Origin of the sequence: Clostridium fermenticellae, from assembly GCF_003600355.1 — a bacterium.
In the GTDB taxonomy this organism is placed as follows: domain Bacteria; phylum Bacillota; class Clostridia; order Clostridiales; family Clostridiaceae; genus Clostridium_AV; species Clostridium_AV fermenticellae.
Genome location: NZ_CP032416.1, coordinates 57,672 through 115,342 on the forward strand (window position 1 = coordinate 57,672; position 57,671 = coordinate 115,342).

At 32.0% G+C, this 57,671-nt stretch carries 50 protein-coding genes, 3 tRNA genes, 5 rRNA genes and 1 other annotated feature (2 of these 59 cut by a window edge); of the genes, 45 read left to right on the forward strand and 13 right to left on the reverse strand.

From position 1 onward, the window contains the following. The 6 genes from D4Z93_RS00290 to D4Z93_RS00315 all read left to right on the forward strand — a co-directional run. A 23S ribosomal RNA gene (locus D4Z93_RS00290) occupies nucleotides 1-2,269 on the forward strand (it extends 632 nt beyond the left edge of the window). Between the two features lie 61 nt (nucleotides 2,270-2,330). Next, nucleotides 2,331-2,447, forward strand: a 5S ribosomal RNA gene (gene rrf, locus D4Z93_RS00295). Between the two features lie 8 nt (nucleotides 2,448-2,455). Next, a tRNA-Lys gene (locus D4Z93_RS00300) sits at nucleotides 2,456-2,531 on the forward strand. Between the two features lie 205 nt (nucleotides 2,532-2,736). Continuing rightward, nucleotides 2,737-3,777 carry a M20/M25/M40 family metallo-hydrolase gene (locus D4Z93_RS00305; protein WP_119969800.1) on the forward strand — a complete coding sequence of 347 codons (1,041 nt, stop codon included), beginning with the start codon at nucleotides 2,737-2,739 and terminating at the stop codon, nucleotides 3,775-3,777. Then, nucleotides 3,768-4,769: a M42 family metallopeptidase gene (locus D4Z93_RS00310; protein ID WP_119969801.1), complete on the forward strand. Its 1,002-nt coding sequence runs from the start codon at nucleotides 3,768-3,770 to the stop codon at nucleotides 4,767-4,769. Before D4Z93_RS00305 ends, D4Z93_RS00310 begins: the two co-directional genes overlap by 10 nt. A gap of 15 nt (nucleotides 4,770-4,784) precedes the next feature. After that, nucleotides 4,785-5,729 carry a zinc-binding metallopeptidase family protein gene (locus D4Z93_RS00315; RefSeq protein ID WP_119969802.1) on the forward strand — a complete coding sequence of 315 codons (945 nt, stop codon included), beginning with the start codon at nucleotides 4,785-4,787 and terminating at the stop codon, nucleotides 5,727-5,729. 74 nt (nucleotides 5,730-5,803) lie between these two features. Here D4Z93_RS00315 and D4Z93_RS00320 read toward each other — a convergent pair whose 3' ends face one another. After that, complete coding sequence (locus D4Z93_RS00320) at nucleotides 5,804-6,403, reverse strand: uracil-DNA glycosylase (RefSeq protein ID WP_119969803.1); 600 nt, start codon at nucleotides 6,401-6,403, stop codon at nucleotides 5,804-5,806. A 177-nt stretch (nucleotides 6,404-6,580) separates the two neighbouring features. On the opposite strand from D4Z93_RS00320, the gene D4Z93_RS00325 reads away from it, so the two are divergent. The 6 genes from D4Z93_RS00325 (at nucleotide 6,581) to D4Z93_RS00350 (ending at nucleotide 14,475) form a co-directional block, all read left to right on the forward strand. Further along, nucleotides 6,581-7,714 carry a pyridoxal-phosphate-dependent aminotransferase family protein gene (locus D4Z93_RS00325; protein ID WP_119969804.1) on the forward strand — a complete coding sequence of 378 codons (1,134 nt, stop codon included), beginning with the start codon at nucleotides 6,581-6,583 and terminating at the stop codon, nucleotides 7,712-7,714. Nucleotides 7,715-8,220: 506 nt separating this feature from the next. After that, a 16S ribosomal RNA gene (locus tag D4Z93_RS00330) occupies nucleotides 8,221-9,733 on the forward strand. Between the two features lie 449 nt (nucleotides 9,734-10,182). Continuing rightward, nucleotides 10,183-13,083 (forward strand): 23S ribosomal RNA (locus tag D4Z93_RS00335). A 323-nt stretch (nucleotides 13,084-13,406) separates the two neighbouring features. Then, nucleotides 13,407-13,523, forward strand: a 5S ribosomal RNA gene (rrf, locus tag D4Z93_RS00340). Together the 16S, 23S and 5S rRNA genes with 1 tRNA gene alongside form the textbook arrangement of a ribosomal RNA operon. Nucleotides 13,524-13,538: 15 nt before the next feature. Then, nucleotides 13,539-13,614: transfer RNA gene (locus D4Z93_RS00345), tRNA-Phe, on the forward strand. A 114-nt stretch (nucleotides 13,615-13,728) separates the two neighbouring features. Continuing rightward, entirely contained in the window at nucleotides 13,729-14,475 is a 747-nt protein-coding gene (locus tag D4Z93_RS00350; protein ID WP_119969805.1) for a peptidylprolyl isomerase, read from the forward strand. Nucleotides 14,476-14,555: 80 nt separating this feature from the next. On the opposite strand, the gene D4Z93_RS00355 is transcribed toward D4Z93_RS00350, so the two are convergent. Continuing rightward, entirely contained in the window at nucleotides 14,556-15,296 is a 741-nt protein-coding gene (locus D4Z93_RS00355; RefSeq protein ID WP_423243036.1) for an NAD-dependent protein deacylase, read from the reverse strand. 207 nt (nucleotides 15,297-15,503) lie between these two features. On the opposite strand from D4Z93_RS00355, the gene D4Z93_RS00360 reads away from it, so the two are divergent. Continuing rightward, a tRNA-Cys gene (locus tag D4Z93_RS00360) sits at nucleotides 15,504-15,577 on the forward strand. Nucleotides 15,578-15,673: 96 nt separating this feature from the next. On the opposite strand, the gene D4Z93_RS00365 is transcribed toward D4Z93_RS00360, so the two are convergent. The 6 genes from D4Z93_RS00365 to D4Z93_RS00390 all read right to left on the reverse strand — a co-directional run bounded on the left by D4Z93_RS00365 (nucleotide 15,674) and on the right by D4Z93_RS00390 (nucleotide 22,724). Then, nucleotides 15,674-17,098, reverse strand: coding sequence for an amino acid permease (locus D4Z93_RS00365; protein WP_119969807.1), 1,425 nt, complete (start codon nucleotides 17,096-17,098; stop codon nucleotides 15,674-15,676). 265 nt (nucleotides 17,099-17,363) lie between these two features. Further along, a complete protein-coding gene (locus D4Z93_RS00370) occupies nucleotides 17,364-18,197 on the reverse strand; it encodes a DNA-binding domain-containing protein (RefSeq protein WP_119969808.1) in 834 nt (277 codons plus the stop codon). A gap of 5 nt (nucleotides 18,198-18,202) precedes the next feature. Next, nucleotides 18,203-19,462, reverse strand: coding sequence for an ATP-binding protein (locus tag D4Z93_RS00375; protein WP_119969809.1), 1,260 nt, complete (start codon nucleotides 19,460-19,462; stop codon nucleotides 18,203-18,205). Between the two features lie 127 nt (nucleotides 19,463-19,589). Next, nucleotides 19,590-20,510 (reverse strand): S66 peptidase family protein, encoded by a 921-nt coding sequence (locus D4Z93_RS00380; protein ID WP_119969810.1) that lies wholly within the window; start codon nucleotides 20,508-20,510, stop codon nucleotides 19,590-19,592. Between the two features lie 17 nt (nucleotides 20,511-20,527). Next, nucleotides 20,528-21,469: a magnesium transporter CorA family protein gene (locus D4Z93_RS00385; protein ID WP_119969811.1), complete on the reverse strand. Its 942-nt coding sequence runs from the start codon at nucleotides 21,467-21,469 to the stop codon at nucleotides 20,528-20,530. 73 nt (nucleotides 21,470-21,542) lie between these two features. After that, nucleotides 21,543-22,724, reverse strand: a complete 1,182-nt coding sequence (locus D4Z93_RS00390) for a zinc-binding metallopeptidase family protein (RefSeq protein WP_119969812.1) — start codon at nucleotides 22,722-22,724, stop codon at nucleotides 21,543-21,545. Between the two features lie 212 nt (nucleotides 22,725-22,936). On the opposite strand from D4Z93_RS00390, the gene D4Z93_RS00395 reads away from it, so the two are divergent. From D4Z93_RS00395 to D4Z93_RS00460, 14 genes are all read left to right on the forward strand, one after another. After that, a complete protein-coding gene (locus D4Z93_RS00395) occupies nucleotides 22,937-23,149 on the forward strand; it encodes a sigma factor G inhibitor Gin (protein WP_119969813.1) in 213 nt (70 codons plus the stop codon). After that, entirely contained in the window at nucleotides 23,128-24,555 is a 1,428-nt protein-coding gene (locus tag D4Z93_RS00400) for an aminotransferase class I/II-fold pyridoxal phosphate-dependent enzyme (protein ID WP_119969814.1), read from the forward strand. Before D4Z93_RS00395 ends, D4Z93_RS00400 begins: the two co-directional genes overlap by 22 nt. 18 nt (nucleotides 24,556-24,573) lie before the next feature. Beyond that, nucleotides 24,574-25,260: a dTMP kinase gene (locus tag D4Z93_RS00405; RefSeq protein ID WP_119969815.1), complete on the forward strand. Its 687-nt coding sequence runs from the start codon at nucleotides 24,574-24,576 to the stop codon at nucleotides 25,258-25,260. Nucleotides 25,261-25,374: 114 nt separating this feature from the next. Then, entirely contained in the window at nucleotides 25,375-25,704 is a 330-nt protein-coding gene (locus tag D4Z93_RS00410) for a cyclic-di-AMP receptor (RefSeq protein WP_119969816.1), read from the forward strand. Nucleotides 25,705-25,720: 16 nt separating this feature from the next. Then, on the forward strand, nucleotides 25,721-26,668 hold the full coding sequence (locus tag D4Z93_RS00415) for a DNA polymerase III subunit delta' (RefSeq protein ID WP_119969817.1): 948 nt from the start codon (nucleotides 25,721-25,723) through the stop codon (nucleotides 26,666-26,668). Nucleotide 26,669: 1 nt separating this feature from the next. Next, nucleotides 26,670-27,578 carry a PSP1 domain-containing protein gene (locus tag D4Z93_RS00420; protein ID WP_119969818.1) on the forward strand — a complete coding sequence of 303 codons (909 nt, stop codon included), beginning with the start codon at nucleotides 26,670-26,672 and terminating at the stop codon, nucleotides 27,576-27,578. Nucleotides 27,579-27,589: 11 nt separating this feature from the next. Continuing rightward, a complete protein-coding gene (locus D4Z93_RS00425) occupies nucleotides 27,590-27,793 on the forward strand; it encodes a heavy-metal-associated domain-containing protein (RefSeq protein WP_119969819.1) in 204 nt (67 codons plus the stop codon). Nucleotides 27,794-27,873: 80 nt separating this feature from the next. Next, entirely contained in the window at nucleotides 27,874-28,044 is a 171-nt protein-coding gene (locus D4Z93_RS00430; protein WP_119969820.1) for a DUF362 domain-containing protein, read from the forward strand. A gap of 141 nt (nucleotides 28,045-28,185) precedes the next feature. Next, nucleotides 28,186-28,980, forward strand: coding sequence for a flagellar motor protein (locus D4Z93_RS00435; RefSeq protein ID WP_119969821.1), 795 nt, complete (start codon nucleotides 28,186-28,188; stop codon nucleotides 28,978-28,980). Next, nucleotides 28,977-29,777, forward strand: coding sequence for an OmpA/MotB family protein (locus tag D4Z93_RS00440; RefSeq protein WP_119969822.1), 801 nt, complete (start codon nucleotides 28,977-28,979; stop codon nucleotides 29,775-29,777). Before D4Z93_RS00435 ends, D4Z93_RS00440 begins: the two co-directional genes overlap by 4 nt. 171 nt (nucleotides 29,778-29,948) lie before the next feature. After that, nucleotides 29,949-30,692 (forward strand): tRNA1(Val) (adenine(37)-N6)-methyltransferase, encoded by a 744-nt coding sequence (locus tag D4Z93_RS00445; protein ID WP_119969823.1) that lies wholly within the window; start codon nucleotides 29,949-29,951, stop codon nucleotides 30,690-30,692. A gap of 21 nt (nucleotides 30,693-30,713) precedes the next feature. Next, on the forward strand, nucleotides 30,714-31,556 hold the full coding sequence (gene rsmI / locus D4Z93_RS00450) for a 16S rRNA (cytidine(1402)-2'-O)-methyltransferase (protein WP_119969824.1): 843 nt from the start codon (nucleotides 30,714-30,716) through the stop codon (nucleotides 31,554-31,556). Nucleotides 31,557-32,025: 469 nt separating this feature from the next. After that, nucleotides 32,026-33,030 (forward strand): C40 family peptidase, encoded by a 1,005-nt coding sequence (locus D4Z93_RS00455; RefSeq protein ID WP_119969825.1) that lies wholly within the window; start codon nucleotides 32,026-32,028, stop codon nucleotides 33,028-33,030. A 326-nt stretch (nucleotides 33,031-33,356) separates the two neighbouring features. Further along, nucleotides 33,357-34,427 carry a C40 family peptidase gene (locus D4Z93_RS00460; RefSeq protein ID WP_119969826.1) on the forward strand — a complete coding sequence of 357 codons (1,071 nt, stop codon included), beginning with the start codon at nucleotides 33,357-33,359 and terminating at the stop codon, nucleotides 34,425-34,427. A gap of 142 nt (nucleotides 34,428-34,569) precedes the next feature. Here the strand turns inward: D4Z93_RS00460 and D4Z93_RS00465 are convergent, their stop codons facing one another. Next, a complete protein-coding gene (locus D4Z93_RS00465) occupies nucleotides 34,570-34,815 on the reverse strand; it encodes an AbrB/MazE/SpoVT family DNA-binding domain-containing protein (RefSeq protein WP_119969827.1) in 246 nt (81 codons plus the stop codon). A gap of 432 nt (nucleotides 34,816-35,247) precedes the next feature. Here D4Z93_RS00465 and D4Z93_RS00470 point away from each other — a divergent pair, with 432 nt between their 5' ends. Beyond that, entirely contained in the window at nucleotides 35,248-36,465 is a 1,218-nt protein-coding gene (locus D4Z93_RS00470) for an HD domain-containing protein (RefSeq protein WP_119969828.1), read from the forward strand. Between the two features lie 272 nt (nucleotides 36,466-36,737). On the opposite strand, the gene D4Z93_RS00475 is transcribed toward D4Z93_RS00470, so the two are convergent. Next, nucleotides 36,738-37,394, reverse strand: a complete 657-nt coding sequence (locus D4Z93_RS00475) for a DUF1292 domain-containing protein (RefSeq protein ID WP_119969829.1) — start codon at nucleotides 37,392-37,394, stop codon at nucleotides 36,738-36,740. 9 nt (nucleotides 37,395-37,403) lie between these two features. After that, a complete protein-coding gene (locus tag D4Z93_RS00480) occupies nucleotides 37,404-38,063 on the reverse strand; it encodes a PspA/IM30 family protein (protein WP_119969830.1) in 660 nt (219 codons plus the stop codon). A gap of 304 nt (nucleotides 38,064-38,367) precedes the next feature. Here D4Z93_RS00480 and D4Z93_RS13275 point away from each other — a divergent pair, with 304 nt between their 5' ends. From D4Z93_RS13275 to D4Z93_RS00500, 4 genes are all read left to right on the forward strand, one after another. Continuing rightward, a complete protein-coding gene (locus D4Z93_RS13275) occupies nucleotides 38,368-38,520 on the forward strand; it encodes a hypothetical protein (RefSeq protein WP_199798397.1) in 153 nt (50 codons plus the stop codon). A 441-nt stretch (nucleotides 38,521-38,961) separates the two neighbouring features. After that, nucleotides 38,962-39,555, forward strand: a complete 594-nt coding sequence (locus D4Z93_RS00490; protein WP_119969832.1) for a DUF1836 domain-containing protein — start codon at nucleotides 38,962-38,964, stop codon at nucleotides 39,553-39,555. Between the two features lie 217 nt (nucleotides 39,556-39,772). Continuing rightward, entirely contained in the window at nucleotides 39,773-40,771 is a 999-nt protein-coding gene (gene argF / locus D4Z93_RS00495) for an ornithine carbamoyltransferase (RefSeq protein ID WP_119969833.1), read from the forward strand. Nucleotides 40,772-40,900: 129 nt separating this feature from the next. Beyond that, nucleotides 40,901-41,899 (forward strand): AI-2E family transporter, encoded by a 999-nt coding sequence (locus D4Z93_RS00500; protein ID WP_162920225.1) that lies wholly within the window; start codon nucleotides 40,901-40,903, stop codon nucleotides 41,897-41,899. Between the two features lies 1 nt (nucleotide 41,900). On the opposite strand, the gene ispF is transcribed toward D4Z93_RS00500, so the two are convergent. After that, nucleotides 41,901-42,389: a 2-C-methyl-D-erythritol 2,4-cyclodiphosphate synthase gene (gene ispF / locus D4Z93_RS00505; protein ID WP_119969835.1), complete on the reverse strand. Its 489-nt coding sequence runs from the start codon at nucleotides 42,387-42,389 to the stop codon at nucleotides 41,901-41,903. 1,086 nt (nucleotides 42,390-43,475) lie between these two features. Here ispF and D4Z93_RS00510 point away from each other — a divergent pair. Together D4Z93_RS00510 and D4Z93_RS00515 are read left to right on the forward strand one after the other, a co-directional pair. After that, the gene (locus D4Z93_RS00510) at nucleotides 43,476-44,360 is read left to right on the forward strand and encodes a polysaccharide deacetylase family protein (protein WP_119969836.1); all 885 of its coding nucleotides are present in this window, start codon (nucleotides 43,476-43,478) and stop codon (nucleotides 44,358-44,360) included. Nucleotides 44,361-44,440: 80 nt separating this feature from the next. Then, the gene (locus D4Z93_RS00515) at nucleotides 44,441-45,934 is read left to right on the forward strand and encodes a glucosaminidase domain-containing protein (protein WP_119969837.1); all 1,494 of its coding nucleotides are present in this window, start codon (nucleotides 44,441-44,443) and stop codon (nucleotides 45,932-45,934) included. 51 nt (nucleotides 45,935-45,985) lie between these two features. Here D4Z93_RS00515 and D4Z93_RS00520 read toward each other — a convergent pair whose 3' ends face one another. Then, nucleotides 45,986-46,228: a metal-binding protein gene (locus D4Z93_RS00520; RefSeq protein WP_119969838.1), complete on the reverse strand. Its 243-nt coding sequence runs from the start codon at nucleotides 46,226-46,228 to the stop codon at nucleotides 45,986-45,988. A 158-nt stretch (nucleotides 46,229-46,386) separates the two neighbouring features. Between D4Z93_RS00520 and D4Z93_RS00525 the strand changes: the two genes are divergently transcribed. The 11 genes from D4Z93_RS00525 to D4Z93_RS00575 form a co-directional block, all read left to right on the forward strand. Next, nucleotides 46,387-46,962, forward strand: coding sequence for a nucleoside recognition domain-containing protein (locus D4Z93_RS00525; RefSeq protein ID WP_119969839.1), 576 nt, complete (start codon nucleotides 46,387-46,389; stop codon nucleotides 46,960-46,962). 14 nt (nucleotides 46,963-46,976) lie between these two features. Next, entirely contained in the window at nucleotides 46,977-47,495 is a 519-nt protein-coding gene (locus tag D4Z93_RS00530; RefSeq protein ID WP_119974162.1) for a spore maturation protein, read from the forward strand. A gap of 38 nt (nucleotides 47,496-47,533) precedes the next feature. Beyond that, nucleotides 47,534-48,094 carry a uracil-DNA glycosylase gene (locus D4Z93_RS00535; protein WP_119969840.1) on the forward strand — a complete coding sequence of 187 codons (561 nt, stop codon included), beginning with the start codon at nucleotides 47,534-47,536 and terminating at the stop codon, nucleotides 48,092-48,094. A gap of 92 nt (nucleotides 48,095-48,186) precedes the next feature. Then, nucleotides 48,187-48,440 (forward strand) — a binding site (T-box leader). Nucleotides 48,441-48,515: 75 nt separating this feature from the next. Beyond that, complete coding sequence (gene metG / locus D4Z93_RS00540; protein ID WP_119969841.1) at nucleotides 48,516-50,453, forward strand: methionine--tRNA ligase; 1,938 nt, start codon at nucleotides 48,516-48,518, stop codon at nucleotides 50,451-50,453. Nucleotides 50,454-51,091: 638 nt separating this feature from the next. After that, a complete protein-coding gene (gene rbr, locus D4Z93_RS00545) occupies nucleotides 51,092-51,679 on the forward strand; it encodes a rubrerythrin (protein ID WP_119969842.1) in 588 nt (195 codons plus the stop codon). Between the two features lie 402 nt (nucleotides 51,680-52,081). Further along, nucleotides 52,082-52,885 (forward strand): TatD family hydrolase, encoded by an 804-nt coding sequence (locus D4Z93_RS00550; RefSeq protein WP_119969843.1) that lies wholly within the window; start codon nucleotides 52,082-52,084, stop codon nucleotides 52,883-52,885. Nucleotides 52,886-53,137: 252 nt separating this feature from the next. After that, entirely contained in the window at nucleotides 53,138-54,181 is a 1,044-nt protein-coding gene (locus tag D4Z93_RS00555; protein ID WP_119969844.1) for a 3D domain-containing protein, read from the forward strand. Nucleotides 54,182-54,280: 99 nt separating this feature from the next. Further along, nucleotides 54,281-54,826 carry a ribonuclease M5 gene (gene rnmV, locus D4Z93_RS00560; protein WP_119969845.1) on the forward strand — a complete coding sequence of 182 codons (546 nt, stop codon included), beginning with the start codon at nucleotides 54,281-54,283 and terminating at the stop codon, nucleotides 54,824-54,826. After that, the gene (gene rsmA / locus D4Z93_RS00565; RefSeq protein ID WP_119969846.1) at nucleotides 54,826-55,665 is read left to right on the forward strand and encodes a 16S rRNA (adenine(1518)-N(6)/adenine(1519)-N(6))-dimethyltransferase RsmA; all 840 of its coding nucleotides are present in this window, start codon (nucleotides 54,826-54,828) and stop codon (nucleotides 55,663-55,665) included. Before rnmV ends, rsmA begins: the two co-directional genes overlap by 1 nt. Before the next feature lie 88 nt (nucleotides 55,666-55,753). After that, nucleotides 55,754-57,103: a hypothetical protein gene (locus D4Z93_RS00570; protein WP_119969847.1), complete on the forward strand. Its 1,350-nt coding sequence runs from the start codon at nucleotides 55,754-55,756 to the stop codon at nucleotides 57,101-57,103. A gap of 116 nt (nucleotides 57,104-57,219) precedes the next feature. Further along, a protein-coding gene (locus tag D4Z93_RS00575; protein ID WP_119969848.1) for a hypothetical protein crosses the window boundary here: on the forward strand, nucleotides 57,220-57,671 show its 5' portion. Its footprint extends 136 nt past the window's final position; only the first 452 of its 588 coding nucleotides appear in the window; the start codon lies at nucleotides 57,220-57,222; the stop codon falls past the right edge of the window.

Here is a 57,671-nt window from a genome sequence, read left to right on the forward strand (position 1 = left end):
CAAGGTTAAGTACTTATGGTACGGAGCCGGAGGGAAACCGAGTCTGAATAGGGCGACCAGTTGCATGCTGTAGACCCGAAACCGGGTGACCTATCCATGGACAGGATGAAGCGGAAGTAAAATTCCGTGGAGGTCCGAACCGCGTTGGTGTTGAAAAACCATGGGATGAGCTGTGGATAGCGGAGAAATTCCAATCGAACCCGGAGATAGCTGGTTCTCCTCGAAATAGCTTTAGGGCTAGCGTCGGGACTGAGTAATGGAGGTAGAGCACTGAATAGGCTAGGGGCTTTAAAAAGTTACTGAACCTTATCAAACTCCGAATGCCATTTACTTGTATCCCGGCAGTCAGACTGCGAATGATAAGATCCGTGGTCAAAAGGGAAACAGCCCAGATCATCAGCTAAGGTCCCAAAGTGTAAGTTAAGTGGTAAAGGATGTGGGATTTCTAAGACAACTAGGATGTTGGCTTAGAAGCAGCCACTCATTTAAAGAGTGCGTAATAGCTCACTAGTCGAGAGATCCTGCGCCGAAAATGTCCGGGGCTAAAACTTACCACCGAAGCTATGGACTCGTAAGAGTGGTAGAGGAGCTTCCTGTATGGATTGAAGCCGTACCGTAAGGAGCGGTGGACCGTACAGGAGTGAGTATGCTGGCATAAGTAGCGAGAAATAAGTGAGAATCTTATTGGTCGAAAACCTGAGGTTTCCTGGGGAAGGCTCGTCCTCCCAGGGTTAGTCGGGACCTAAGCCGAGGCCGAAAGGCGTAGGTGATGGACAATTGGTTGATATTCCAATACCGCCAGTTTGCGTTTGACAGATGGGATGACGCAGGAGGATAGGATGTGCACACTATTGGATGTGTGTCTAAGCACTCAGACGTGCCCGGAAGGTAAATCCACCGGGATTAGTTAAGGTGTTACAGGGATCTCTTTTTAAGAGAGAAGTATCCGGTTCCACGCTGCCAAGAAAAGTCTCTATGGAGTAAACCGGTGCCCGTACCGCAAACCGACACAGGTAGGTGAGGAGAAAATCCTAAGACCATCGGAAGAATTGCTGTTAAGGAACTAGGCAAATTGACCCCGTAACTTAGGGATAAGGGGTGCCATCTTTATTGATGGCCGCAGAGAATAGGCTCAAGCAACTGTTTAGCAAAAACACAGGTCTCTGCTAAAGCGTAAGCTGATGTATAGGGGCTGACGCCTGCCCGGTGCTGGAAGGTTAAGGGGAATACTAAGCCGTATGGCGAAGGTATGAACTTAAGCCCCAGTAAACGGCGGCCGTAACTATAACGGTCCTAAGGTAGCGAAATTCCTTGTCGGGTAAGTTCCGACCCGCACGAATGGCGTAATGATTTGAGCACTGTCTCAACAGCAAATCCGGCGAAATTGTAGTGCAAGTGAAGATGCTTGCTACCCGCAGTTGGACGGAAAGACCCCGTAGAGCTTTACTGCAGCTTAGCATTGAGTTCCGGTATTGTCTGTACAGGATAGGTGGGAGACTTAGATACCCGGGCGTCAGCCCTGGTGGAGTCACCCTTGGGATACCACCCTGACAGTACTGGAATTCTAACCGGAGGCCATTTATCTGGTCACGGGACATTGTTAGGCGGGCAGTTTGACTGGGGCGGTCGCCTCCTAAAATGTAACGGAGGCGCCCAAAGGTTCCCTCAGAACGGTTAGAAATCGTTCGCAGAGTGCAAAGGCAGAAGGGAGCCTGACTGCGACACATACAGGTGGAGCAGGGACGAAAGTCGGGCTTAGTGATCCGGTGGTACCTCGTGGGAGGGCCATCGCTCAACGGATAAAAGCTACCTCGGGGATAACAGGCTGATCTCCCCCAAGAGTCCACATCGACGGGGAGGTTTGGCACCTCGATGTCGGCTCGTCGCATCCTGGGGCTGAAGTAGGTCCCAAGGGTTGGGCCGTTCGCCCATTAAAGCGGCACGCGAGCTGGGTTCAGAACGTCGTGAGACAGTTCGGTCCCTATCCGCTGCGGGCGCAGGAAATTTGAGAGGAGCTGTCCTTAGTACGAGAGGACCGGGATGGACTGACCTCTGGTGTACCAGTTGTTCCGCCAGGAGCACGGCTGGGTAGCTATGTCGGGACGGGATAAACGCTGAAAGCATCTAAGCGTGAAGCCCACCTCAAGATTAGATTTCCCATAGCGTAAGCTAGTAAGACCCCTTGAAGAACACAAGGTTGATAGGTCAGAGGTGTAAGCATAGCGATATGTTCAGCTGACTGATACTAATAGGTCGAGGGCTTGACCAGTTACTTTTCTTAATCAATTTCTTCTATCTTTACTGTGCAGTTTTGAGAGAACAATCAGCAATCTGGTGGTTATTACATAAAGGTAACACTCCTTCCCATACCGAACAGGTAGGTTAAGCTTTATTGTGCCGATGGTACTTCAGGGGCAGCCCTGCGGGAGAGTAGGTCACCGCCAGGTAAATGTATGGTTTACTAGCTCAGTTGGTAGAGCACATGACTTTTAATCATGGTGTCCGGGGTTCGATTCCCCGGTAAGCCACCAAAGTATCTTTAGTAAGATACTTTTATTTTTTTACCATAGAAATATAGATTAATATATATGAGTTTCATTTTGGCGTTTATAGTAATATAATTAGCTAAATGGGACTTTTTTTATTTATTGTATATAAATAATTATTGTATAATGGTAATATATAAATGGAAGAGGAGGAGACCCATTATTAAGTATTAATAATGGTATTTATAATATGAATGAATTAGATTTATTAAAGGATTTGTGTGGAACATATTCACCGAGTGGACAGGAGCAAAATATTTATCCAGTCATACAATCTGTTTTTAAAAATTTAGGTCAAATTTCAATAAGTGATTTAAATAATATATATATACATAAAAAGGGACAGAGTCATGGTAAAATAATGATTATGGCACATAGTGATGAAGTATTTTTAGTAGTTACTGATATAGTTAGTAATGGATTTATTAAATTTAAAAGTGTGGGTATAGATTGTAAAACCCTGGTATCACAAGAAGTTATAATTCATGGTAAACAAGATGTACATGGAATCATTGGATTGGAATTTTTAGAAGATTCCAATGAACAGGATAAAACACAGCATTTTTCAGAGGAAAATTTACTTATTGATACAGGATTTAGTAGAAACTATATTGAAAAATATATAAAAATAGGTGATTATATAGAGATAAAAAGAAAATTTGTTAAACTTTTAAATAATAACGTTTCATGTAAAGCAATTGACGATAGAGCTGGTATTGCTTCAATGTACTTCTGTGCTAAAGAGTTGCAAAGTATAAATCATTATATGGATGTGTATTTTGTTTGTTCGTGTCAGGAGGAAGTTGGACATAGAGGGGCTAAGATGGCAACTTATGATATAAATCCGGATATAGGAATAGCAATAGATACAACTTTTGATGGTGGAGCTATGGGAGATGTGGAAAGAGAAAATAAATTAGGTTCAGGACCTGTTATTTGTATAGGGCCTAATGTTCATAGTAAATTAAGGCAAAAAATTATAGATATAGCATTAGAATATAATATACCTTATCAAATAGAAGTTGAACCTGGAAATACGGGTACAGATGCATGGGATATCCAAGTATCTAGAGATGGAGTACCAAGTATTTTAATTTCAATTCCCATAAAGTATATGCACACGTCTGTTGAGGTTGTAAATATGGACGATATTAAGAATACAGGCAGGCTTGTAGCTAAATTTATAGAAAAATTAGATTCTCACGAATTGGAGGGAGTATTTTGCTTTTAGTTGATCTTTGCAATTCTATAGCACCTTCTGGCTACGAAGATTGTGCAAGAAATGTAATAAAAGAGAATATAAAAGATTTAGCAGATGAAATAAATATAGATAAAATGGGTAATGTGATAGCGCATAAAAATGGAAAAGGACCCAAAGTAGCATTATATGCACATATGGACGAAGTTGGTCTTATAATTACCGGATATAATGATGATGGTACATTAAGATTTTCACCGTTAGGGAATATTGATTCAAATTCAATTGTATCTAAAGTTGTTTCCGTAGGTGAAAAAAGGTTTTCAGGAATTATTGGTGCTAAACCTATACATCTTCAGGGTAGATATGAAAGAAGACAGGAAACAAAAATTTCAGACTTATGTATAGATGTAGGATCGTTATCTAAAGAAGAAACTAGAAGTATCATTAAACTTGGAGATTATGCGGTTTTTGATACTGATTTTGAGGAATTTGGTGATAATCTTATAAAGGGAAAAGGATTCGATAATAGAATTGGATGTTCAATACTTATAAATATATTAAAGGAAGAATACGATTGTGATTTATACTGCATATTTAATGTTCAAGAAAAAGTTGGACAAAGAGGAGCATTTGTATCTACTTTTAATGTAAGACCAGATATTTGTATAGTGGTAGATACATATAAAAGTAATGATATACCTGGAACTCCAAAATATCTAGAGATAAGCGATGTTGGATGTGGCCCTGTTATATCTATAAAAAATGGCAGTATACTTCTTAATAATAATGTTACGAATTCTATTATATCAACTGCTATTCAGAGTGGAATTCATTATCAGTGGAAAAGTGACTCTAAATTTAAAAATGAAGCTCATGCAATTGATATGATAGGAGAAGGTACAAATATAGCTGCAGTATCAATTCCTTGCAGATATATGCATTCTACTGTATCAGTATGTAGTTTGAATGATTACAATAATACTATAGACTTATTAATAAATTATCTTAAGTCTTGTAAGTAAAGGGAGGTAGTTTTGGTGGATAAATTACTTGGTAAGTTAATAGACAGTTTTTCGGTTAGTGGAAATGAAGATTACGTTAAAAATATTATAAAAGAGGAGCTTAAAACTACTAATTGTGAATTAACTGAAGATAAAATGGGTAACCTTATAGCCAGTGTGGGTAGCGGTGATAGTAAAATAATGTTGTGTGCGCACATGGATAGCATAGGATTTATAGTATCATATATAGAAGACAATGGACTTATACGTGTAGAAAAAATAGGGTGTTTTGAAAATGAATATGCAATTAATAGCTTTGTGAGATTTAAGAATGGAACAGTAGGCAGATTGTGCAATACTCATGATCAATTATTTATAGATATAGGATTAGATAATAAAATAAAATCATCAGAAAAAGTTAAAATTGGTGATACTGCCTGTTTAGTTGGACCATATATTAAGGTAGGAAAAGGCAATATAATGAGTCCTTTACTTGATAATAAGGTGGGATGCTATATACTTATTAAATTAATAGAAAGAGCTGTTAGTGTTAAGGATAAAAAAGTTTTTTTCGTGTTTTCGACTGAAGAGGAATTAGGCGGTAGAGGTGCTAGAGCAGCAGCATATGGGATAAATCCTGATTATTGTATTGTACTTGGGCTTGAAAAAGCAAAAGATATGGAAAAATCAGATGGAAATGTTGAATTGGGAAAAGGACCGGTTCTAAAAATTATGGACAAGTCACTTATAATGCATATGGATATAAAAAATATGCTTGAAGAATCAGCAAAAAAGTCAGGAATTAATGTTCAGTACAGTATAAGTGCTGGAACTTCAGAAGGTGGATTGCTCCATAAGGAGAGAGCTGGAATAAAAACAGGAGAATTAGATATTCCGTGTAGATATAAACATTCGTGTTCGGAAATGATTTGTATAGATGATATAGAAGGTACTATAAAGTTACTGGAAAATATAATTTAGATTTAATATTTTTATAGGGGTTATAATTTTAAGCTTAAAATTATAACCCCTATACAGAATTTTCAGTATGTAGTTTAACTTAGTTTGGTTAAGGCTTTTTTTAAATTTATCCAATCAGTTTTATATAAATTGTGAAAATCCTCGTTCCTATTGTATATTAAAGATGAGGGATGATACATAGGAAAAACATTTCTATTAAGACTTTCTATAAAATAAACTTTACCATGACATTCACCAATTGAATTAAAATTTGTCAGTCTTTTTAATGGAACATTTCCTAAGGTTATTATTATTTTAGGATTTACTAGATCGATTTCTTCATCGAGTACTTTGCTAAATAGGGATATTTCATTTGATTTTGGAGGACGATTACTTATTGAAATTCTATTATTCTTTCCTATCTTTTTCTTAATAGGTCTAAAGAAGCATGTATTCGTGATTCTTATATCTTCTCTTTTCATACCTATTGAATCTAAATATTTTTCAAAATTTTTGCCTGCAGCTCCAACAAAAGGTTTACCTGTTTCAACTTCTGTTTTACCAGGAGCTTCACCAACAAACAGAATATCGCAAGGTATGGGGCCATCACCCGTTATATAGCCACCTATATCATCTGAATTGTGATTCTCATAAATTTTTATAATTTCTTGTTTTAAATAATCTTTTGGATCCACTTAAAATCACCCTTTCTACAATCTTTTTCATAAATAATTTTAACATGAGAAATTATATTTATGTAAAATATTTAAATTATAGTGTGATTTACTACAAAAATTGTATCAGTACATTTTGAAATAAAACAGTCAAATGGTATAATTCTTATTAAAATTTGTTTAGGGAGTGAGTGATTGATGAAAGTTCCATATATTATGACACCTGGTCCGACGCAAGTTAGAGAAAATGTTAGGTTAGCAAGAGGTATTGAGTGTACAAATCCAGATCTAGATTTGAGATTTTATGATTTCTACAGAGATACATGTGATAAAATAGGCTGTCTTTTAAATACTAAAAATAGAGTAAGGATATTAAATGGAGAAGGTATAATAGCATTAGAATCTGCTTGTGCATCTTTAACTGAAAAAGGTGATAGGGTCTTAGTAATTGATAACGGAATATTTGGAGAAGGATTTGCTGATTTTGTAAGATTATATGGAGGTGAGGTTGTATTTTTTAAGGGAGATAGAACTAGAGGTATAGATATTGGTAAATTAGAAAAATTCTTAAATGGAGACAGTGATTTTAAATATGCTACAGTGGTTCATTGTGATACCCCGTCAGGTGTTTTAAATGATATTTCAAAAATATGCCCTCTTTTAAAAGAAAAAGGTATTTTAACGGTTGTTGATAGTGTATCTGCTATTGGCGGAGAGGAAGTTAAGGTTGATGACTGGAATATAGATATTGTATTAGGAGCCTCACAAAAATGTATATCTGCACCTCCTGGACTTGCAATAGTAAGTATTAGTGAAGATGCAATCAAAGCTATGAAATCAAGGGAAACCCCAGTAGCATCATTTTATTGTAATCTGCTTATATGGGAAAATTATTATGATAATAAGTGGTTTCCATATACACAACCTTCAAGTGATATAGTTGGATTTAGTGTTGCATTGGATAATTTACTTGCGGATAAGAATGTATTTGAAAGACATAGTAAAATAGCAGAAGGTGTGAGATATGTCATACGAGAATCAGGATTAAAATTATATTTAAAAGATAGTTTTTCAAGTACTGTGACAGTTATAAATACTCCAGACAATGTGGATAATAAAAAGGTAATAGAGTATATGTATAATACTTATAATATACTTATAGCTGGGGCATTTGATTATTTGGATGGTAAAGTTTTTAGAATAGGTCATATGGGTGAAAACGCAAGATTAGATAAAGTTGCTTATGCTTTATTTGCATTTCAAAGATCGCTTAAATATTTTGGAGTTGAATTAAAATGTGATTTAAGTAAAAAATTTTTAGAGAGATTTTAATACTGAGTAGATTTGATTTATTGTGTACATTTTAATGTGTGATATTACAGGGATTGTATAATTTAACTCTAAAATTAAAACAAACTAAACCTAGTGTATCAATAATAGGGAAATGACGAAAAATGTATATATATTTAGAAATAGTAATTTAATTTAAAATAATTAAGCTTAAGTTTAATTTGTTAATTAGGATTTATGATAGAATAACATATGTTGCTTGAGGGAACTCAAGTTACGGTCAGGAAAAGTTTTCAGAGGAATTTTTAATTATATATAATGGAAATTAAAATAATTAAAAGTCTTAAAAAAAGTTCTTGACAGTTTAGAGAGTACATGGTAAGATGTATAAGTCGCTTGGATGAAGCGGTAATGAACCTTGAAAATCAAACAGAGAAGAGTAAAAATAAACCAGCAATTCTTTTGAAAGCTGTTTTAACAGCTTGAAAGTAAAGTAAATGAGCTTAAGTTGAACTCAAAACTCTGAATAAGAGTTTTATATAAGAAATTAAATTGAGAGTTTGATCCTGGCTCAGGACGAACGCTGGCGGCGTGCTTAACACATGCAAGTCGAGCGAGAGAAATCCCTTCGGGGATGGATCTAGCGGCGGACGGGTGAGTAACACGTGGGCAACCTGCCTCAAAGAGGGGGATAGCCTCCCGAAAGGGAGATTAATACCGCATAATGTTGTTTTACTGCATAGTAAAGCAACCAAAGGAGTAATCCACTTTGAGATGGGCCCGCGTCGCATTAGTTAGTTGGTGGGGTAACGGCTCACCAAGGCGACGATGCGTAGCCGACCTGAGAGGGTGATCGGCCACATTGGAACTGAGAGACGGTCCAGACTCCTACGGGAGGCAGCAGTGGGGAATATTGCACAATGGGCGGAAGCCTGATGCAGCAACGCCGCGTGGGTGATGAAGGTTTTCGGATTGTAAAGCCCTGTCTTTTGGGACGATAATGACGGTACCAAAGGAGGAAGCCACGGCTAACTACGTGCCAGCAGCCGCGGTAATACGTAGGTGGCGAGCGTTGTCCGGATTTACTGGGCGTAAAGGGTGCGTAGGCGGATATTTAAGTGGGATGTGAAAACCCCGGGCTTAACCCGGGGACTGCATTTCAAACTGGATATCTGGAGTGCAGGAGAGGAAAGCGGAATTCCTAGTGTAGCGGTGAAATGCGTAGAGATTAGGAAGAACACCAGTGGCGAAGGCGGCTTTCTGGACTGTAACTGACGCTGAGGCACGAAAGCGTGGGTAGCAAACAGGATTAGATACCCTGGTAGTCCACGCCGTAAACGATGAGTACTAGGTGTAGGAGGTATCGACCCCTTCTGTGCCGCAGTAAACGCAATAAGTACTCCGCCTGGGAAGTACGATCGCAAGATTAAAACTCAAAGGAATTGACGGGGGCCCGCACAAGCAGCGGAGCATGTGGTTTAATTCGAAGCAACGCGAAGAACCTTACCTAGACTTGACATCCCCTGAATTACCTGTAATTAGGGAAGCCCTCCGGGGCAGGGAGACAGGTGGTGCATGGTTGTCGTCAGCTCGTGTCGTGAGATGTTAGGTTAAGTCCTGCAACGAGCGCAACCCCTATCATTAGTTGCTACCATTAAGTTGAGCACTCTAGTGAGACTGCCCGGGTCAACCGGGAGGAAGGTGGGGATGACGTCAAATCATCATGCCCCTTATGTCTAGGGCTACACACGTGCTACAATGGTGAATACAGAGAGATGCAAACCCGCAAGGGTGAGCCAAACTTTAAAATTCACCTCAGTTCGGATTGCAGGCTGAAACCCGCCTGCATGAAGCTGGAGTTGCTAGTAATCGCGAATCAGAATGTCGCGGTGAATGCGTTCCCGGGCCTTGTACACACCGCCCGTCACACCATGAGAGTTGGCAACACCCGAAGTCCGTGGGGTAACCGTAAGGAACCAGCGGCCGAAGGTGGGGTTAATAATTGGGGTGAAGTCGTAACAAGGTAGCCGTAGGAGAACCTGCGGCTGGATCACCTCCTTTCTAAGGAGTCGTAAGATAGGTAACTCTATCTTAAAGACCGGTTTATACTTACTCTGTTTGATTTTGAGGGGTTAAAAACCCGAACGGTTTTTAACGGGTAATTTAGCTAAATGTATTTTGACGTTAAAATTACACCGGGCCGCAGGCTTAAATCTATAAGGTTTTTAACAGATAGCAGATGTTATCTGTCATCATTCTCATATTGTTCTTTGAAAACTGCACAGAGAAGAAAGTTAAAGTAAAGTTATTACTTTGTAAAATTGATTAAAGATTCTTAATTATTTGATATATATTAACATATATTATTATTAATTAACCGGTAAAAATTGATAGAAACGGGTAGCTTGAGGAAAATGTCGTGCGAAGGGTGGAGCTTACTTATGTAAGTGAGTATCCGGGCGAAACATTTGACAGAAAGATACGGAGTTTATAGCAATTTTTACTTAAAAGGTCAAGCTACAAAGGGCGCATGGTGAATGCCATGGCACCAGGAGTCGAAGAAGGACGCGATAAGCTGCGATAAGCTCCGGGTAGGCGCAAATAGCCTGTGATCCGTAGATTTCCGAATGGGGCAACCCGCATGACTAACGTCATGTACTGTAAACTGAATTCATAGGTTTATAGAGACACACCCGGGGAACTGAAACATCTAAGTACCCGGAGGAAGAGAAAGAAATATCGATTTCTTTAGTAGCGGCGAGCGAAAGAGAATGAGCCCAAACCAGGAACTTGTTCCTGGGGTTGCGGGTAGATCACAATTACTTTTATTCTTTAATTGAAGAGAGCTGGAAGGCTCCGCCACAGAAGGTAAAAGCCCTGTAAGTAAAAAAGAATTTTAGTTAGATCTATTCCAGAGTACCACGAGACACGTGAAACCTTGTGGGAAGCTGGGAGGACCACCTCCCAAGGCTAAATACTACCTGGTGACCGATAGTGAAGCAGTACCGTGAGGGAAAGGTGAAAAGAACCCCGGAAGGGGAGTGAAATAGAACCTGAAACCGTGTGTCCACAACCGGTCGAAGCACATTTAAGTGCGACGACGTGCTTTTTGTAGAACGAGCCAGCGAGTTACGGTATGTAGCAAGGTTAAGTACTTATGGTACGGAGCCGGAGGGAAACCGAGTCTGAATAGGGCGACCAGTTGCATGCTGTAGACCCGAAACCGGGTGACCTATCCATGGACAGGATGAAGCGGAAGTAAAATTCCGTGGAGGTCCGAACCGCGTTGGTGTTGAAAAACCATGGGATGAGCTGTGGATAGCGGAGAAATTCCAATCGAACCCGGAGATAGCTGGTTCTCCTCGAAATAGCTTTAGGGCTAGCGTCGGGACTGAGTAATGGAGGTAGAGCACTGAATAGGCTAGGGGCTTTAAAAAGTTACTGAACCTTATCAAACTCCGAATGCCATTTACTTGTATCCCGGCAGTCAGACTGCGAATGATAAGATCCGTGGTCAAAAGGGAAACAGCCCAGATCATCAGCTAAGGTCCCAAAGTGTAAGTTAAGTGGTAAAGGATGTGGGATTTCTAAGACAACTAGGATGTTGGCTTAGAAGCAGCCACTCATTTAAAGAGTGCGTAATAGCTCACTAGTCGAGAGATCCTGCGCCGAAAATGTCCGGGGCTAAAACTTACCACCGAAGCTATGGACTCGTAAGAGTGGTAGAGGAGCTTCCTGTATGGATTGAAGCCGTACCGTAAGGAGCGGTGGACCGTACAGGAGTGAGTATGCTGGCATAAGTAGCGAGAAATAAGTGAGAATCTTATTGGTCGAAAACCTGAGGTTTCCTGGGGAAGGCTCGTCCTCCCAGGGTTAGTCGGGACCTAAGCCGAGGCCGAAAGGCGTAGGTGATGGACAATTGGTTGATATTCCAATACCGCCAGTTTGCGTTTGACAGATGGGATGACGCAGGAGGATAGGATGTGCACACTATTGGATGTGTGTCTAAGCACTCAGACGTGCCCGGAAGGTAAATCCACCGGGATTAGTTAAGGTGTTACAGGGATCTCTTTTTAAGAGAGAAGTATCCGGTTCCACGCTGCCAAGAAAAGTCTCTATGGAGTAAACCGGTGCCCGTACCGCAAACCGACACAGGTAGGTGAGGAGAAAATCCTAAGACCATCGGAAGAATTGCTGTTAAGGAACTAGGCAAATTGACCCCGTAACTTAGGGATAAGGGGTGCCATCTTTATTGATGGCCGCAGAGAATAGGCTCAAGCAACTGTTTAGCAAAAACACAGGTCTCTGCTAAAGCGTAAGCTGATGTATAGGGGCTGACGCCTGCCCGGTGCTGGAAGGTTAAGGGGAATACTAAGCCGTATGGCGAAGGTATGAACTTAAGCCCCAGTAAACGGCGGCCGTAACTATAACGGTCCTAAGGTAGCGAAATTCCTTGTCGGGTAAGTTCCGACCCGCACGAATGGCGTAATGATTTGAGCACTGTCTCAACAGCAAATCCGGCGAAATTGTAGTGCAAGTGAAGATGCTTGCTACCCGCAGTTGGACGGAAAGACCCCGTAGAGCTTTACTGCAGCTTAACGTTGAGTTTCGGTATTGTCTGTACAGGATAGGTGGGAGACTTAGATACCCGGGCGTCAGCCCTGGTGGAGTCACCCTTGGGATACCACCCTGACAGTACTGGAATTCTAACCGGAGGCCATTTATCTGGTCACGGGACATTGTTAGGCGGGCAGTTTGACTGGGGCGGTCGCCTCCTAAAATGTAACGGAGGCGCCCAAAGGTTCCCTCAGAACGGTTAGAAATCGTTCGCAGAGTGCAAAGGCAGAAGGGAGCCTGACTGCGACACATACAGGTGGAGCAGGGACGAAAGTCGGGCTTAGTGATCCGGTGGTACCTCGTGGGAGGGCCATCGCTCAACGGATAAAAGCTACCTCGGGGATAACAGGCTGATCTCCCCCAAGAGTCCACATCGACGGGGAGGTTTGGCACCTCGATGTCGGCTCGTCGCATCCTGGGGCTGAAGTAGGTCCCAAGGGTTGGGCCGTTCGCCCATTAAAGCGGCACGCGAGCTGGGTTCAGAACGTCGTGAGACAGTTCGGTCCCTATCCGCTGCGGGCGCAGGAAATTTGAGAGGAGCTGTCCTTAGTACGAGAGGACCGGGATGGACTGACCTCTGGTGTACCAGTTGTTCCGCCAGGAGCACGGCTGGGTAGCTATGTCGGGACGGGATAAACGCTGAAAGCATCTAAGCGTGAAGCCCACCTCAAGATTAGATTTCCCATAGCGTAAGCTAGTAAGACCCCTTGAAGAACACAAGGTTGATAGGTCAGAGGTGTAAGCATAGCGATATGTTCAGCTGACTGATACTAATAGGTCGAGGGCTTGACCAATTACTTTTCTTAATCAATTTTTTCTATCTTTACTGTGCAGTTTTGAGAGAACAATCTCAATTAGCCGGGGTCTATTTATAAACCTCCGGTTAGTATAAATTTTATTAGAGTTTTAGTCAATGCATAAAAATTAGTAGAAACGGGCAGATCAGGGAAAATATTGAAGTGGGGAACGGAGTTTACTTAATGTAAATGAGTACCGCAGTAAGATATTTGACGAAGAGATGCGGAGTTTATAGTAATTTTTAAACAGGAAACTCACCCAGCAAAGCTGGGGAGTACTGATTCTTTATCTAAATCAAAGATTTAGAAGCAATCAGCAATCTGGTGGTTATTACATAAAGGTAACACTCCTTCCCATACCGAACAGGTAGGTTAAGCTTTATTGTGCCGATGGTACTTCAGGGGTAGCCCTGCGGGAGAGTAGGTCGCCGCCAGGTAATCATACTATATTTGGCCAGATAGCTCAGTCGGTAGAGCAGAGGACTGAAAATCCTCGTGTCCCTGGTTCGATTCCTGGTCTGGCCACCAAAGAGCATATTAGTGTTTTCTAATATGTTCTTTTTTTATACTAATAAAAATGATGGTAAACTGTAGATATATATGGTATAACTATAATGATTAATATAATAAAGGAGAAGAATAATGGAAAATAAAGTGTTAGCCACTGTAAATGGTGCTCAAATAACGGAAAAAGATCTAGAAGAAGCTATAATGAGATTTCCTAATGATAGAAGAGGATATTTGAATACTGATAATGGGAAAAAACAACTATTAGAAGAAATGATAGCATTTGAATTAATTTATAATTATGCCAAAGAATCTGGATTTGAAAATGATGAAAGCTACATAGGTAACCTTGAAACTGCTAAAAAAGAAATTTTAACTCAAACAGCTATATCAAAATTGATGAGTGAAGTTAATGTAAAAGATAGCGAAGTTGAAGATTATTACAAAGTAAATAAAGATAAGTTTGTAAATCCAGAAAGTGTTGTTGCAAGACATATATTAGTAGAGACAAAAGAAAAGGCGAATGATGTACTAAAGGAAATAAATGAGGGAATGAGTTTTGAAGAAGCTGCCAAGAAATATTCTTCATGTCCATCAAAGGCACAAGGCGGTAATCTAGGACAGTTTACAAGAGGACAAATGGTTCCAGAATTTGAGGAAGCTGCTTTTTCACTTGGTATTAATGTTATTAGTGAACCTGTTAAAACACAATTTGGATATCATTTGATTAAGGTTGAGAGAAAGACAGAGGCGTCTCCTAAATCTTATGAACAGGTAAAAAATACGATTAAAAACAATTTACTTCAACAAAGACAATCATATAAGTATAATGAACTCAATAAGCAACTAAAAGAAAAGTATACTGTTGAGTATGAAAAATAATTAATATAAAAAGTGTATCTAATCACACTGAAATAGAGTGAATTAGATACACTTTTTAATTTATTATATAATTTAAAGTGCTAATCGCATGTAATACTTGATAGTACACTACCGATACTATCATGAATTACTATATCAGCTTTATTATCGTATGGTGTAGATGATTTATTTATCAATACAAGTTTTGAACCATTAAAATAGTCTATTATGCCTGCTGCGGGATAGACTACTAAAGAAGTACCACCTACGATTAATATATCTGCATCTTGAGTAAATTTAATTGCATTATTTAGTGTATTCATATCTAAACCTTCCTCATAAAGCACAACATCAGGTTTTACAATTCCACCGCATTTATCACATTTTGGAATTACAGATTTTGAATTAATGATGTAGTCTAAATCGAAGGATTTTCCACACTTAGTACAAAAATTTCTGTGTATTGAGCCATGAAGCTCGAATACATTTTTAGATCCTGCCATTTGGTGGAGACCATCTATGTTTTGAGTTATTACAGCTTTAAGTTTGCCAAGCTTCTCTAGTTTTGCTAAAGCATAATGTGCACCATTGGGTTTGGCATTTTTATAGATCATCTTACTTTTATAAAAATTAAAGAAATCTTCTGTATGGGATTTGAAGAAGGAATGACTCAACATAACTTCCGGTGGATAGGAATAGTTATCCTTTGTTTTATATAGACCCGCTTCGGACCTAAAGTCTGGAATATTGGATTCTGTAGATACTCCGGCGCCACCAAAGAAGACTATATTATTGCTTGATTTTATTGCAGATTTTAGATTCTCATAATCCATAACAATCACCTCTCTTAAAATATTATATCATTATTCGAATGTAATATATAAATTTCACCATATATTTAATCAAGAGTTAATTTATCTCTGAGTATAAATTAACTCTTTAGGTGAAAAACTATAAATATTATTAATTTTAAAATTTAGTAATATGCTATTGACAAATATAACTGTGATTGCTAAACTATAGTAGTGTTCTTAATCAGGAGAACATATGGCGCTATAGCCAAGTGGTAAGGCAGAGGTCTGCAAAACCTTTATCCCCAGTTCAAATCTGGGTGGTGCCTCCATTCTTTATATTAGAAGATAGTTTAGCATATGTTAGGCTATTTTTTTGTTGGGCAAATAAAAAAAGAGAAGCCTGACTGCTTCTCTTTCTATTTAAATTATGCACTGGTTTTGCTCACTGAATTGCTATCAGAATGTTTACTTTGTAATAAGCTGTGTTTGTGTGAATATGTCATATAAACAATTGCACCTAGTAGAACCCATGCTCCAAAATATAACCATGTTATTTTGGATAAACTAAACATAAGGAATATGCAAAATGCCATTGCTATTAAAGGCAATAATGGAACTAAAGGTACTCTAAATTCTCTTTTTAAATCTGGATAGCTTTTTCTAAACATTATTAAAGATAGTGCGACGAGTGAAAAGGATCCTAAGAAAATCATATTTGAAAGATCAGCTAACTGTTTTATGTTTACAACACCAGCTAATACAGCACCTATGCATCCTACTACCCAAGTAGATAAAACAGGTACATTAGTCTTTTTATTTAATTTAGAAAAACCTTTTGGTAGAAGTCCATCACGACTCATTGAAAATAGTAGTCTTGATGCACCGAAGAGATATGCAATTATAACTGCTAATATACCAATAACTGCCCCAACTGAAAGTATAGAAGCTGCCCATCCTTGTCCTACAGCACTTAAAGCATAAGCCATAGCATCACCAACGTTGAGATTAGTATAGTTAGTAAGGCCTGTAAGAATTAAGCTGACTACAATGTATATTAATGTACATCCTATCATTGATGCTATAATACCTAAAGGCAAATTTTTCTGTGGGTTTTTTACTTCCTCGGCAGAAGTTGAAACTGCATCAAATCCAGTATAAGCTAGAAATACTGAAGCAGCACCAGCAAATATTCCTTTTACTCCAAATGGCATAAATGGCTGCCATCTTGATGGTTTTACAAAGAATACTCCTACAACTACAAATAAAGCTATGATACCTAATTTTATAAATACTAGAATATTATTAACTTTTTTACTTTCACTTGTTCCTTTAGTTAGTAATAATGTTATGGCTAACATTACAATAATTGCTGGAAGGTTTATGATTCCCCCCTGACCTGGAATGTTTATTAAGGCATGTGGTAAATTTATTCCGCAATTTTTTAATAAACCATTAAAGTATGCAGACCATCCACTACCAACGGTTGCAGCGCATACAGTATATCCTATAAATAGTGACCAACCAACTAAATGTGCTATAAATTCACCTAATGATACATAAATGTAAGAATATGCACTTCCTGATGATGGTATTGATGATGCGAATTCAGAGTAACATAATGCTACAAGCGTACAGGCAATTGCAGAGAAAATGAATGATAAAACTACAGCTGGTCCTGCATCTGTCGCGGCTACAAGCCCTGTTAAAACCATTACTCCTGTTCCAATTGTTGCACCTATACTCATTAAAGTAACATCAAATGCTCCCATAGTTCTTTTTAAAGAACTATTTTTATTGTTTTCCAAAATAGCGTTTACATCTTTTTTTCTAGTAAGATTAAATAAGTCCATGTGGTAACCTCCTTAAAATATGATTATAATTTTAAACATAAAATTATTAGTAAAATGTGTGTAGAAATGTGTTTTATGAGATTAAATAATCAAAAAATAACCGATTAAAATTTAATTATTTTTTTATAATAATGGGTACTCTATAATTATAATAGTGCGAATACAAGATACTTCAAAAATCTTCACAGATCTTCATAAAAAAATAGACTACTTTCAAAAATTTTAAATTTTTGAAAGTAGTCTATAAAAATTCTTCAAATAATTGCTAACTTTCCTCACATTGCAATAACAACCCATCAAAGAAATTACTTATCACTATTTTCCCACCAACCCTACTTTTGCCTTTTATGTAGTCAATTTCAGCTTTTACACTTGCGAAGTCAAACATTCCATTGGAGTAGTCTTGAAAATTTTCACTATAGTAATTTTCCATTTCCATATATGCAAGATTGGTTAAACCTATTTTTATAGTTCTTCTTATTCTTTGTTGTACAGTTTTAGGATTGTCACCAAGAAAAGCACATAAATCGTTAAAATTACATTCCTCAAAGGACTTTTTTGCTTTTAGCAGATAAACACAAATTTTTATAATATCGTTTGTTCCTTTCTTACCAAGCATTCCTAGTCTACTTAAAGTATGTTTTATTATTTTGATATTATCATTTTGAGAATTTTGCTTCTGAGGAGATTCTGTTTTAATTACTTTTTTTATGCCATCCAGCATATTTTCAATTTCAATTTTTTCTGCAACCTTGCTTGTGACTTTTTCTACTTCTATTTTATTAATGGGTTTACTTATGAAAAATTCTATACCAGAATTGTAAGAGTCTCCTACTAAATTTTCATCAGACACTTGTGATATCATGATAAATTTGATCTTTGGCTTAAGCGATTTTACTTTTTTAACTAGACTATTACCATCAAGTTTAGGAAGAAGCAAGTCAACTAATACAATATCGGGATTGCAAAGTAATATCTCATTAAAGGCTGTTTGACCATCATTAGAACTTCCTACTACTTCATAAGATTTATTTTCTTCAATTAGGTTGGTCAATATCTTGACTATATTGACATCATCGTCAATTATGTAATAACGCATAATGTTTACCTCCTTAATGAATTCTCCGGTATTTTTACTATAAAGGTTGTTCCTTTATTTTTCTCTGATTGCACGGTGATAGATCCTTTGAAAACATCTTGCACTAGATCTTTTACTAAAGTTAAACCTATCCCTCTGCATATATTTCCTGTTTCCTTATTATATTTAGTTGAAAAACCAGGATTAAATATAAAATCAAGGTCACCTTTATTTATGCCTGTTCCATTATCAGATACAGTAAATATATAGTTATCGCTTTCTTTCTCAATATTAAGTTTAACCACCCCCTTTTTAGTGTCATCCACAGCTTCTATGGCATTAAAGATAAGATTTTTTATAATTGATACTAAATAAAAATGTTGTGAAACATAAAAATTCTCCTTTATCTTAAAATCAAGTTCTATATTCATATTTGCTGAATTAATATAATCCCTGGTATCTATTTTTAAGATATCTATGATGTCTTTTATATTCATATGCTCATTATCTATTTTTTCATTTGACATATCCTCAAGGCCTCTCATTACTCGTAAATAATCTTTTTTTATCTCATGAACATCTTTGGCAATATCGAGTGTAAGGTCTTTAAGTTTTTCCGGATAGTTATTTTTCGATACAATTTCGTATACAGAAAAGGATTTTCTCATAACATCTTCTACTTCTGAAGCATTTTTATTCATAAAATATATTTCACTTTTAAAGCTGGATGTTAATAATATTAAGTTTCTATATCGTTCTTCATGTTCTTCTTTTATAAGGAATGATTTATAATATTTAAGTCCAATTAATATAATTAAGGCCATTAATGATCTTACACATGCAACTATTAAAAGTGCTCTGATCATGGTACTGTTTTCACCAGTTATTTGGGTTCTGATGCTTATCTCAAGTACATTCGAAATAAAATCGCAGCAGAATGTTGAAAGAATGAATTTCGTCAAGTTCTTTTCTTTTATTTTATAGTATAAAAAATAAAATATAAGCCCATATGCAGTGTAAAATGCTATTTCTGGTGTTGTTATCTTAATAGTTTTTAGAAGGTTGGTATTAGTGGTATAAACTAATATTGATCTATACAGTGTTATAGATACACCTGTTATTATTGCAGTTATTATCGGATTTAATTCGGTATAACTATAAAGAAATACTGAAAATATAACTACTGAAAAAGCTACTGTAAAATTTTTTATCAAAAAATTAAAATAGATTTGAGATGCTATTACTACACCGATTATAACCGTTGCCGTATGTTTTAATTTCTCCATGTATATATTCCTTTCAATTACTTTAAAAAATCGGTATCACAAAAACTGACAGGTATAGAAAGTTAATCTTGCCTGTTAGAATAGTATAAGGCTCTGAAATTTTTTTCAGAGCTTTAAATATAAATTATTATTTTACTATAGGTTCTAATGTCTCTATAATTCCAGATTTAAAATCTATAGAAACCTTTGCACCTATTGGAAGTGTTAGTCTAGGGTAAGAATGTCCACTTTGAATACCAGATAGAGTTGGTTTATTTAAGGATAATAATCTATCAGAGATTACTTCTTTTAATGTTAAACTTCTTTTATAATGTGGAAGGGAGCATTGTGTAAACTGCCCCAAAATAAATGCTTTACAATCCTGAAGTTTATTTGCTAAACGTAACTGAGTGAGCATTCTATCTATTTTATAAGGACTTTCTCCAACATCTTCTATAAATAATATTTTATCCTTTGTATTAAGTTCATAAGGGGTTCCTATAGTGCTCGATATTAAACTTAAATTTCCACCAACTAATTCTCCAGAAATTTTATTTATATTACTTAGGCTTTTAGTAGGAAAATTTTCTGGATTTTGGATAGTGTAATTTTTATATCCATTCATAACTGTGTTAAAAAAACTTTCACAAGTTATTTTATCTGAAAGATTTGAAGTAAGCATTGGTGAATGGAAGGTTATAAGGCCGCATTTAGAAGATATATTATTTAATAGTGTAGTTATATCACTAAAACCTGCAAATATTTTAGGATGATTTTTAACTATATTGAAATCTATCATAGGCAGTATACGCATTGCACCATAACCACCTCTTATGCACATAATCATATCAATGGAATTATCTAGAAACATATTATTAAAATCACTGGCTCTGTCATAATCATTCCCGGCAAGATAACCCCACTTATTGCGTATATATTTGCCTTCTTTAACTTTAAAACCTAGACCTTTAAGGAGCTCTATATTATTTTTTATTTTTTCATAGTCTTCAGGACCAGATGGAGCTATAATACCTATTGTATCACCCTTCTTTAGTCTTTTTGCTATCATCACAAATCACTATCCTTTTAAAATAATTGCTTTTTGCGCAAAATTAGTATAGTAATAAAACATATTAATACAGCTATTGCATACACAATCCAAAATGCATTAGGATTATGAATGAATGGAATTCCAGGAATATTCATGCCAAATGATCCGAATATTATATTTGGTATGGACATTACTATAGTTATAGAGGCGAGAAGTTTCATAACCATATTGAGGTTATTTGATATTACAGAAGCAAATGCATCCATAGTTCCACTCAATATGTTACTATAAATATTAGCCATTTCAATAGCTTGTTTATTTTCTATAATTACATCTTCTAAAATATCTTGATCTTCAGGATATTTTTTTAATAGTTCCAGTTTTAACATTTTCTCAAGTGTAATTTCATTTGACTTGAGTGAGGTTGAAAAATATACAAGTGATTTTTCTAGTGATAGAAGTTGAATTAACTCTTTATTTTTCATTGATCTATGAAGTTTTTGTTCAATCATAAGGCTTTTCTTATCTATTTGTCTTAAGTATAGTAAATAATAACTTGCTATTCTGTATAGTATCTGAAGAATAAACCTTGAGCGTTTAAAAGTAAAAAAAGATTTAATCTTTTTGTCTATAAAATCAGTTAATATTTTACTGTTTTTAAGACAAACTGTTATGATTAAGGAGTCAGTATGAATGATTGCAAGAGGATAAGAATCATACGTTAGTGAATTATCCTCCATTTCAGTAAAAGGAATATCTACTATAACCAAAAGGTTATGCTCCTCTAAGTCTATACGTGAAGTTTCTTCCTCATCTAATGCTGCTTTTAAGAAATCTAAAGGTACATTTGTTTTTTTTGAAACAAGTATAAGTTCTTCCCTGGAAGGGGCAACCAGGTTAATCCAGCAACCAGCTTCAATGCTGTCGGTGGATTTAAGTGTTTGTTCATTATCTATAGTTTTATAAATTGAAATCATAAGATACCTCACTGCTTACTAAATTTAAATATATAATTATTATACATTATAAAATATATTTGTGCAGGATATATTAAAATGGTGCAGGTTCCTTTACACATTTATGTGAACTACAAAAGTCATTTCTTACGTCAAGCATTAAAGAGCGACTTTCTATTAAATCTAATCCTGTCAGAGCAAGTGCTTGAGAAGCTCTAAAAACTTTATCCTGAGCGTAATATGAAACAGTAGCACTGGCAAACTCTTCTGAGGAATATTTAATAGAGTTTCTACTACATATAGATATATATGGATGAATACAAGGTACTATATTGCTAACAGTTCCAAGGCTTAAACTTGAATTTGTATCTTTAGGACCACAGATATCTATTATTCCGCTTTCCTTTAAGTTATGGCTAAATACCCTAGATAATGTTCTATTTGGAATAAATTCATCATAAGGTAGTTCATGCATACATACATTATATTTGATATTCATGAGTTCAGATGTAGTTTTTACGAGTGTACGAATTTTATTTTCTATTTTACAGCATTCAGCCATTTTTGGGGACCGTATATAAAATTTTGATTCGGATTTATCTGGCATAAGATATGGAGAATCGCCTCCGTTTATTATTACACTGTCTATTGATGAATCTTGACCAAGTCCTTTTTTTAAAAGATTTAATGAATTAAAGGTGAATAAACAGGCATCAAGTGCATTATAATTCCTTTGATTCCTATATGAAAGTCCACTTTCACTTTGATATGTTATTTTTAATGGAAGAACTGCCATAGATTTTCCGCTTTCAGCGGTTACTACATCTGGATGTGCCATTAATACCACATCTATATCATTAAATGTACCCTGTTTTGCCATTGTGATTTTAGCACTTCCAACAAATTCACCAGGACATCCGAGAACAATTACGCTGCCATGAATTTTTGGTGTAATTTTTGAAAGAGATGTGGCAGCAGCTATAGACATTGTTGATATTAGATTATGTCCAACTATATGTCCCAAATTTTTAATTGCATCATATTCACATATATAACATATTTTTGGATGACCAGAACCGAATTGAGCATGGAAGGCAGTTGGAATATCAAGGTATTTCTCTATAACTTCAAAACCATTGGATTTTAAAATATTAATTAAATAATTACAAGCTTTGTATTCATGGAAACTTTCCTCTGGATTATTGTAAAGATATTTAGATAAATCAGCAATTTCATTTCGTATAGAACTTAGATATGAGATTATACTTTGTTTCATTTCAATTTACCTCCAATAATGTGTAAACTTAATCTACTTAAAGTCTTGCTCTATTTATTATTAACACAACCTTTTTCGTTTATACGTATGAAATATATTACGATTTTATACTGCTTTATTTATGTGGACAAATTAAGTTTTTGTAAGTAACTGAATATTATATTAATTAGAGGTAATAATTTTTAATAGTAAATTATGATGGGAGGATTTAAATGAAAAAACAAAGATGTATCATATGTGGCAAGCCTATGAATAATGGTATAATTATATATAGAAGAAAGATATGTAAATGTTGTGAAGAACGATTACTTAATATGGAGTGTAATACTGATTTTTATAAATACTATATGGAATGTATAAAAAAGAATTTAGTACCGGTAATCATAAGAGGAGAGGAATTAAAGTGTCAAAATTACCACTATTAGATGGGGTTTTAAGATATGTAGATAAAAATAATAAGTTATTTTGTATGCCAGGACATAAAGGAGGAAAAGGTTTTTTAACTACAAGTATTGGAAGAAAGTTTATTAAAAATATGTCTAAGGTTGATATTACAGAAGTAAATGGACTGGATAATCTCCATAAACCGAGCGGAATTATTAAGGATTCATTAAAGGCACTTAGTAATTTTTATGGAAGTAAGAAATCATATTTTTTAGTCAACGGAAGTACATCAGGTAATTTTATAATGATATTTAGTGCATTTAATGAGGGAGATAAGGTGCTTGTAGAGAGGAATTGCCATAGATCTGTGTTTAACGCTATAATTATGAGAAAATTAAAACCTATATATATAAATAGTACTATAGATAAAAGGTTAAATGCACCAGCCTTTATAGATTTAGATGATTTTTCGAGAAAGATAGATAAAAATAAGGATGCTAAAGGTATAATAGTTACTTATCCGAATTACTATGGATTATGTTCTAATCTTGAATATATTATAGAGAAAGCAAAAATTAATAAAATGAAAGTACTTGTTGATTCCGCACATGGGGCACATTTTGAAGTACACAAGGATTTACCAAAGAGCGCCTTACAATTAGGTGCTGATATGGTTGTAGCAAGTTCTCATAAAACGCTTCCAAGTTTAACACAAACTGCGTATTTACATATCAATAATTTAGAAGATATCCAAAGTATTGATTTTTATACGAGCATGTTTTTAAGTACAAGCCCCTCTTATATTCTCATGTGTTCTATGGATTATGCACGTTTTTTCTTAGAAAAATATGGCAATGAAGCATATGATAAATTATTAAATATGTGTAGATATTATAGAGAGATGATAAATACAATAGACGGTATAAGTGTACTGGATAGAAATTATTTTATAGGTAGTTCAAATTTTTTTTATGATATTGATGAAACGAGATATATAATGAATTTAGATAAAGGATATAGTTCATATAAACTTTTGAATTATTTAAGGGAAAACAATATACAAGCTGAGATGAATGATGGTTCTAATGTTATACTTATTTTTTCACCATTTAATTATGAAGATGATTTCCGTGTTTTATATGATGTCTTGAAAAAGTGTAATTTGGAAAAATTAAAGAGTAAGGAATTTGAGATATTGAAACCTCATATACCGAATTATAAGTTTTTACCATTTGAAGTTTTGAATATGGGGAAAAAGTCCATAAACTTAGAGGAAGCTTTAGGAAAAGTTAGTGCTGAAAATATAGTTCCATATCCGCCAGGAATACCGATTTTAAATATGGGTGAAGTTATAGATATAGAAACTATAAATTATATAAAGTATTATGTAGATAATAACGCGGAAATTTTAGGATTAAATGATGGAAAAATAAAAATAGTAAAGTAATTTTGAGGGGGAAAACATATGAATAAAAAAGGCAAACTTATAGTAATAGAAGGATGTGATGGCAGCGGAAAAGCAACACAAACTCAGATGCTTTATAATAGATTTGTAGATGAAAAATTTAATGTAAGAAAAGTTGAATATCCTAATTATAAAAGTGATTCATCAGCACTTGTTAAAATGTACCTTAATGGTACGTTTGGGACTAAACCAGAAGATGTAAATTCATATGTTGCATCCACATTTTATGCTGTAGATAGATTTGCTTCATATAAAACTGATTGGAAAGATTTTTATGATAATGGAGGTATTGTAATAGCTGATAGATATACAACATCTAATATGATACATCAGGCTTCAAAGATTAATGATAAATTAGCTAAAGATAAGTTCTTAAACTGGCTTTGGAATTTTGAGTTTAATTTGTTCAGTCTTCCAGTACCAGACTGTGTAATTTTTTTGGATATGCCTCCGGAATATAGTTTTGATCTTATGAAAGATAGAAAAAATAAAATAAATGGTGAAAATATTAAAGATATACATGAGAGAGATATTAATTATTTAAAAAAATCTTATGATAATAGTAAGTATGTAGCGGATAAATATGCTTGGAATATCATAGATTGTATAGAAAATAGTAGAATAAAAAGTATTCAGAAAATACATAATGATGTTTATAAAACTTTAAGAAATCATTTGAATCTATAGAATAAAATATTAGATTAAAATTTATTTTAATACATAAATTTCATACAAAATTATGATAAAATTAGGTTAATAAATATATTATTTATTAACATTATAAAAGGGGAGATGAGTTTCATGAAATTAATAATAGCTATTGTTCAAGATAATGATGCTAGTGCGTTAATAAATACTTTAACTGACTTAGGATTTAAAGTTACTAAATTAGCTACAACAGGCGGATTTTTGAAAGCCGGTAATACGACTTTGCTTGTTGGAGTTGAAGCAGAAAAAGTAGATGAAGTCATATCTCAAATAGATAAAGTATGCAAGACTAGAAATCAAGTTGTTACAACTCCGTCACCTGTTGCTGGATCAACTGGTATATATGTACCTTATCCTATGGAGGTTGAAGTTGGAGGCGCGAATATATTTGTGGTTGATGTAGATAAGTTTATTAAAATTTAGTGGAGGTAATAATTTAGTGACATTTGATGAAATAATAGGATATGAAAGTATTAAAAATCAAATGTCTATTTCTATAGAAAATAATACCTTTTCCCATGCTCATTTGATATCAGGTGAGGATGGGATAGGTAAAAGTATTATTGCAAGGGCGGCAGCAGAACAATTTTTATTAAGACAGGGACTTCATGGATTTAAAGCAGATATAGTGGAATTTAAATTACTTGAGGATAAAAAATCTATAGGAATAGATGAGATAAAGGATATAATATGTGAAGCGAATAAAAAACCGATTGTTGGAAATAACAAAGTTATAATAATATATAAAGCTGATACAATGACAGAGCCTGCCCAAAATGCATTATTGAAAACTGTGGAAGAACCTAAAGATGGAATAGTTATAATAATGTTATGTGAAAAACTTGATTTGATATTAGATACTATAAAATCAAGATGCCAAATTCATAAATTAAATAGGTTAAGAGAGGAAGAAATGAGGATATTTTTGAAACGTAAATTTCAAGATTTATCTGATGAATATATAAATTCAGTATGTGCATTTAGTGATGGTGTACCTGGGAGAGCGGAAAAGTTTATAGAGGATGATGTATTTTATGAAATCAGAAATAAGATTTTAGAGGTGTTAAAAAATTCTGGAAGAGATGAGTTTAGAGAAGTATTTCATTATAGAAATTTTTTTATAGAAAATAAGAATGAGTGGAAGGATATATTTACATGTTTATTATCTTATATAAGAGATGCGCTAGTGTATAAGGAAACAGGAAATAGCAGTATAGTTGTAAATATAGATAAGTTTAATGATATAAAAATTATAGCGGAGGAATTCTCATTTAATAAGTTGATAAAGATTATAGATATAGTTAAAAATACACGCAGCAAATTAGAAAAAAACGTAAATTTTGCATTGGTTTTTGATTCAATGCTCTTAAGTATGCAGGAGGTATAATATGGTAACAGTAGTAGGTGTAAGATTCAAAAAAGCCGGGAAGATATATTATTTTTCACCAAAGAATTTAGATGTGAAGAAGGGTGATAAGGTTATAGTAGAAACTGCAAGAGGAATAGAGTTTGGAGAATGTGTAGTGGGACTTAAAGAGGTTCAAGATGAGAAAATTGTTTCTCCACTTAAAAATGTCATCAGGGTAGCTACGGGTGATGATGTAAATAAACATGATGAAAATAAAGCTAAAGAAAAGGAAGCTTTTGATATATGTTTGGAGAAAATAGAAAAGCATAATTTAAAAATGAAACTTATAGATGTTGAGTATACTTTTGATAATAATAAAGTTATATTTTATTTTACAGCAGATGGAAGAATAGATTTTAGAGAATTAGTAAAAGATTTGGCATCTATTTTTAGAACTAGAATAGAACTTAGGCAGATTGGCGTTAGGGATGAAGCAAAAATGGTAGGAGGTTTAGGTGCATGTGGAAGGACAATGTGTTGTTCAACTTTTTTAGGTGATTTTGCTCCTGTATCTATCAAAATGGCTAAAGAACAAAATTTATCGCTAAATCCTACTAAAATATCAGGAATATGCGGAAGACTTATGTGTTGTTTGAATTATGAGCAGGAAACATACGAAAAAATAAGAAAGAAGTTACCTAAGGTAAAGTCTATTGTTGATACAGCTTATGGTAAAGGAGAGGTAATGTCAAATTCTGTAGTAAAGGAAAGTGTAAAGGTTAAAATAAAGATTGAAGACGGTGATGATATAGTTGAAGAGATTCCTATAGATGCAGTTACACTTATTTCGGGAGGTTATGAAGGAGCTGTAAATGAGGAAGATATAAAAATAGATGTACAAGATTCTGAGGATGCACATATAATGAAGGAATTGTTCAAGGATAATTAGGGAGGTATATTATGAAATCCGTACTAAAAGTTTGCAATATAAATACAGTTAATGATGTAGTTAAGATAAAAACGGCAATTTCAAATAATTCTGGGGTAATTGCTTGCCAGATAAATAAAGAAAATGGAGAAGTAAGTGTGGTGTATGATGATCACTTTGTGAACAATGAACTTTTAATACAATCAATTGAAAATTTAGGTTATGTAGTATTCTAAAATTTACTTTAAAAATCAAGTTAAACGTGGTAAAATATAAGTCAGATGTACAATATCTAATTTTTAAGGAGGTGCTACATATGGCATATAAAATTTCAGATGCTTGCGTAAGCTGTGGAGCATGTGCTTCAGAGTGCCCGGTAAGTGCTATAAGTCAAGGAGATACTCAATTTGTAATAGATGCAGGAACTTGCATTGATTGTGGAAATTGTGCTAATGTTTGTCCAGTAGGAGCACCAGCACAAGAATAATTTTAAGAAAAAGGCTGTCTTAATTGATGGTCTTTTTTTAATGTTATACGATATAAAGGTTAAAATATAATAAACGAGTATTTATATGTATATATATATTTATATTTTGTTGCTGAAACTTTAATTGAATGGAGGATAAAAATGGATATATCTGTTGTTATTTTTATCATATTTGGATTTGGTTCTGTTATAGCAGGTTTCCTGGTTGAAAAAGGAAGTTTACTAGGACTTGTAGGACTAGCACCATTTTTAATAGTATTCGGAGGAACAGCTGGTGCAGTTGGACTTACATTTCCCTCAGATGTTCTAAAACGTCTGCCGGGAATATTAAAAGTAATTATAAATCCAAGAAAAATTGATTTGCCGGGACTTGTAGCGTATTTTAAAGATGTTTCTTATAAAACAAGAAAAAATGGATTATTAAGTTTAGAAGGAGAAGTATCCAGTGATCCTAATTTAGATCCATTTATAAAAAAAGGACTTCAACTTGTAGTGGATGGTGTAGACCCACAGGCAGTTAGGAGTATTTTAGAGCTGGAGTTAGAGACTACATCGGAAAGACATAGAAAGGGTGCTGCTATTTTTGAGCAGGCAGGTGGATACTCACCGACTCTTGGAATTATAGGTACAGTAATGGGATTAGTACATATTTTAGCAGATTTATCTGATCCAACTTCATTGGGCCCTAAGATTTCATCTGGTTTTCTGGCTACATTATATGGTTTAGCAGCTGCAAACTTGTTATTTTTGCCTGTAGCAACAAGATTAAAAGCTATAGATGAAAAAGAATATAATGAAAAATCTCTTATAATTGAGGCAATATTATATGTTCAGGAGGGAATAAATCCTAATACAATAGCAGAAAAATTAAAAGGATTCTTAAGTAAAGCCGAAACAGTTAAATTTGAAGGAATGGATGGTAAAGTGAAAGAATGAAGAAAAAAAAGCGTGAAGAACATACGAATAGTGAAAGGTGGCTTCTTAGTTATTCAGACTTTATGACTTTACTTATGATACTTTTTGTTGTTTTATATGCTATGAGTAGTATAGATCAGGCTAAGTTTGCACAATTGTCTCAGTCTCTAAATATGGCTATGGGTGGAGGTAAGTCTATAATAGCGAAAGAAAATGGAACAGATGCAAATAAAAAGACAACCCCTATAGATACTAATGTACAGCAGAGTGAACAAGCTAAAATGCAGGATTTAAAGAAGCAGGTTGATAAATACTTGAAGGATAATAATATGAGCAGCAGTGTGTCAACTCAGCTAGATCAAAGAGGGCTTATAGTAAGTTTAAATAATACTCTGTTTTTTGATACAGGAAATGCTGATATAAAACCTGATTTTCAGAATGAGTTAATAGGAATAGCCAAGATATTAAATCAAATTAAGAATAATATAAGAATAGAAGGTCATACTGATACAGTACCTATAAGCAATAGTCAATTTTCTTCAAATTGGCAATTGTCATGTGCGAGAGCAGCTAATGTAACTCAGTTTCTGATAGATAAGGCCGGTATTCCGGCAAATAAATTGTCTGCAGTGGGATATAGTGAATATAGGCCAGTAAGTGATAATTCTACTGAGGAAGGAAGAGCCAAGAATAGAAGGGTTGATATAATAATAGAAAATAGTGAATTTAATAAGATAGACAATAATGTAAAAGGAAATTCAAGTAATACTAATACAAACTCTAATGATAATACCAATAGCTCTGATAATACTAAGTGATACAAATAATTAATAAAAAGATGCGCTTTTATTTTAAAAGGGTATCTTTTTTGTTATAATCAGTACGTGATAATAACATATCAATGTAACATAAGTAATCTGTTATTACACTTGAACTTATTTACAGGGAAATATTATAATATTTTTATGTATAGAAGAGAGGAAAGGTTTATGAAAAATAAATTTATAAATATAGATGAAACACTAGATGATTTACAGCTTAATAATATATTTATTATACAAAAAAAGGATGCTTTTAGGTTTGGAGTTGATGCAGTGCTGCTTGCTAATTTTGTGAAAGATAAAAGAAATGCAAAAGTAATAGATCTTTGCACAGGGACAGGTATAATCCCATTTATATTGTCTCAGAAAACTAAAGTATCAGATATAACAGGTATTGAGATACAAGAAGAAATGGTAGATATGGCAAGTAGATCCGTTTTATTTAATAGATTAGAAGGTAAAATAAGGTTTATAAATCATGATCTGAGAGATATAAAGTTTGTTAAAGGACTTGAGAAAGTTGATATAGTTACTGTAAACCCACCATATAAATTAAAAGGATCTGGTATTATAAATTCAAATGATAAAAATGCTATAGCTAGACATGAGATATGCTGTACTTTAGAGGATGTAGTTAAAGCTAGTAAAGTTCTTTTGACCCATAATGGAAAGTTTTATATGATACATAGACCTGATAGATTGGTTGATATTATGTGTATTATGAGGAAATATAAAATTGAACCTAAATTTATAACTATGATATATCCTAATGTAAAAAAGGCACCTAACATGGTTTTAGTAGAGGGACAAAATAATGGAGGAAAATTCTTAAGGTGGGGAGAACCAATTTATATACATAGTTTAGATGGAAGTTATACTGATCAGATTGAAAAAATATATGGAAGAAATTAAAAGTAGAGGAAGGCAATAATTATGTATGGAAAATTATATTTAGTTCCAACTCCGATAGGAAATTTGCAGGATATAACGCTTAGGGCGCTGGATACTTTAAGAAATGTTGATATAATAGCAGCAGAAGACACAAGACAAACCTTAAAGCTTTTAAATCACTTTGACATAAAAAAATCGTTGATTTCCTATCATAAGTATAATGAGTATGAAAAAGGTGATTATATAATAGAAAAGTTAAAACAGGGATTGAATATAGCAATTGTCAGTGATGCTGGAACCCCTGGAATATCAGATCCGGGAAGCGTTATTGTATCAAAATGTATAAGTCAGGGAATGGAATTTGAGGTGTTAACTGGTGCAACGGCTATAACTACAGCGTTAGTTTATTCTGGTATGGATACAACTAAGTTTATATTTAGAGGATTTTTACCGAGAGATAATAAAGAAAGATCTGCAGTAATTGATTCTTTAAAAAATAGGATGGAAACATTAATTTTTTATGAAGCTCCTCATAGAATAAAAAATACTTTGAAGTTTTTAAGGGAAAATTTAGGAAATAGAAATATAGCTGTATGTAGAGAACTCACTAAACTTCATGAAGAGGTTTTGAGAATGAGTTTAGATGATGCATTAGATTATTTTGCGGACAGGGATATAAAAGGAGAATTTGTGTTAGTGGTTAAAGGTAAGAGTGAAGAAGAAATAAATAAAGATGAAGAAGCATTATGGGATAAAATTACAATAGATGAACATATAAAAATGTATATTAAAAAGGGATTAAGTAAAAAAGAGGCCGTGAAGAAGGTTGCAAAAGACAGAAACTTACCAAAATCCGAGATATATAAGTATTCAATTGGAATGTGATATATGTTCTTATTTGAAAGTTTAATAATAAAATCATTAAATAAGATTAAAATTAATATTTAAAAGTAGTTATATTGTTATATTAAAAAGAATAGTATCTCAAAGTTGAGATACTATTCCTTTTAATGTATAATATAAATGTGCATCTAAAATTTAAAGGATAATCATAATTTTAGTGCTTTTAATTTGCGTATAATTTGTATATGTAAAGAACTTTGAAAAAGGCTAGTCGCAGCAAATAATAAAAGTAAATAATCAACTTAATATTCTGGATATAACTAAAATTGAATTTTTGCGCTTTAAAGCGGTCATTTTTTAAAACGTTTCTAAAATATGATCCTTTATTTTAAATATTGTAATATAAATTATAATTAATATAGTTCTAAATATCAATAATTTCTGCAGTAAATTATTAAGGTTTTAAAAGATATAACATAGTTGCTTTTTTCATCAATTAAGGAGGAGAAAAATGAACAGAAGAATGGTATCTATAGCTTTGGCTTTGACATTAGCTCTAGGAGTTAGCGGGAATGCACTAGCATCTACGACTGATGATTCTGCATCATTAAAACAAATTCAGGATCAGAGACAGGAATTAGAAATAAAAACAGAACAATTGGACAACCAAATAACTCAGGCTATGCAGCAAATACAGGATAATAAAGATAAGATTGCTGAGATAGCAAAAGAAATAGAACAAAATCAAGCTGATTTGGATGAAGCACAAGGCCAAATAGAAAATCAACAGGAATCGTTCAATCAAAGAGCAAAATCTATGTATATAAATGGTAATGATGGCTATTTAGGTGTAATATTAGATTCTCAAAATTTAAATGATTTCGTAGCTAGAGTTGATAATATCAAAAAAATAATGGGATATGATAAACAAGTAGTAGATGATTTAAATAATAAGAAAGACTTAATAGAAAGTAAAAAACAAACCTTATGTGACCAGAATAATCAATTAATATCACTTAAAGCTGATAATGAAAAGAAGTTAGCACAATTAAGTAGTGATAAGTCACAGGAAACTGAATTGCTGGCAAGTTTAACACAAAAAGAAAAACAGCTAACATCTGAAAACGAAGTTTCTGAATCGACATCACTTTCAAGGGGCGGAGCTAGTGTATCTTCAAATGCTGTAGTTGCCTATGCTTCAAATTTCCTTGGAACTCCATATGAATGGGGAGGAAATGGGCCAAGCTCATTTGACTGTTCAGGTTTTACTTGTTATGTATTTGCACATTTTGGAGTTAGTCTGCCCAGGGTAGCATCTGATCAACAAAATGTTGGAACTGCGGTATCAAAAGATAATTTACAACCTGGTGACTTAGTATTTTTTGGTTCAACAGCATATCATGTGGGAATTTATGTTGGTAATGGATCTTATATAAATGCACCTAAAACAGGGGATGTTGTTAAAATATCATCAATAGACAGATCCGATTACAGTGGTGCTAGGAGAGTTTTATAATTAATTATATAAGTCTGTAAAATTGTACATATGGAATTATATAGATGTTGTATATATTTACTATAATTCCACATTTTTATAGGAACTTTAGTTGAAAAAATGGTGTAATAAAGTTGAGATTTGATATTTTTTAATCTATAATATAATTGTATGACTAAAATTCGGGAGATATAAAAAATATTATTAATCTTACCGATTAACGATGAATTGATGTATGAGATTTTAAAAAGTAGGTTAGACATACCTTTATTTTTAAATGGGGTGACTGCCTGATTTTTTACAAACATCTTATTTATGTTGTTTTTCATTAATTAAGGAGGGGGAAAATGAATAGGAGAACAGTATCTTTGGCTTTGACTTTGACTTTGGCGTTAGGAATTAGTGGGAATGCCTTAGCGGCTCCTACAAGTAGTTCGTTATCACTAAAGCAAGTTCAAGAACAAAGACAAGATTTAGAAACAAAAACGGAACAGTTGGACAACCAAATAACTCAGGTTATGCAACAAATAAAAGATAATAAGGATAAGATTGTAAAAACTTCAAATGACATAAAACAAGTACAAGCTGATTTAAATAAAGCAAAGAATGATATAGAAAGTCAGCGTAAATTATTTGATCAAAGAGTAAGAGCTATGTACATAAATGGTGCTGATAGTTATCTTGGGGTAATATTGGATTCTCAAAATTTAAGTGATTTTATAACAAGAGTTGATAACGTCAAAAAAATAATGGGATATGATAAGCAGGTTATTAACAGTTTGAATAGTAAAAAGGCTGCAATAGAAAATAAAAAACAGTTATTATGTAATGAGAATAATAAACTTATATCTTTGAAATCTGATAATGAAAAGAAATTGGTTCAGTTAAGTAGTGATAAGTCTCAGGAAACTAAGGTATTAGCTAGCCTTAAACAAAAAGAGACACAACTTACACCTCAGGAAAATGCTATGGTAGCTTCTGCAACTAATAAAGTTAATCAGGTGAAAAATAATACCGCTAATACTACTGTATCGCCATCATATTCAAGAGGTAGTGGATCGTCAAGTAGTGTATCTTCAAATGCTGTAGTAGCTTATGCTTCAAATTTCCTTGGAACTCCATATCAATGGGGAGGAAATGGTCCAGGTTCATTTGACTGCTCAGGATTTACTTGTTATGTATTTGCACATTTTGGTGTTAGTTTGCCAAGAATAGCATCAGATCAACAGAGTGTGGGAACTGCTGTATCGAGAGACAATTTACAACCAGGTGATTTGGTATTCTTCGGATCTCCAGCACATCATGTAGGAATTTATGTTGGTAATGGATGCTATATACATGCTCCAAAAACAGGAGACGTAGTTAAAATATCTCCATTAAATAGATCTGATTATAGTGGGGCTAGAAGAGTTCTGTAGAAAATTTATTTGAAATACATATTGTAGAGCCATATAAAATATGCCTAAGTTTATTTTATATGGCCTTTTTTAGTGTAATAGCCTGATGATTATATATTAAAAATCTCCACATAATATGTGGAGAAGTTAAAATTATTAGATTTTATCTTTCATTTTTTAACTCAGCTAAACAGTTTTTGCAGATATTTTTTCCTTTGTAATTAACAACATCTCTAGCATCTCCACAGAATATGCAAGCAGGTTCATATTTTTTAAGAATTATTTGTTCACCATCTACATAGATTTCTAAAGCATCTTTTTCAGCTATGTCCAAAGTTCTTCTTAATTCTATAGGGATAACAATTCTTCCTAATTCGTCCACTCTTCTTACAACACCAGTTGATTTCATTTAAATTTCCTCCTCTTAATCTTCCTCAAAATTCGACACATTTATAATTAAATAATAACAAAAGTGACATTAAAAGTCAATATATAATTTTGAAAGCAAATTTACAAATTTCTTACTTGTCTCTATATATGGTAATATACTACCTAAATATACAAATGTCAATATATTTTTGTTATCTAATACAGTTTTTTACTAAATTATTTATTATAAAAAATTTATGTATAATTTATTATATGGCTTAGTTATATGATTGCATGGACGTTTTGCTTCTAAAATCATTTATAAATAAAATAGTTATTAACTGGATAATAATAAGTAAATGTCGAAATATTAAAAAAGACTATATAATATTTGATTTTGTAAATTTATTGTATTGTAAATTTAGTATATATATAGTTTTATATATGTTAAAATAATTTAGTAGGTGATAATATGAAAGATATGTATAATTTTTTAAAACAAATAAAGAGTATAGGTGAAGAGACAGGTGAAGATATTTATATAGTAGGTGGATTTATCAGAGATAAACTTTTTAATTCACAGATAGATGTTCATGATTTAAATTTAGTCTGTTCAGGAAGTATGCAAAAAGTAATAGAGGAATTAAGTAAACTTGGATATTATTTTAAGGTTTTAGATAATGGCAAATATAAATATAAAAATGATAATATGACAGTAGATATTGCACTTATTAATGGAAGTGATATTGTGGAGGATTTGAACAATAGGGATTATACAGCAAATGCAATAGCATTACGACTTACTGAAATTAAAATAATAGATCCTTTTGATGGCAGGAAAGCCATAAGGTCACGGATAATAAAGCAGGTTAATAAAGGGAGCTTATCAGATGATCCCATTAGAATTTTGAGAGGTATTAGGATGTATATAAAATATGGGATGCATTTTAACTTTGAAACAGAAGAAGAGATCAGAAGAATAGCTTCTAGATTGTATTATTTTAATGGGCCGAATAAGTTTTATGAATTTATGAAGGTTATTGAAGCTGATTTTCAGGGAAAGGCTTTTGAAATATTATACGATTATGGGGTACTTTCAAATATATTTCCATACATAGAGGAACTAAAAACTGTTGGGAAATGTAAATATCATATTGAAGATGCATTAACCCATATGAATTTAACATATCAAGTCTTTAAGGATTTAGTGAATGGAAGAATAAAACTTGGAGGAATTGATATTGGTAAAATTGATGAGGTTATAGATGAATTCAATATTAAAAATTATATTGCACTTAGCTGCTTTTTGCATGATATAGGAAAGTTTAAGTGTTATAAAAAGCAGGGAGATAGAGTTAGTTTTTATGGGCATGAAATTGAAGGTGCGAAAATAGTTCATAATATATGCAATAATATGCAATTTTCTAAAGATGCTACTGAAATTGAAGAAACAATTGTAGAAGCACACATGATGCCATTAGAAATTTTAAAAATGGAGACTGCAGAACAGAATGAGGCATTAAATAGTATGTTTTCTAGATACAGAAATTACATACCATATATATTTATAGTATCTTTTTGTGATAATTATGCGACTAACATGTTACTTAACAATAGTAATGAAAAAATTAAATTTAAACAATTTATAGAGAATGCTTTACTTAAATACAGGAAATATAGATTTGTTTGATGGTAATTAGTCTTTATTTGGTGAAATAGATGAGATAAAATTTGTATTATTGAAGGATAACTTGTACGATATTAATGTAATATAATGGAATAAGATGAAAGATATCAACATGTAAAGTTATCAACAATGTGAATAAGATTTTTATAAAGCCTATAAAACCTACAGTTTCAAAGGAATAAGTTATCAACAGAAATTGTTGATAACTTATTAAAAATTGTTGATAACTTTAATAATAGATTAATATAATGTGAATTTTGATGAATAATTTATTATTAAATCTCTTCTATACTTTGAAATGTTGATGCTATAAAATCAAACTCCTCTGGATCTGTAATCTCACCATAATCATCTTCGGATATTTTAGGATAAAAGTATAATATGAATTTTTCTTTATTGATACTATTTTGAATTATTATATATCTTCTATCTAACTCTATATCCTGAAGTATAGCTAGAACTAAATATTTATCGGATTTTCCAGTTTTATTATTAGTAAGGTCAATTAATAACGTATCGGGTCTTACAATATTTATCTTTTTATGATCACATTGAATTACATTAGCATTGTCTTTACACCCGAGACAACTATCAAATTTGCAGTCAGCGGAACAGTTTAGGCATTTGCATTCGCTGCATTTTTTAAATTGAGATAATGTGTCAGAATGTTGATTTTTAAAGTCCCTTATGAGATCAACTACTTTATCTTGTTTTAATACATTGAAAAAATTACCTTTTTTTAGTTCATTTTCAGCACTTTCTATAGAATTTATATATTTTTTTAATACAGGTAGTTTTGAAACATATTTTCTTTGTTTCAAAATATCATTCTCTAAAAATGGAGAAACATTATTAATTGCATAAGTTATATCAATATATATTTTACTATAGATACTTTTTTCTGATTCTAAAAATTCTTTAGCTTTGCTCATTAAATTCACCTAACTTTGACTTTGTTGTTTATACTTTTTTAATTCTTCATTTAAATTAACTTCTGTAAGTTTTTCAAATTCTTTATCAAGAGAATTATCATCTCTAAGGTCACTAAGACCTTCTGCAAAGGACTCTTTCTTTTGAATTTTTCTTTCAATATCATCTAAACTTATTTTATTGCTTCGTGTGTTTACGTCTGATAATATTTCATTTACCTTCTTACTTGCTTCTGCATTGTTATATCTAGCAGCAGCTTCATCTCTATAGCTTCTTGTCTTTTCTATTTCAGATTCTAATTCTCTTAATTTTGTTTTTAATACCCCAGCTTTTTGTGATGTTTCATTATAACTATTTTTTAGATTTTCATAGGATTTATCGGCTTCCATTTTTTTAGCAAGAGCTTTTTTTGCTAATTCTTCATTATTTTTGCTGAGGGCAAGTTTTACTTTTTCATCAAAATCATTTGAAGTTAGTTTTGCTTCATTCATTTTCTTTTCAATTTCATGTACATTACCTAGAATTTGAGCAGAAGAAAGCTTTGCTTTGTTGAGACTCTCCTCCATATCCCTTATTTTCTGATCTAATAGTTCGACAGGGTTTTCAACATCATCCAATGCAGAATTGACCTTGGCGTTAAATATGTTTGATATTCTTTTAAAAACTCCCATAGAAATTTCCTCCTTAAAATTTAATTATTTGCGTTTCTTAATATGTCTTAATAATAATCTTATGATAAATATGATTATTACAATTTTTATTATAGTAAATATAAGGCTTATTAAAGGGTGATAGCCATACCCATAATTATATCCATATCCTCCGAAACTGTTATGTCCCCAAGGTATTGGTATGGGAATAGGTAAAAAAGACCTTTTTGTACTACTTTGTGTTTTAGAATTATTTGAGTTTGAATTCTGATAGCTTTTATATCCATCCGAAGATGATTTTTTACTATTTGAAAAACTCCCTGATTTGAAGCTTCCACTTGATGAAGAACTTTTTGGGGATGAAAAGCTTCCAGATTTAAAACTTCCACTAGAACTTCTAGCGCTTGAAGAATGTGAACTATGTCCACTAGATCCCCTTGCAAAAACTACTTGGAAATCAGTATTTATGCCAATATAGCTAGGTAGTTGGGTGTTTATTGCTCCTGTAAATGTAAATAGAAATATTATAAATAAGCATATTGTAAAATTTTTTTTCTTAATTTTAATCAACCCCTAAATAATTATAATCTCAATCATATATTAGCATAAGATTATAGATAAATAGTCTTTTTTATTATAAACTTATTATACAGTATATTATACTATTTAACAACCTTGAATCTACTATATTTTAAGCAAAAAAGGTCTGTTTTGCTTAAAATTATTTAATAGCTTTATATATCGCTTGTAATCTGGCATTTATAATTGTTTTTATAATATTTAACTTGTAACATGGTAACACATACTGTATAATATTAATATATATTAAGGGTATGGTCTTAACATAATTAATTATATATGGGTTACATTAATATTTATGATATACATAAAATATTATTTATGTAGAGGTGTTGTTAAAATGAAGTATGACCATTTTGATGTAAAATATTTGGATGAATTGGCTAAAAAGGTATCAGAAAACAGTATAATTCCATATGAAGATTTACCAAGATATGATTTATTTTTATCCCAGGTTATAGATTACTTGAATGATAAGTTTGCTGATGAAAAATATACTAATAATATAGTTCAGAATTATATAAAAAATGAAGTTATCTCCAGGCCTGAGGATAGTAAGAAGAGAGGGTATACAAAATTACATTTGGTTCAACTGGTACTTTTAAGTTATATGAGGCCAGTTTTAACTACAGATGAGATTAAGAAAGTGTTTAAATTAGCTTTTAATGAAATAAATGATAATGAGGATGATATACTAACATGGGAGGAAACTTATAAGGTTTTTTCAGATATTCAGAAAAATAGTCTCGAAGAATTTATTTCTAAGAAATACTTTGATGAGGAAAAATTGAGAAATATAATAAAGGGTATGAATTTAGATAGTAAAGAACAAGATAGAATATTTGTATTTCTCGTTGTAATGACATTAATTTGTGAAGCCAGTGCTATAAAAAAATTAGTTCAAAATATAGTTGACAATTATGAAGAAGATTAAAATAAATTAATGAAAATACACATTATGATTATTCATAATGTGTATTTTTTATGGTAAAAAATTATCTTTATAATTTTGAATTAGTATATTTATAATAATTATAGATAAATAATACACTAGAATATTTTCTAAATATATTGTATAATCTAAGTATAATTATACATATTTAAGTATAATTATACTTAGATTTAGCTATTTATAATAAGGAGATGTTAACATGTTTAATTTGAAGAATAGAAACTTCCTAACTTTAATGGATTATACAAAGAAAGAAATAGACTTCTTAATAGAGTTGTCAAAAGATCTTAAAATTGCTAAATATACGGGAACAGAAAAGAAAAATCTTAATGGTAAAAATATTGTATTATTATTTGAAAAGTTGTCTACAAGGACAAGATGTTCATTTGAAGTAGCAGCAAAGGATCAGGGAGCAAATGTTACTTATATAGGGCCTAATAGTGGAAGCCAAATGGGTAAAAAGGAATCCATAAAGGATACAGCTAGAGTACTTGGAAGAATGTATGATGGAATAGAGTATAGAGGATATGGACAAAATATTGTAGAAACTCTTGCCAAGTATTCTGGAATACCTGTTTGGAATGGACTAACTGATGAGGATCATCCGACCCAGGTATTAGCAGATTTTCTTACAATGAAGGAACATCTTGATAAAAGTTGGAATGAAATGAAATTTGCTTATGCTGGTGATGGAAGAAATAATATGGCCAATGCACTTATGATAGGTGCCTCTAAAATGGGTATGGATTTTAGAATTATTTCACCCGAAGAACTATTTCCAGATAAGGAACTTACTAGGAAGTGTAGTGATATTGCAGAAGAAAGTGGTGCAAAAATAAATATAACTTCTAATATAAATGAAGGTGTAAAAGATGTTGATGTAATTTATACCGATGTATGGGTATCTATGGGAGAAGACGAAAGTGAATGGGAAAAAAGAATAAATATTTTAAAGCCATATCAGGTAAATATGAATATGATTAAAGCGTCTGGTAATCCTAATGTTAAATTCTTTCATTGCCTTCCAGCTTTTCATGATTTAAATACTGAAGTTGGAAGGAGGATATATGATAAGTATGGGATTAAATGTATGGAGGTAACTGATGAAGTATTTGAAAGCAAATATTCATTGGTATTTGATGAAGCTGAAAATAGGATGCATACTATAAAAGCTATTATGGTTGCAACCTTAATATAGAATCAATCAAAAACTTCAAAAAACCTGAAAATTCGATCCAATTATGTATAACTAGTTGACGTATATAGTTATTGAAAGTAAAATTGAGAAGAAATATATTTGATTTATACAAAGTTGGGGATGGAGTATTTGGAGTTTTTGAAGGGTCTGTTCAAAAAGGATATAACTAAAGTAGCGTTAATATTTATATTTATAATTGTTGTCCTTTGGTTATTAAGATCGATTATAGACCTAATGTTATTGACATTTTTATTTACATATTTAATTTATAGTGTGCAGCAGTTTATTTATCATAAGATAAGTAAATTTATAAAGATAAAGCAATCATTTATCACTATAATTTTGTACCTTTTTATATTTACAACTTTATTTTATTTTACTTACAAGTATTTTTCTATAATAGTAAGTCAAAGCATTGTTATATCAAATAAATTAGCAAGAAATAGGATCGACAGGACTATAGTTCGTTATTTGTCACCGATACTGGGAGAGCGTGAAATTAAAGAACATATAATGCAAAATTCAACCCTAATATTGAAATTTGTAGCAGATATCGGAACGTGGGGATTTAATGCAGTGATAGCATTATTATTGAGTATGTTTTTTATAATCGAAAGGATGAATATAAAAAAATTTGTATCAAGTTTTGCAAATAGTAGAGTATCAGGAATATATAGTTATATTTATACATTTTCAAGAGATTTTATAGATTCTTTTGGTAAGGTTGTGCAGGTACAGGTACTTATTGCATTTATAAATACCATTATTTCTATAATAATATTAAATATTATGAAGTTCCCTGCACTTATAGCACTGACATTTATGATATTTATATTTAGCCTTGTACCTGTTGCTGGAACCATATTGGCATCAATTCCACTTGCAATAATTGCATATACTATAGGTGGAACCATAAAGGTTATATATGTGGTTATAATGATAATTCTTTTATATACTATTGAAACATACATTTTAAATCCTAAGTTTATGTCTGAAAGGACCAGACTTCCAGTATTCTTTGTATTTATTATAATAATAATATCAGAACACTTTATGGGAGTTTCAGGTATGCTTATAGGGGTCCCACTATTTATTTATTTAGTTCATTTAGTTGGTGTGCATATATAGGTTATATATTTTTATCATTAATTTTGTATAAAAGGCATACACTTTGGGCGGAAATGCCTTCTTTTCTTCCTGTAAATCCAAGTCCCTCCTCAGTGGTTGCCTTTATACTTATATCTTCTTTTTGTATATTTAGAATGTCTGCTATGTTTTCTCTCATGTCATTTATAAATGGAGTTAATTTTGGACTTTGTGCAATTATAGTTGAATCTATATTTCCTATTCTGTAGTTGTTTTTTTTAATGATTTCGTAGGTTTTATTTAGTAAGATAAGGCTCGATATATTTTTATATGATTCATCGTAATCCGGAAACATTTTCCCAATATCTCCTAAAGCAAGTGCACCTAAAAGGCTGTCCATTATGGCGTGTAATAAAACATCGGCATCTGAATAGCCCAAAAGTCCTTCAGAGTTTGGAATGTTGACGCCTCCAAGTATAAGTGGTCTGCTTTTATCAAATTTATGTACATCATAACCAGTACCTATCCTCATTTTAAATCCTCCTTATTAATTTTTATACTATATTTTAACATATATTATTGATAAAAAAAAATCAGGTGCTAATATAAAGCACCTAAGATATGTCTCGATTATAATGTATTACTTTTTTACTGTTGTTATTAGTTGAGGAGTTATTATATCCCAATAATCCTTTTATAAAGGATTTTATTCCAGAAAGGAATGTTAATTTATTATTTTTTCTTTTGTTTTTCGAAAAATCTACATAAATAATTTTATTACGCATAAATAGGCCCTACCTTTCATTAAAAATAATTCCCCTTGATAAAATAATAGCATAAAAGTGTATAAATGTTAAGAAAATTCTAAAAACACATTTTTATAAAATAAAAAGAAAAGTTTGTTTGCTATTTATAGTATAAACATAAAGTTTGTAAATATGTATTTAATTTATAAGGGATACTATTATCCCTTATAAATCAAAGAGAAAAAAAGTATGAAAAATGGACTTTACTTTAAACTATCAGGTAATAGTATTATATGCTGTATACGTTTAACTAGTTACTATATTATCAATTATAGTATAATTTTACGTAAATAGGTTAATTTAAAATATATAAATTTAAATTTTGTATAATATCATAGGTAAGTATATATTAATTACAAATTTATTTGAGAAATATTTATAAATTGATAAAACAAAAAGTTATTAACACATTGTCCACAAAAATGTGGATAATTTATGATAATTATTTCAATATAATAATTAATTTTTATAATATAAAAAAATCAACAGTAATTTCACATGTTATCAACATATTTTCTGTGGATAACTATAATAAATGTTGATAAATAAAATTTACTTAGTATATAATTTTCAACAAAAAAGTTTTATCAATGTAAGATAAATAAAGAATATTGTACATATATATCAAGCAATAGTGTAGTAATATAGATATTGATAGAATTATGTGAAAAAAGATGATATTAAATATAATCAACAAGTTATTCACAAATAATATGTTGATAAATTAGTTGAATTTGCATATTATAATATAAAATATTTTATATTATAATTATCTATAAGTATTAATAATTATGTATGAAAGAAGTGACACTATGAGACTTAAAAATAAAGTTATTTTTTTAATTTTGGGAATTATATTAATAGCAGGTGTTTTTACATATTATTTTAATAATGAAAAATTAACTTCTCAAAAGAAAACTCAGGTTATATCTAAGAATCAAGAGAAAAAGATACCTCAAGAGAATAAAAAGAAAAGAAATAAACCTAGAGAATTCCAAAATACACAACTCATATATAATGATAAATCAATTCCAGTTCTTATGTATCATTCTATAGATTATGAAAAAAATAATGAATTAAGAGTCCCTAAAGAACAATTTAGACAGCAGATGAAATACTTAAAAGATAATGGATATACTACATTAACATTAGATGAGTTTTATAATTTTTTAATAAATAATAAACCAGTTCCCTTAAAATCAATTATCGTAACATTAGATGATGGATATAAGGATAATTATATAAATGCATATAAAATATTAAAAGAATTTGGTTTTAATGCTACCGTTTTTGTGATTACCAGTACTATAGATAAAGATGGCAGTTATTTAACAAGCTCTGAACTAAAGGAGATGGATCAAAATGGTTTTGATGTAGAGAGTCATACAGTAAATCATGATAAATTAAATGAGCTTACCTACGAAAAACAATATCGGACTTTAAAGGATAGCAGGGAATGTATTGAGAAAATATTGAATAAACAAGTTAAATATATAGCATACCCATTTGGAAAATTTAATAATTATACTCAAAAAGCTACTGTGGATGCAGGATATATTATGGCATTTACAACTAATTCAGGATGGGCAAATAAAGGGCAAGGTACATATAAATTAAATAGAGTGTATATATCGGCTAATCATGATATAAATGAATTTATTAGAAGAATTACAAATGCTAAATACAATCTTAATTAAAAATAAGCATTTATATCTAAAATTTTATTGGAAAAATTAATTAAATTTTTTATAATAGTATTATAGGAGGGATTTAATTAATGAAAAAAATTAGGTTAGTGTTGATTATATTTTCGTTTATTTTGTTTGTCAGCGGATTTAAGGTAAAGGCATCATCAACTCAATTGACTACACGTACCAATATTGATACTAATAAGGAGTGGACTGTAAAATTTAATAGTGAACTTAATGAAAGTACTGTAACTAGTGACAATTTGAAGGTTACTGATTCAAGTGGTAATGTGATTCCTGTCTATGTAAAGTTAGGTGCTGATAGGAAAACAGTTATAGTTAGTCCTCAAGTTTCTGGATATGCACCAGATGCCAAGTATACTCTAACTGTGGGAAATGAATTTAAGTCTGTGACAGGTAAAAGTCTAGCAAAATCTGTCCAAATGGAATTTGATACTATAAATAAATACAGTGATGGAACTGATTATATGAACTTGCCTAAAGTAACCTCCTGTGATTTTGAGTACACACCGCTTCTTTCTAATGAAAAGCAGGTATTTACTATAGGGACAAGCTATTCTGGAAGTGTTGAATATAGGATATTTGTACATAGTTATTCAGATTCTCAAGATGTTTATACTGAATTAACTAATGGATATACAGAAACTCAAGATGGAAAAATAACTTCACTTAAAACACTTAAATCAAATGATAATGGTCAAAAGTATAAGGCTATTATATATGTAAGAAGAAATGGACAAGATGGTGCTCATAATGATGTCAATACAGATTATGATAATTATTATGTTGATTATTTTAGATGTATAGATAGTGTCGATAATGGAGAAGATTCATATACAAGCTATGATTCTACACTAAGTCAGCTTGTGGATACTCAATATAATCAAAACCCTGTATTTGTAGAAGCATATGATTTAAATAATAAGGCTAGTAAAAATCAGATTAAATATTACATGGACCCAAACAATTTTTTGGATAGTTACGGGAAATATCAATTTATGAGATTAAGTTATGTAGATTCAAGTGTAACTGCTGATTCTTTAAATAATATATTAAAGGGAAAAGGTATATTGGAAGGAAAAGGACAGGTATTTTTAGATGCTGCAAAAGAAAGTAATATAAATGTAGCGTATTTGATATCTCAATCATTGCTGGAAACTGGAAATGGACAATCTGTTTTAGCTAATGGAGGAAAACGTGATACTGATGGAAATTATATATTTGGATCCCCTGCATATAATTTCTTTTCTATAGGAGCCTTTGACTCTGACTCAGATTATTATGGTACTAAAATGGCCTATGATAATAAATGGTTTACTCCAGATGAGGCAATTAAGGGTGGAGCAGAATGGATTGCTTCAAGTTATATAAATAACACGCAAACTAAACAAGATACCTTGTATAAAATGAGATGGAATCCACTTAATTCAGGTACTCATCAGTATGCAACTGACATAAGTTGGGCATATAAACAAATAAGTGATATGATAAAGGGTTTAAAAGCTATCCTTGAACAAGCTCCTGATATAAAAATAATTTTTGATATACCCCAGTTTAAGTGATTATATAAATATAAAGGATTAAGTTTTTAAAACTTAATCCTTTATTAATATCTAATTTAAGATATTTTTAGCTTTTTTAAGATTGTTTTCTTCAATAAAAGGGGCATAAAATTCGAAGAGCTTTTCATGTCCGCAACTTGAACATATACAAGTGCACATGTCATAAGGAACATCGTCAATAATATCTATTTCTAAATTTTCTGCTATGTACTCTCCTCCACATATTTCACAGGGAGTATCATTTATAACAGAATATTCACTTTCGATATATTTCATTATTTCTTTAATGGTCATTTGAACCTCCGATAACTATATAAAATTGCATACGTCAATGTTAACACTCTTTTATTTTTATTTCAATAAAGAATTTAGTTTTGGGGTTAACTTTGAAGATTGTCCTCATATATTTAAATATGAGTATTTTACATAAATGTTTCTCGGAGGAAATATATATGATAAATGTTATATGGTTTGTAATTCTGATTTTTAGCATAGTATTCGGACTTTTTACAGGAAGAGGGGATGAACTTTCTAAAGCAATAATATCTTCTGCAGATTCATCTATAAAACTTATAATAGGTCTTATTGGGATCATGAGTTTATGGTGTGGAATAATGAACATTGCTAAAGAGAGTGGAATAACATCTAAACTTGCTAGTCTCTTAAAACCTATTTTAAGGTTTGTTTTTAAGGATGCAGCTAGAGATGAAAAGACACTAGGGTATATAATTATGAACTTAACTGCTAATATGATGGGGCTTTCAAATGCTGCCACACCATTTGGAATAAAGGCTATGCAGGAACTTAGTAGATTGAATAATTACAAGAGTGCGGCTAGTAATGATATGGTATTATTTCTTGTTATAAATGCTGTTTGCATACAACTTGTACCAACAACTGTGATTTCTATAAGAGCAGCTTCTGGATCTCAAGATCCAGCTGTAATTATACTGCCAACAATAATTTCAAGTACTATATCAGGTATATGCGGAGTTATAATTTGCAAGATACTTCAGAGATATTTTTAAATAAGGAGGAAAATATGCAATATATTACTAAGTCTATAATTCCTATATTAATTCTTGTAGTAGTTACATATGGTATGATTAAAAATGTTAAAATATATGAATGTTTTGTAGATGGAGCTAAAGATGGAATAGGCATATGTATAAAAATTTTCCCGTATCTTCTTGCTATGTTTATTGCAATAGGAGTATTTAGAGAATCCAATGCCTTAAATTATTTCATAAATATTATACGACCTGTGGTAAAGCTTATAGGACTTCCACCTGAAGTAGTACCTCTGATTATTGTAAAGCCACTGTCTGGCAGCGGAGCCCTTGGTGTATTTGCAGAAATACTAAATAAATTTGGCCCGGATAGCCAAATAGGATTAATATCATCTATAATAATGGGTTCTACAGAGACAATATTTTATACTATTACAGTTTATTTTGGAGCTGTTGGGATTAAAAAAATAAGACATGTACTTTGGGCAGCATTTTTTGCAGATTTAATATCTGTTATTTGTGCTGTTACTTTGATTAGAATTATGTTTTAATATACTTATAGAATCAATTATTCTTAGAGGTGAAAAAATTGTTAAAGTGGAGAGAACTATATGATGAGTGTTTAAAGTGTGATAAATGTGAACTGTGTAAAAATAAAACTAATATGGTATTTGGAGACGGAAATCCTAGATCAAAGCTTATGTTTATTGGTGAAGCTCCTGGAGCTGATGAGGATAGAACTGGAATCCCATTTGTAGGAAGAGCAGGACAACTCTTAAATAAAGGATTACTTGAGCTTAATTTGGTAAGAGAAAGGGACTATTACATATGTAATATATGCAAGTGCAGACCTCGAAATAATAGAACGCCGTATGAAGAAGAGGCTAAAGCTTGTATTCCTTATCTTAGAAATCAGACTGCACTTATAAAACCTAAAATAATAGTTTGTTTGGGAGCTACAGCGTTAAAATATATATTAGGGAGCGATTTTAGAATAACTCGAGATAGAGGAAAGTGGATAGAGAGGAAGGGAATACTCCTGACATCAACATTCCATCCATCTGCTATACTTAGAGATCAAAGTAAAAAAGCTTCTTTCTGGAAGGATCTAAAAGATATAAAGCAAAAATATGATCAAATAAAAGAATAAAAAATTATTATATTGGGAAATATGTTATGTAAAGGCATTACAATTCAATAAGATTATATTGACATATATGTATTTGTGGAATAATATATTGTTAAAGTGCTATGAAGGAAAGAGTAGTAAAAATGAGGTATCTATAAGAGAACCGAGATTGGTGAAAGTCGGTGGTTACTTAATTTTATGAATATGGTTCCAGAGCAGGTTATCTGAATAACTATTAGTAGGGTGACACGGCACGCAGCCGTTATATTGCAGGGTAATAGAAGTTTTTTACTGAGTTACTTAGTGAGATTCTTATCGTGAGGTAAGAGTGAATTAGAGTGGTAAAGCGTATGATTATGCCTCTATATGGATTTATATCCATATAGAGTTTTTTTTATGCGTATTATTCTAAATATAAATAAACTGGAAAGGAAGAAGAATAATGAAAAAGAGAACCTATTATGTTACAACACCAATTTATTATCCATCTGCAAATCTTCATATAGGAAATACTTATACTACTGTTGCAGCAGATGTCCTAGCAAGATTTAAGAGATTAACAGGATATGATGTAATGTTTTTAACTGGAACAGATGAACATGGTCAAAAAATTCAGAGATTAGCGGAAGCAAAAGGAGTTACACCAAAGGAATATGTTGACGTTATTGTCTCCGGGATTAAGGACCTTTGGAAAATAATGAATATAAGTTATGATAAATTTATAAGAACTACAGATGATTATCATATAAAGGGAGTTCAAGATATATTTAAGAAATTATACGATCAGGGAGATATATATAAAGGATACTATGAGGGATGGTATTGTACACCATGTGAATCTTTTTGGACAGAAACACAGCTTGTAGATGGCAATTGCCCTGATTGTGGCAGACCGGTTGAGAAGACAAAGGAAGAAGCATACTTTTTCAAGATGTCTAAATATGCCCCAAGATTAATAGAATATATAGAAAATCATCCGGATTTTATACAGCCGGAATCAAGAAAAAATGAAATGTTAAATAACTTTTTAAAGCCAGGACTTCAGGATTTATGTATATCAAGAACATCATTTGACTGGGGAATTCCTGTCACATTTGATGAAAAACATGTTATATATGTTTGGATAGATGCACTTTCAAATTATATTACTGCTCTGGGATATGGGAGTAACAATACAGAAGCGCTTGATAAATACTGGCCAGCTGATATACATCTAGTAGGAAAAGATATACTTAGATTTCATACAATTTATTGGCCTATTATGCTTATGGCCCTTGGAATGCCACTTCCAAAGCAAGTTTTTGGGCATGGATGGCTTCTTGTAAATGGTGGGAAGATGTCAAAATCAAAGGGAAATGTGGTGGATCCAGTTGTTCTTGTGAATGAATTCGGGACAGATCCTGTGAGATATTATCTTTTAAGGGAGATACCATTTGGATCAGATGGATTATTTAACAATGAAATATTTATAAATAAAATAAATTCTGATCTCGCAAATGATCTTGGAAATTTATTATCAAGAACTTGTGCCATGGCCGAAAAGTATTTTGACGGAATTATACCTGCACCAACTGCAAAGGAAAATGTTGACGATAATCTTATAGAGTGTGCATTGTCTACACCTAAAAAGTTAGAGGATAGTATGGATAAACTCAGGATACCTGAAGCACTTGATACTATTTGGGAGCTTGTAGGTAAGGCAAATAAATATATAGATGAAACAACTCCCTGGATTCTTGCGAAAGATGAGGATAAGAAAGACAGGCTTGGCACTGTTATTTATAATTTAGTTGAATCCTTAAGATTTATATCGGTATGTTTAGTACCTTTTTTGCCGGAAACAAGCGAAAAAATAAATAAACAGTTAAATGTAGATATTGCAACCTGGGATAGTCTTGCCTCATTTGACGGAACTCAAGCAGGAAATAAGGTACAAAAGGGAGATATTCTATTTCCTAGAATAGATGTGGAAAAGAAGATAGAGGAACTTAATAGAATTAAGGAACAGAATAAGGCAGCTGCAAAGAAGACCGAAATGCAGCCAATAAAGGATCAGATAACAATAGATGATTTTGAAAAGATAGATTTAAGGGTTGCCAAAGTTTTGGAGTGTGAGTCAATTAAAGGTGCAAAAAAACTGTTAAAGTTCAAGGTTGATTTGGGAGGAGAACAAAGACAGATCGTATCTGGAATATCTAAATATTATAAACCAGAAGAATTAGTTGGTAAATCTGTAATAGTTGTAGCGAATTTAAAGCCAGTTAAACTAATGGGAGAAATTTCTCAAGGAATGATACTTTCTGGAGCTACAGATGATAACAGCAAGCTATTTACTGCTACATTAGATGGAGAGCTGCCAGCCGGAAGCATTGTAAGATAAATATAGGGTTTATGAATGTAAGCTTAACTTATGCTCCGACCGGGATTTCCAAAATACGTCATGTGAAAAATTTCTAGTAAGTTTAGACTTGCGCTTAAAAAAATCTAAGCAGATTTTATAAACTCGCTGTGTTCAGACATATAAAATCCATTAAGATTTTTAAGAACGCTTCACTAAGACTTACTACAAAATTTTTTAATGTGCCTTAATTTTAGAAATCCCGCTAAGGGCTAAGTTAAACTTCTACTTGTAAATTTTAATAGAGTTTGTAATTTTAAAGTTAATTTATACCAGAGGGGGATACTAACAAAATATAGGTACATTAAATTCTTTTATTGTAATTCTTGGCCCGGTATTTTAGAAAATATATAAATATTGATACTGTTTGAGCACAGCGAGTTTATCAATATTTATTAGATTTTCAAAATACCGGGCTTTAGAATTACTAAAAGCATTTATAGTACCGGATTTTGTCAGCATCTCCCGGGGGATGGATTAACTTTTCATTTACAAACCCTGTATAAAATCGTCCTTCAAGATAATTAAAAATTAAGTTTGTATAATAGCCCATATTAATGCAGATTATATTATAAAACGGAGTAATTTTTATAGAAAACAGAAATGGAGGAAGATTTATTATGAAAAGTTTACAAGGAACTAAAACAGCAGATAATCTTGCAAAGGCTTTTGCGGGAGAGTCTCAGGCTAGAAATAGATATACATACTATGGAAGAAAGGCAGATAAGGAGGGATATAAAAAAATTGCAGCAGTATTTTTAGAAGTGGCTGACAACGAGAGGGCTCATGCAAAGGTATTTTTTGATTTACTTGTGAGGGGACTAGGCAAAGCACATATAAAAGTTGACGCAGAGTATCCTATTGGATATGGGGATACAGAGCAGAATCTTCAGTATGCAGCGGAAGGTGAAAAAGAGGAATGGGGAACTCTTTATCCAAATTTTGCAGATCAAGCGAAAGAGGAAGGTTTTTCCGAGGTTGAAAGTGCATTTAGGGAGATAATAAAAATAGAAACATCTCATGAACAAATTTATATAAATTTACTTAATAATTTAAAGAGTGGTACTTTATATAAAAGAAACACAACTAAGAAGTGGAGATGTCGAAATTGTGGATATATTTTTGAAGGTACCGAGGCGCCTAAGGTATGTCCAGCATGTAAGCATCCTCAAGGTTATTTTGAAATTATGGATAATATTGAACTATAATGGTCAAAGTGTTTTTATAAATGAAAGTTTAACTTATACGTAAGCGAACAATACTTCACTAAGGCTTACTAAAAAATTTTCTAATGTGCTTACATTTTGGAAATGTCAGCTTACGTATAACTTAATCCTGGAATTACAAACCTCATAAATAATAAGTACTAGGGGTTTTAGAACGATTTGTTGTGAGAGATTCTGAAATTACGGACAAGCATTATGAGAAACTTATAAATTTTGAGTAAATCTGATATAATCTTAAATTAAAAAGATATATTCATGAGAAATAACTTGACTATACAGCCATATGTAATAAAATGGAAATGTGTTGTATGGTTATTTTACACACTTTATAACAATTATAAAGTAAATATTTAAAAAGTTAAGATTTGAATGGAGAGAGATACAATGGATGAATTTAATGATAATTTAATTAAAAACGAAGTTAAAATATTTGATGCACATGCACATTATGATGATGAGGAATTTGATAACGATAGAGATGAGTTAATAAAAGAACTTCAGAGAAATAATATTGTAGGTATATTAAATTGCGGGTCTTCTATGAAGGGTTCAGAGGACTCTGTTAAGCTTGCTCGAGAATATGATTTCTTTTATGCAGCAGTTGGTATACATCCAGAGTATGCAGATAAATTTAATCAGGAACAAGTGTTAAAAATAAGAAATTTATTAATGAACGATAAAGTTAAAGCTATAGGAGAAATAGGACTCGATTATCATTATGATGAAAATCCGTCTAGAAATATACAGAAAAAAGCCTTTGTAAGTCAGATGAAGATTGCTGAGGAATTTAATTTACCTGTTATTATACATGATAGAGATGCACATGAGGATACATTAGAAATTGTGAAATCATTTCCAAATGTAAAAGGTGAAATTCACTGTTTCTCTGGAAGTGTTGAGTTTGCAAAAGAATATTTAAAATTGGGATATTATCTAGGGATTACAGGTGTTGTTACATTTAAAAATGCGAAAAAAACAGTTAAGGTTGTAGAACAGATTCCTATTAACAGAATTTTAGTTGAAACGGATTGTCCTTATATGACGCCTGTGCCATATAGAGGCAAGAGAAATATGTCTCTGTATATATATTACATAATGAATAAAATATCTGAAATTAAAGGAATTCCAATACAAGAGGTGAGTTTTAATACTATTAATAATATAAAAAACTTGATTGGTTTAAGGTAATGGTGTATAATGGAAAATGTTATTATAAATTTCCATTTATGTAATAAAATTAAAAATTGCTTGTATAATTATATTATATAGGATCCACTATAAAAATAAACTCTTTCAAAAAGCTATTATAATATTTATAATTTATACATTTTATGCACAAAGCTGCATTTTAGATTTAAAATTGGAGTGCTATTTTACTTGCTTAATTTTGTTGAGTTTTAAGATTTTGAATGTCGCTCCTGCCTGAAGGAGGTATTTCTTATGGTGGAAAGATTGAAAATTTATTTTAATAAGTATTTTTCTAATGGCCCAAAGGTTATAATAGGTGTTTTTCTGGTAATTTTGGTATCCTTAGTAGCTATAGTATATAATTCTAGAAAAGTAGTAACGGTTTGTATAGGTGATAAGCAGATGAGAATTACTACTTTTAGTAGTAATTATAAAAAAGCACTTGAAAATAATCATATAGTATTAGGGCCAAAGGATAAGACAACACCAAGTTTGGACGGTAAAGTAGTAGATAAAGGTAAAATCACAGTAAAGAAAGCAGTAAACGTAGAAGTAAAGGTTGATGGCAAAAAATTAAACATAGAATCTGCAGAAGATAATGTCCAAAAAATGTTAACAGCTGAAAAAATAAAAGTAAACAAATCCGATGAAGTCAATCCAGTTAAAAGCCAGCCATTGAGGCAAGGGTTAACAGTAGTGGTAACTAGATTAGAAACTAAAGATATAAAGGGTACAAAACCTATAGGTTATGAAACTGTTGTAAAGAAAGATAGTACTAAAGAGCAGGGAAATAATCAGGTTTTACAAGATGGACAATCAGGAGAAAAAGAAGTAGTAACAAGAGTTTTATATAGAGATGGAAAAGAGATCTCGAGAAAGATTATAAGTGAAGTAGTAAAGAGACAACCAGTCCAAAAAATTATAGCTGTTGGTACTTTAGGAGCATATACACCTTCGCGTGGTGGAAAGATTTTATATAGAAATGCTGTGTCAATGAGAGCTACAGGGTATTCAGCTGGCTATGAAAGTACTGGCAAATCGCCAGGAGATAGTGACTTTGGAATTACAGCATCTGGTACAGTAGCAAGAAGAAGTATTAATGGATATAGTTCAGTGGCTGTTGATCCAAGAATTATTCCTCTAGGTACCAAACTATATGTTGAAGGATATGGATATGCAATTGCAGAGGATACAGGTGGTGCAATAAAGGGCAATAGAGTGGATTTATTTTTTGATTCTGCTTCAGAAGCCAATGTTTGGGGAGTAAGAAATGTAAATGTATATATAATTAGTTAGGGGCTCTTAGGCTCCTATTTTTTTACCTGTTAGAATGTAAGGAATCGACTTAATATATTGTTTTATATTATAATGTACCTATAAGGAGGAATACTTTTCATGATAAAAGAAGTTATAGTTGTTGAAGGCAGAGATGATGTAACAGCGGTCAAAAATGCCGTAGATGCAGAATTAATAGCTGTTGGTGGTTTTGGAATAAATAAAAAAGTGATACAAAAAATAGCTGAAGCTCAAAGGAGACAGGGTGTAATAGTATTAACTGATCCTGATTTCGCGGGAGAAAAAATAAGAAAGATAATTTCAAAGAGGGTCAAAGGGATAAAGCACGCATATATATCACAGAAAGATGGAATCAAAGATGGAGATATAGGTGTTGAAAATGCAAATCCGGATATAATAATAAAGGCTCTTAAGAATGCGAAATGTGAAATCAAAGACAAAAGATCAGAATTTAATATGGATGATATGATATATTTTGGATTAACGGGAACCTCCGAAGCTAAATGTAAGAGAGATGAATTAGGGAAAAAACTTGGGATAGGATATTGTAATGCTGCCCAATTTTTAAGAAGACTTAACAATTATGGAATAAGTAAAGAAGAATTTATAAAAGCTTTAAATAATATAAGTGAGGATAAGAAGTGATGAGCATTGATGTATATACTAGAGATATAGTAAAAAGGTACGGTTTTAAATTTTCAAAAAGTTTAGGACAGAATTTTTTAATTGACAATTCGGTCTTAGAAGATATATTGGGTAGTGCAGATGTATCAAGTGATGATGTTGTTTTAGAGATAGGACCTGGAGTAGGTACCCTCACTAGAGAACTTTTAAAGAAAGCTAAAAAAGTGTATGCAGTAGAGGTTGATTCTACTTTGATACCGATTTTAAAGGAAGAATTAAAGGAATTTGATAATTTTGAACTTATAAATAAAGATATACTTAAGCTAGATATTAAGGAAATACTCAAGGAAGAAAATAATGTGAAAGTAGTAGCCAATTTACCATACTATGTAACAACGCCAATAGTACTTCAACTTTTAAATGAAGACTTGAATTTTAAGTCATTAACTGTAATGGTTCAAAAAGAGGTTGGCGAAAGGATGGCAGCAGATCCAGGATGTAAAGAATATGGTTCTCTATCAGTACTTGTGCAATATTATTGTGATATAGAAATTATAAGGAAGGTTAGTTCTAGTTGCTTCGTGCCCAGCCCCAAGGTTGATTCAGTAGTTATAAAATTGTCTAAATGTAAAAATCCACGTGTTACTATAAAGGATAAAGATCTATTTTTCAAAATTGTAAGATTTTCTTTTAATATGAGAAGGAAAACTTTGTGGAATGCACTTAAGCCACTTAATATAGATAAAGAAGAATTAAGAAAGATCTTTGAAATATGTGACATAGATCCGAAGAGAAGAGGAGAGACTCTTTCCTTAGATGAATTTGGAAGGCTTTCTGATTTTATATATGATTTTATATAATCTTTTTTATAAGTTTACAAGTATTTGTTCACTTTTTGAATTTTATCTCATATATTATAATGAATAAGAATATATGGGGGTAGCGAAGTTGGCTCAAAAAAAGAGTTATAGTAGATATTTTATAATACTGCAAGAAGATGAGAAGGGATACTCTTTATCTGCTGACAAAATAGTTTCTGGTTATTTAAAATCGGAACTTAAAGGTGACAAGTGTAAAATATCTTATTACGTGCAGAACTTGAAAAAACAATCAATTCCGTATCATATGGTTTTGATATGTAATAAAAAAGATATGAAAAAGATTATCAATATGGGAAAAATGAACATAGATGACTATGGAAGAGCAGATGTGTCTTATGAGTATCCTGCAAGTAACATAGCAGGAACTGGTATAGCTATGGATAAAATTTGCGGTGCAGCTATAGTTAAGTTCCTGGATTCAAGTTTGATATCTATAATGAGTGGGTTTACGAGCAAACAGATACCAGATTGGAAAAATTTTGAGGTAGTTAAAGTTAATCTACATGAAGATTTGAATGACTCAGTAAGTTCTAAACAGAAACAGGAGGAGCCGCATAAAAATAGTGAACATAAGATTTTGAAACAAAAAGAGGATAACAAGGGAAAATACCATGAATTATCGAAGAAATCAGATAGGAATGATGAGAAGGTTCCTGTAGATGTTGAAAGTGTAGAAACCTCAGAAGCACAGAATCAAGAGAAGAGTATATTTGATAAGTATGAAGAGATTATAGAAGAGAACAAGGGTTCAGAAGATGAGATAGAAAAAGAGAAAGTTTTAAAGGATAAAGAGACAGTAAATGTTATTGATGCGGATGATAGTATTAATAATGAAAATAAAGAAAAGCAAGTGCACGAAGTAATACCTTGTGAAGAAAATAAACCTAGAAATTCTGATTTTGAATTTAACAGTAGTGAACGGATTCCAGATATAAATATGAATGAGAAATTTGAAAAAACTCAAAGTATTTATGAAGATGATATTAAAAAGACTGTTCCAGAATTTTTTAGCAGCCTTGTAGACAAGTTTGAATCTGTTGGGGATATCTGTGGTGAAATTAAAAGATGTGACTGGTATAAGGCTAAGGTTAATTCAGTTGAAGATATGTATGATTCGTCTAATGTTAATAAGTATAATATAATATATCGTCCTATGTTGCCTTATTATGATTATATAAGTAGGTATGGATATTACATGATAGGATATAAATATGATAAAATGGGTCATGTAAAATATTTGGTTTATGGGGTGCCGGGGACCAGAAATAAATATGATCAGCCATTTGATGGAAGATCAGGTTTTGTTACTTGGACGCCTTTATGGAGAGGGGAAGATAATCCTAATAGTATAGGATGCTGGCTTATGTTTTATGATTTTAGAACATCTACTGTACTCATACCTGTTAAAAGTAATTAGCAATTATAAATGACATTAAAAATATTAATATTTTTAATGTCATTTTCATATAATCCTAGTATGATATTTTAATTAAACTAATGACTGGTACTTTTATGAGATAAGGTGGGGTTTAGATGAAATTTATAATATTGGACAGAAAAAAGATAGGGGTAACTGTAATTATAATTGGACTTATGTTTATTTTGTTAGGGTTTGAAAGGCAATTTGAAGATAGATTAAAATTTACGGTACTGCTTCAGAACAATATAAACTCTTTTGTAGAATACAATGCTTTAAACAAAACTTTAAATTATGAACTTCCCAAAGGGTGGTCGACTAAAGAACAAAAGTTTTCGGGAGGTGAAATTATATATCATAATGATTTTGTAAGTAATGATAATAAAATCTATGGTTATGTTCAAGTCTGGAATTCAAACAAAAATTTAAAAGCGTTTCTGGAGGAAAGTAAGAAAATATCAAGTAAGCAAAATTTATATGAGGCATATAAATTGGAACCTATAATTATAAACAATATAAAGGGATATCTTGTAAAATATATTATCCTTACTTCGTATGATGCTGAATT

Bases quoted from the DNA above. Each gene is read 5' to 3' on its own strand.
- D4Z93_RS00305 (WP_119969800.1), top strand. From the start codon at position 2,737: ATGAATGAATTAGATTTATTAAAGGATTTGTGTGGAACATATTCACCG.
- D4Z93_RS00325 (WP_119969804.1), top strand. From the start codon at position 6,581: ATGAAAGTTCCATATATTATGACACCTGGTCCGACGCAAGTTAGAGAA.
- D4Z93_RS00350 (WP_119969805.1), top strand. From the start codon at position 13,729: ATGGAAAATAAAGTGTTAGCCACTGTAAATGGTGCTCAAATAACGGAA.
- D4Z93_RS00365 (WP_119969807.1), bottom strand. From the start codon at position 17,098: ATGGACTTATTTAATCTTACTAGAAAAAAAGATGTAAACGCTATTTTG.
- D4Z93_RS00370 (WP_119969808.1), bottom strand. From the start codon at position 18,197: ATGCGTTATTACATAATTGACGATGATGTCAATATAGTCAAGATATTG.
- D4Z93_RS00375 (WP_119969809.1), bottom strand. From the start codon at position 19,462: ATGGAGAAATTAAAACATACGGCAACGGTTATAATCGGTGTAGTAATA.
- D4Z93_RS00380 (WP_119969810.1), bottom strand. From the start codon at position 20,510: ATGATAGCAAAAAGACTAAAGAAGGGTGATACAATAGGTATTATAGCT.
- D4Z93_RS00385 (WP_119969811.1), bottom strand. From the start codon at position 21,469: ATGATTTCAATTTATAAAACTATAGATAATGAACAAACACTTAAATCC.
- D4Z93_RS00390 (WP_119969812.1), bottom strand. From the start codon at position 22,724: ATGAAACAAAGTATAATCTCATATCTAAGTTCTATACGAAATGAAATT.
- D4Z93_RS00395 (WP_119969813.1), top strand. From the start codon at position 22,937: ATGAAAAAACAAAGATGTATCATATGTGGCAAGCCTATGAATAATGGT.
- D4Z93_RS00405 (WP_119969815.1), top strand. From the start codon at position 24,574: ATGAATAAAAAAGGCAAACTTATAGTAATAGAAGGATGTGATGGCAGC.
- D4Z93_RS00410 (WP_119969816.1), top strand. From the start codon at position 25,375: ATGAAATTAATAATAGCTATTGTTCAAGATAATGATGCTAGTGCGTTA.
- D4Z93_RS00420 (WP_119969818.1), top strand. From the start codon at position 26,670: ATGGTAACAGTAGTAGGTGTAAGATTCAAAAAAGCCGGGAAGATATAT.
- D4Z93_RS00425 (WP_119969819.1), top strand. From the start codon at position 27,590: ATGAAATCCGTACTAAAAGTTTGCAATATAAATACAGTTAATGATGTA.
- D4Z93_RS00430 (WP_119969820.1), top strand. From the start codon at position 27,874: ATGGCATATAAAATTTCAGATGCTTGCGTAAGCTGTGGAGCATGTGCT.
- D4Z93_RS00435 (WP_119969821.1), top strand. From the start codon at position 28,186: ATGGATATATCTGTTGTTATTTTTATCATATTTGGATTTGGTTCTGTT.
- D4Z93_RS00440 (WP_119969822.1), top strand. From the start codon at position 28,977: ATGAAGAAAAAAAAGCGTGAAGAACATACGAATAGTGAAAGGTGGCTT.
- D4Z93_RS00445 (WP_119969823.1), top strand. From the start codon at position 29,949: ATGAAAAATAAATTTATAAATATAGATGAAACACTAGATGATTTACAG.
- rsmI (WP_119969824.1), top strand. From the start codon at position 30,714: ATGTATGGAAAATTATATTTAGTTCCAACTCCGATAGGAAATTTGCAG.
- D4Z93_RS00455 (WP_119969825.1), top strand. From the start codon at position 32,026: ATGAACAGAAGAATGGTATCTATAGCTTTGGCTTTGACATTAGCTCTA.
- D4Z93_RS00460 (WP_119969826.1), top strand. From the start codon at position 33,357: ATGAATAGGAGAACAGTATCTTTGGCTTTGACTTTGACTTTGGCGTTA.
- D4Z93_RS00465 (WP_119969827.1), bottom strand. From the start codon at position 34,815: ATGAAATCAACTGGTGTTGTAAGAAGAGTGGACGAATTAGGAAGAATT.
- D4Z93_RS00470 (WP_119969828.1), top strand. From the start codon at position 35,248: ATGAAAGATATGTATAATTTTTTAAAACAAATAAAGAGTATAGGTGAA.
- D4Z93_RS00475 (WP_119969829.1), bottom strand. From the start codon at position 37,394: ATGAGCAAAGCTAAAGAATTTTTAGAATCAGAAAAAAGTATCTATAGT.
- D4Z93_RS00480 (WP_119969830.1), bottom strand. From the start codon at position 38,063: ATGGGAGTTTTTAAAAGAATATCAAACATATTTAACGCCAAGGTCAAT.
- D4Z93_RS00490 (WP_119969832.1), top strand. From the start codon at position 38,962: ATGAAGTATGACCATTTTGATGTAAAATATTTGGATGAATTGGCTAAA.
- argF (WP_119969833.1), top strand. From the start codon at position 39,773: ATGTTTAATTTGAAGAATAGAAACTTCCTAACTTTAATGGATTATACA.
- ispF (WP_119969835.1), bottom strand. From the start codon at position 42,389: ATGAGGATAGGTACTGGTTATGATGTACATAAATTTGATAAAAGCAGA.
- D4Z93_RS00510 (WP_119969836.1), top strand. From the start codon at position 43,476: ATGAGACTTAAAAATAAAGTTATTTTTTTAATTTTGGGAATTATATTA.
- D4Z93_RS00515 (WP_119969837.1), top strand. From the start codon at position 44,441: ATGAAAAAAATTAGGTTAGTGTTGATTATATTTTCGTTTATTTTGTTT.
- D4Z93_RS00520 (WP_119969838.1), bottom strand. From the start codon at position 46,228: ATGACCATTAAAGAAATAATGAAATATATCGAAAGTGAATATTCTGTT.
- D4Z93_RS00525 (WP_119969839.1), top strand. From the start codon at position 46,387: ATGATAAATGTTATATGGTTTGTAATTCTGATTTTTAGCATAGTATTC.
- D4Z93_RS00530 (WP_119974162.1), top strand. From the start codon at position 46,977: ATGCAATATATTACTAAGTCTATAATTCCTATATTAATTCTTGTAGTA.
- metG (WP_119969841.1), top strand. From the start codon at position 48,516: ATGAAAAAGAGAACCTATTATGTTACAACACCAATTTATTATCCATCT.
- rbr (WP_119969842.1), top strand. From the start codon at position 51,092: ATGAAAAGTTTACAAGGAACTAAAACAGCAGATAATCTTGCAAAGGCT.
- D4Z93_RS00550 (WP_119969843.1), top strand. From the start codon at position 52,082: ATGGATGAATTTAATGATAATTTAATTAAAAACGAAGTTAAAATATTT.
- D4Z93_RS00555 (WP_119969844.1), top strand. From the start codon at position 53,138: ATGGTGGAAAGATTGAAAATTTATTTTAATAAGTATTTTTCTAATGGC.
- rnmV (WP_119969845.1), top strand. From the start codon at position 54,281: ATGATAAAAGAAGTTATAGTTGTTGAAGGCAGAGATGATGTAACAGCG.
- rsmA (WP_119969846.1), top strand. From the start codon at position 54,826: ATGAGCATTGATGTATATACTAGAGATATAGTAAAAAGGTACGGTTTT.